Below are 57,671 nucleotides of genomic sequence, written 5' to 3' on the forward strand. Positions count from 1 at the left end.
TGTTAACTTCCAGTAATTTTTAACCCTCAATCTTAAACAGCTGCGTCAGTCTTCGTTCGGATTCGAATCTCCAACAAGGAACGCCATGATCTCTTCGTATGACTTTGCGCTCTCCTCGATCGCTTTAAGTAGCTCCTGTTTCTGAAGTTCGAGTTTTTTCTTCTGGAGTTTATTGAGTTCCTCCACAGCTGCATCGTATTTATCCTTCGCCTGGAACACCGCAGCCTTAGCTTTCTCAATCTTCTCGTCGAGCGGGATGGTCCTTCTTGTCCTTGCCATGGTGTGATCCTCCTTAAACGGATGCTGCGTCAGAAACGGCTTTCTATTCAGCTGCTTCCTGCTCGATACGGACCAGTTCGGCGCTGAGCTCTTTCGCTTTGAGTTTGATGTCCTGGGCAGTCATTCCGAATGCTTTTAATATTGCCTTTTGTGTCGCAGTGACTGCATGGTCAAGACGGTATTCGTTGTCAGGGCTCTTTATCATTTCGATCTTTTCCAGTTCCCTCAGCGCTGCCGGGACCGTCATGAAGTTAAGCTTTTTGTCGTTCCTGATCATCTCTTCCTTCAGACGGTTGTAAATCTGGTTCCTGATGATGAGAGCTACGAACTCGATGAAAACCTTTGTGTCAACTGATTCACTGCCATATACGCGTTCCGCCCTGTCCCCGAGATAGGATTTATCACCGCGGAAGAGTTTTTCCGAGCTGTCCCTGCCCTTGTAGAGCGTCAGCGCATCTTCTGCCGACATCTTGTCAGAGGTAATGATGACAAAATAACCGCAGAGCATGATCTCCTGGTCAATGACATCTATTCGTTCTCTTGCGCAGCTGAAGGCTTCATCGTCTTTGCCTTCATGAAAATAGATCAGGTCAAAGTATTTTGCGTATTTTCCGGTCGGCCGGACCTGAAGGCCCTGCCAGGACTTCAGCTGTTTCGCCATCTGGTCGATGTCCTGTTCCAGTTTTGCCCGCTCCGCCGCGTGTTTTCCTTCACTGTAAAAAATATGGAAGTACCGCTTCTTCTCATCTGAAGGATACAACTGACGCCTTACTGTTGTCCCGTTTACCCTGAATGCCCGGATGCTGGTCGCGCGGCTCTGCTCAAATGTCCCATGGACTTCCAGGATGAGTTCCCTGACGAGTTTCTTCATCCCTTTGACCATGATGACGAAATCATAGCCTTTGCTGTCCATGAAGTGGATATTCCCCTTGCTGAAATATCCACGATCCAGGATAAAACCGATATGTCTGTAGCCGTAGCCTTCCGCTTTCTCCAGCATAAACTGGAGTTGTGATATGTCCACGATGCTGCCCGGATAGGCTTCATAAAAGAGGGGTTCCCTGTTGTCCCGGTCATAAGCGACCGAGTAATTAAATACAGGCTTGTCAGACCCCTCTTTGGAATGACCGGTCTCGGCCAGGTCGATCTCGCCTGCCTGGCAGACCTTGTTCGTGGAATCATAGGAAATATAGATCTTCTCCCGGTGGTCTCTTTTTGCGTTCCATTCATTCAGGAATGCGATGCGCTGGTCATCTGTTTCCTTCCCCAGGAAATCAGATATCTTCGAATCGCTGTAGACCTTCATCTCCTCAGTCATGAGCGGATGGTTATACGCATAAGACGGGTAATACTGTGCAGCATTCCCCTCCGTCATGATGGAATACACTGCCAGGTCCATGAACAGCCCGGCGTCCTTTCCGATGATCTTTGCGATCATACGGTCAAGAAAGTATTCACTGATCACTTTCCGGATCACGAAGTAGGCTCCGACATGCAGGCAGCTGCTGCGCTCAGGGCCTTCCGCCTCGTCTGGAAGTAACACCTCCGGAAAAAAACGGAGAAAGTTTGTATTCGGCGCCATCATTCCCGGGCGGTCATCAATGGCCTTTCCGATACAAACCCGCTTTGGCTTGTTATATTTCTTTTTGGCATCGTATATCCGCCCGGTCTCATAGTAAATATACGGAGTGTTCCTGATCCTCTTGACGGACAGTTTTCCAGTTCCCACTGGCATCGGAACGGTGAGATTAAGGTACATATAGCCCCTCCTTATTGAGGGTTAATTATCCCTTAATCATTATCCCATATTCAGTCTGTTTTTGCAAGAAAAGTCGTTGAAATCCCGCATATTTACTGGCTTTTTTGTTGGAAATGGCACTGCCTCTCAGTTTGAGGGTTAATTATTCTGGAAGTTAACATTCAAAAATGCTTTCTTAAAAACGAGAGCCTCTTTTTCACGGAATTGATCACGATCCGGGTATCAAGGGCCATATCATAACCGTGAAAGGTACCTTTCGTGTCATTCCATTCCACCTTTGCGCCTGCCTTTTCCAGTCTTTGTCCGTACAAAATCCCTTCATCGTGAAGGCAGTCAAATTCCGCGGTTTCGATATAGGTATCGGGAATACTCGAAGGGAGGGCGTTGTGCATCGGGAGCGCCTCTTTTTTGAGATCATCTTTCAGGGCACAGCCCGTTTTGTCTTCAAAAGCTCCCTTATTCTGATCCCCGAAATAGATATCCCACATCAGGGACATATATGTGGAGTCCCAGAAGGGCGTGTCCGTATATTTTCTCATAGACTGCGTTCCCATGTCCGCATCCGTCAGGGGATAGACGAGCATTTGCAGGCAGGGCTTTATTAGCTTTTCTTTCTCGTAGCCGTTACAGACCAGGGCAGCGATAGTCCCGCCCGCACTGTCTCCTGCAAGTCCTATCCTGTCTGCGTCGATCCCGAGTTCCTCCGCGTGATCCGCCGCGTATTTGTACAGGGATCTGACATCCTCCACCGCAGCCGGATAAGGATAGTCCGGGGCCAGATGATAATCCGGGAAAAAAACCTTGCATTTTGCCTTTGCGGCATAAATGCAGGCCAGCCTTTTGTGATAAGTCAGGGGCCTTCCTTAATGACTTCTGTTGTCTCCGGGATCCTGCGGAGGATATAATCCCTTACCATTTCATAGTCCCCGTCCGGAATGAAAACGATTCCCTTCCCGAATTTCGCCTCCAGCCTGATCTTTTCAGGAGTCAGAACGACCCTCTTCAGTTTATCGTACTCCATGACCCTTGTACTTTTACCTGTCCCGATCCTTATGTATTCGTCGTTCATCCAGTAGAATTCGTCCCAGGCGCCCAGTTTTTTGAAAATCAGGACAACGCCTGCCGCGACAGCCATAACGCCAAGACACGACAGCAGGGTGATCTTCAGCGCCCACGGGTCCATGAACATCGCCATCAGGATAAGCAGGGCGCATATCCCTCCGCATACACCTAAAGTGAGCCTGTAGGAAAACTCGGCAGTAGAATCGTCAACAGGGCAGCGCCAGCACCAGGTCCCGTCCTCCAGCCGGGTCACTCTATCTTTAAAATCCTTATAATCCAGCATCCGATCACCTCCATCCGGGAAAAGCTTCCAGTGTGCCGTCTCACTAGGAAAAGTATCCCCGTTTTTGCTTAAGTTGGCAACTGTTTTTCAAGTACGAGCCGGCATTAAAAAGCCCTGTGCTATGGAAACGGGGTTCCATTGCACAGGGCTTCATGGTGGTCTGCTGTATTTGAGTCCTCAGAGGGGCCTGCGGTGAAGCTCAATACTATTGTCACTCAATCTCATTGTCACACAAACAAATCGTCCTTTTCAGGATCATTGAGCCAGCTTGCTCCTCAGGTCTTCGTTCGCTTTCTCTACGTTGAGCCTGGTCAGGATCAGCGTGATCAGAAGGTTGAAGCACATGGGCATCCACAGATACATTATATGCAGCATGCTCATCGTGGAGGCGGACTGGACAGCAGCGCCGCCCACATAGCCGCTGAAGGCTAAAAGCCAGCCTGCCAGCGCGGTTCCGATCCCGCCGCCCAGCTTCGTGCCCAGGGATGTGCAGGAATACATGGTTCCATCGACACGCTTTCCGTGCGTCAGGTAGGTGTATTCCGAACAGGTCGCGATCAAGGCGTTCATGTCGCCCTGAAGCGGGCTCATACCCAGCGCCGCGATGGCGGTACAGACCAGCATCAGCGGTACAGAGCCCATATATCCGGCGATGACCACGCCCAGACGGCCGAGCGTGCCGATGATATAGCCCGTCAGGTTCAGCCTGTACATCCCGCCGAACTTCATCACCAGGGTCGGTGTGAACAAAAGACCGATGATCATCGGTATATTGATGAACCATGAGAATACACCAAGCAGGTTGGCATTTTTGAGGACATAGGTCATATAGTAAATGCCCATGTTCAGTGTTGCGGAATAGATCTGCATCAGGATATAGGAAGCGCAGATCATCAGATAGTACTTGTTATTGATCAGAAGCTTAAAAGCATCCGCCAGGGAATATTTCTCTTCCTCTCCCTCTGCGAGTTTGACTTCCTCTCCCTCCGCCAGTTCTTCCGGAGAAAGCTCCCTGACAGACATAACGGACAGGGTGTTGGAGATCACACCTACGATCGCGTAGATGATCGCCACGGTCCGCCATGCCGCCGCGCCGCCTCCGAAATAAGCGACCAGGCCGACCGTAATAGTCTGGATCAGCATGCTGGTGCCGAAGGCGAACATGAAGCGGATGGAACCCATCTGCACACGTTCATTATTATTTTTTGTGATCAGGGCGGTCAGGGCAGAATAGGCGATGTTGTTGGCTGTATAAAAGCCCGCATTCAGCAGAGTATAGGCGATGAAGAACCATGCATACTGCGCCGTAGCGCTGATATCCGCAGGAATGCAGAAGATCGCCACGAGGCAGACCGCGCAGCCGAAATACCCGTAAAGCATCCAGGGCCGCGCCTTACCCATCTTTGTATTGGTCTTGTCGATCATGGATCCGAAGAAAATATCGCTGACGCCGTCAAAGAGCTTGGACACTGCGATCAGCGTACCGACGATACCCGCGTTCATGCCCACGGTATCTGTCAGGAAAATCATGACAAAAGCGGACAGCAGTGCATACACCACGTTGCCGGCGATGTCGCCGGATCCGTAGCCGATCTTGTTAGCCCATGTCAAATACGTTTTTTCTTTGTTGTCTTTCACGTGATACCTCCCCTTAATACAATCTATCTTTGGTACGACGCGTCAAATCTCCTCCGGCTTCAGCATAAAGGAGAAGCGGAATGTATCGGCGGAGACTCTGTATTTCGGCAAAAGCTCCGGACCGCAGCTGTACGATCCGATGCCTGCCATCCGGTGGTCGATGCACAGAACCGTGCTGCCGCAGGGCTCCAGTTCGTAATTGTGCCGTTTTTCTTCCAGTTCCTCCTGCGTGTAGACCGATGCGTTGAAGGAGAACGTGCTGTCCGGATCAGTGTCCGCAGAGGCTGCCGTCAGGCACAGGCCTTTTCCCTTTACCGTCACGAAGTCACAGTCATAGTGACTCCCGCTCTCCTGTGGCCGGATATAGTCCTCCTGCATCGAAGCCGCAGTCCCCTTAAAGATTCCGTGATGTCCGGCATGGTGTTTGTCGATGTAGGTCTCCATCGGGCCCATGCCGAAATAGCGGATCTTCTTCATGCTCCCGCTCAGGAAAAGACGCAGCCCGATCCTGGGCAGGTCTGCGTACTCCGGATCCTTGTCCGCCTGAACATCCAGGAGGATCCTTCCGTCAGCGAAAACAGTGACTTTATTGTTCATCCTCAGGACCGGCTGGTTTGACATGGAGGCCACAGACTGACGGATCGAGATTTCCACTGCTTCCGGCGCTTCGCTCCCGTCTGCTTCCCGCCCCGCCGCCGCGTCAGCCGGCTTCGCCGTTTTCCAGGTCACTTCATAAGCCCTCGTCCCTGTGTGATCCAGGCGCTCCAGCTTCCATAAATCCACGCCCGGGACATCGTTGTCGGTCGGCGCGCGCCAGAGATTGAAATCGATCGGGCGGTCAAGAAGCTCCCGGTCATGAACCCTGAGAGAAGTAAACAGACCGGAAAGGGTATCCAACTGATAGGTGAAGCCATCGCCCTCAATGGTCAAAAACCGGTCTGTTTCCGTAACCACGGGGACAGCCGCTCCTGCCTGCCGGCTTTGAGGTCCTGTCTGCGTGCTTTCAGCTCCTGCCTGCATTTTGCCGGCATCCTGCCGTATCCTGTCCGTACCCGCCAGAAGTCCTGCCGCCTTCAGCGCCCTCGGTTCCGCAGTGGGGATCCGGATCTCGTCAAAACCAAGCTCATGCCCTGCCGGAAGTCCGAAGGTCTCTTTTTTCAAAACATAGGTGACCGTCAAAAAACATCTGCCCTTGTCCGGTACTGTAAAAGCCAGCGGAATCTCCGCGCAGGCATGAGGCGCTATGGAAGGGATCGCCAGCGGTCCCTCCGCGATCTGTGATCCGTCCAGGGTCAGGGTCCACGCGGCGCTGATCTTTTCGGCGGGATCCGTAAAGTCCATGTGGTTTTCCACAGTGAGTATCTGTCTGCCGGCATCATAGGCGGCACGCAGGGGTCTGTGGACGTTCTTGTACTCCAGAAGACCTGTGTGCGGTGTCCTGTCCGGATAGACCAGGCCGTCCAGGCAGAAATTCCCGTCGTGCTGCAGCTCACCGTGATCCCCGCCGTACCAGTACATGGCCTTCCCGTTCTCCGTCGTACCCTTATAGACCGCGTGGTCACACCACTCCCAGACAAACCCACCGCAGAGCGCCGGATACTGCTCGGTCAGATCCAGATACTCCTTAAAGTCCCCGGGGCCGTTGCCCATCGAATGGCAGTATTCCACCAGAAGCAGAGGGATGTCCGGATCATTGTCCAGATAGTCCGTGACCTCGTTGAAGCCGGGATACATGCGCCCGTAGAGGTCAATATTCGAGACATCAAACTCCCGGACAGGACTCACATAAAAAGCACTCTCATAATGGGTCAGTCTTGTCGGGTCGTTTTCTTTGGTCCAGCGCAGAGCTTCCTCAAAGGTGCGGCCGTAACCGCACTCGTTGCCCATGGACCATACCAGAATGGAAGGACGGTTCCGGTTCCGGATGACCATGGACCGGATCCTGTCCAGCGTAGGCTCGACGAAATCCGGGTTGTCCGCGATCCGGAAATGGGCCTTGCGCATCCGCTCCGTGTAATCCTCTTCCCCGAAGGTGAGGGGTCCCGTCCCATGGCTCTCATTATCGGCCTCGTCGATGACATAGAGGCCCAGCTCATCACAGAGCTGATAAAACCAGGGTGAATTGGGATAGTGACTGGCCCTGACCGCATTGAAGTTGTTGGCCTTGATCATGCGCAGATCTTTCAGAGCCTGATCCAGGCTGCACACTGCGCCAGTCAGGGGATCCGACTCGTGGCGGTTGACGCCGCGGAAGGTAATGGGCGCCCCGTTCAGGGTCAGGACGAGGTCTTTGACCTCGACTTTTCGAAAGCCTACCTTCTCGGTAATGACTTCCTTTCTGGTATCAATGACCAGGGTATACAGAACCGGATCCTCAGCATTCCAGAGAAGCGGCCGGTCTACCTCAATGGTGACGCACTCTGTGGGGACACCGTTCGCCTCGTCCCGGTTCCCCTCCCTGCCCGGCCGTATGGTATCCTGATATAGTATTCCTGATCCGTCGGGACTGATCAGGGTCAGGCTGACCGGAACGGGTTTCCGGCTGAAGGTAAAGCGGATATTCAGATCAGCGCGCATATAATCATCAGACAGATCTGTTTCGATAACATAGTCCTCGATCCTGTCCGCCGGCCTGTGCAGGAGATAGACGTCCCGGAAAATGCCGGAGAAGCGGAACTTATCCTGATCCTCCAGATAGCTTCCGTCGCACCACTTCAGGACCAGGACCGCCAGCAGGTTGTCTCCCTCCTGAATGAGCTCTGTCACGTCGAACTCTGAAGTGTGATGGGCGATCTGGCTGTAGCCCACATAGGTCCCGTTCAGCCAGACATAGAAACAGGAATCCACTCCCTCGAAATTCAGGAAGGCGCAAGGGGCTTTGGGATCTCTGTGCCATTCAAAATGGTGAAGGTATGCCCCACATGGATTGTCCTGGGGGACATAGGGAGGATCAAAAGGAAAAGGATAGCGGATATTGGTGTACTGCGGGCTGTCATATCCCCGCATCTGCCAGCAGAACGGCACCATTTCCTTTTTCCACCAATTGCCGGGCTCATAGTCCAGCAGATAAAAATGATCCTGCAGATCATGAATGCTCGGATACCAGGCGAAGCGCCATTCGCACCCGCTCAGCATCTGCAGACGATCCGAACTCTCCCTGTGCCAGGCCAGCCTGTCTCCACGAGTGGACGAAGGAACATAATAAGCCCTGTCCGGCATGGTATTCTGGTGAAGTACAGAGAGGTCCTCATAGAGTCTCGGTACGATCAAGATTGGAACCTCCTTTCACGTTTTTTTGCCAGTTTCCTAATGAAAGCATATCGAAAAAGGAGTCCAAACCATATGAACGATTCGATACAAAACCTGCACTATAAGATAAAGAAAGAAGTAAGTGTGGAAATAGTAAGGGAAAATTTAATAGAATGTAGATATCCCGAAATAGGAGGTCATGACACTTATGTATGTGAATTCCGGCTATCTGTTTCATTCCAGAGTGCCGTTTAAAGAAAAGAAAAAGCCTCTGCGGATCCTGAGTGCAGGTACCTATCAGCTGTACACCAGACCGCTGCTCCCTACCTGGAGGCCAAAAGGCAGGGTCGACTGGCAGATCATTTATATTGCAGCCGGAGAGGGGCATTTCTTCTTCGATGGGAAGGAAGTCATCGTACCCGCCGGCAACATGGTGCTGTATCAGCCAAAGCAGCAGCAGAAATACCACTATCTGGGCAAAGACAGGACTCAGGTGTGGTTTGTCCACTTTACAGGGCGGGAAGTCCGCAGCATTCTGAGGCACTCTGAGATTCCCCTGGACGGCTACATCCTTCACACGGGCATCTCCCGCGAATATGAGGATCTGTTCAGAAGGATGCGGGACGAACTTGTAAAGTGCTCGTGGGGTTACGAGGAGATGCTGGTCTGCCTCTTCCGCGAACTGCTGCTGACCATACACCGGCGGATGACGGAGAGCATCCCGCGGATCTCCGGCTTCATCCAGGATGAGATGACCCGCGCCAGATATTACTTCGAGGAGCATTATAATGAAGATATCAGCATAGAGCAGTACGCTGCTTCACGCAGCATGTCCACGAGCTGGTTCAGCAGGAGCTTTCGAAGCGCCACGGGCACATCACCCATGCAGTATATCCTTCAGATCCGGATCCGGAACGCCCAGACGCTTCTGGAGACCACGGATGATTCGATCAGCAACATAGCGTCGATTGTCGGGTATGACAATCCCTTGTATTTCAGCCGCCTTTTCAGCCGGGCGAAGGGCGTCTCTCCCACCGGTTACAGAAAAATCTACCGGGAGAAATTCCTGACGGAGATCGATAACGGCTGACAGGCCCGGCCTGCAGACAGCAAACGAAGCTATACCCGCCCTGCAGAAATAACAGGGTAGGTATAGTATCCCGCGCAGCCGTGAGCAAAAAATTATGCTGCTTAAGGAAAAGCCAAAAAGCTCTTTCGATAAGCAGCATAACTATACCAATCACCGCAGAATGTATTATGAAGGTATTGTTTTCCGGAATATCTCCGGTCTTTAAGCCTGATGGGAAGCGAATGTGTTTTTAAGCCCGACGGGAAGCGAATGTTCTTCTCCCCTTTTTTGCCGATTCACTGACTATGATCCGAATACGGTTACGGAGTTCTCCCTCCTGTCTGGTATATGTCATGTCCTCGGCGTAGCTGTTGATGATCCTCGCAGAAACCGGAAGCCAGTCGTCCTGTTTCTCTGTGCCAACCGGACTCTTTGCTTTTTCCATAAGAAGGGATTTCAGATCCAGCTCTGTTCCTCCATATTCAACATTCAGAACTATGCTGTCCTTTTTGCACTCCATCCTGAGATGGATATGAAGCGGGTCTTCCAGAAGCACAAACAAAACATTATTAATGAGTTCATCCAGAAGCAGAACAGAATTGTGCCAGATATTTCCGATGGATTTCGCCTGGGTCATCTGTTTATATATCTTTTTCACAAGAACTTCGAAATCATAATCGCGGCTCAGGATCTCTTCCTCAAGTACAAAGAGCTTTTTAACAAACTGAAGCGTCTTGTCCTTCTTCGGATTTTCAAAGATCTCCTCAGGTGTGCCTTCTTCATATATAATTCCTTCATCCATATAGAAGATGCGGCTGCTGATATCTCTTGCGAAAGCCATGTCATGTGTCACTATGAGAATCGTGATCCCGGAAGAAGCCAGGTCCTTGATAACTACATTGACTTCATCCACCATCGTGGGATCAAGCGCACTTGTCGGCTCATCAAGGAGGAGGACCTCCGGATCCATGGCCATGGCCCGCGCGATGGCTACGCGCTGCTTTTGTCCGCCGGACAACTGACCGGGATACTGGAGATAAAAGTCAGTTAATCCCACCTGCTCAAGCAGACCCATTCCCCTCTTATAGGCTTCCTTTCTATCTTTTTTCAAAAGCCTCATCTGGGGCAGCATGATATTTTCAATCACTGTCATGTGATTAAAGAGATTAAAGGACTGGAAAACCATACCAACCCTTTTTCTGAGTTTTATCAGATCATAGCCTTTTTCGGTGATCTTCTCATCCTGAAAATAAATATCTCCTTCCGTAGGCGGATCCAGCATGTTAAGACACCGGAGAAATGTTGATTTTCCCGTTCCGGAGGGTCCGATCACAGCAATGACATCTCCCTTGTTGATGACTGCATTCAGGTTATGGATCGGTTCAAGATCATTTTCATATTTTTTAGAAATGTTTACTACCTTAATCATCACTTTCTACCCCCTTAAGGATTGTGTCTTTGCTGCGCGTTGCAGGATCGACTAACTTTTGGACATTGTTGATCAGCCAGCCCAAGATCCTGCCAATGACATAATAGATAATGGCGACAGAAATCAGGGAGAAGAAAGCATCAAATGTGCGGTTTCTGACCATATCGCCGGCTCTCGTCAGGTCCTGTACGGCAATATAGCCTACCACAGCTGTAGCCTTAAGCAGAGATACCAGTTCACCCTTAAAAATCGGCAGGATATGCATCAGGGCCTGCGGCAGAATTATCAGGAAAAATGCCTCATTGTCAGAGAATCCCAGGGCATATGAGCCTTCCGTCTGCCCCTGATCAACTGCACCCGTTCCTGTTTTCAGCATACTGTATACAGAAATTCCAAAAGTCAGCGTGAATGCAATGATCGACACAATGATGCCCGAAATATTACTCTTTCCAAAGATAATATAGAAGAGGACCATCAGGAGTACGACTGCCGGGATCCCCGTAATGATTCCGGTTATAGTATCTACAACTCCCTGTACCTTTTTCCCCGTCTTTCTGCAGAGGAAGTACAGGAGAAACCCAAGCACACAGCCAAAGAGCATGGATGAAAAGGTGATCAGCAGGGTGTTTAAAAGTCCTGTCAGAAATACACGCCATCTTTCTTCCTGGATAAAAGTTCTGTAGAAGCTATTATAGACAGAGGAAAGGAAGCCGCCATCCCCGTTCTCCTCATCCTGCACGGTTTCCTCTGTCCGCAGAAGAGACTCATCTACATTCTTTTTCAATACAACAAGCACGGATCCGCCGGAATAAAAAGGATCGCTAAAGTCAATCTTCTTCAGACGTTCCTCTGTGATCGACATGCTCCTGCCGGCCAGATCAGCCTTACCGCCCTGAAGAGCCGGAATCAGACCGTCAAAAGCACATTCTGTGATTTTGACCCTGTAATCCATTTCACGCGCCACGTGCAGCACATAATCGATTGCATAACCCACAGGCGTTCCCTCAGGGCCCAGATAGGACATAGGAGGTGTTCCCGTGTTTACCCAATATTCAAGCGTTCCGTTTTTTCCTTCCCAGTCCTGGGGAATCAGTTTTTTAACCGACTCATCTTTCCCCATCCATTTGGATTTCATTTCCTCATCAAGGCCTTCGCTCCTAAGCCTGCCCATTGCCTCATTAAATGGCTCCACCAGCGGGCTGCCTTTGCGAAATCCGAAACCGTAATTGTCCTCCCGGATAACCTCGGGAAAAATCATCAGCTCATCGTGCTCTGCGACAATTATCTCGGCAACTGGCATATCCCCAATCATGGCATCACTTTTCCCGGACAAAACAGACGCGATAGAATCAACATCCGTGTTCTGATGCAGGATTTTTACATCCCCTTTAATTATTTCATTGTCCTCAAGATGAACATCAAAAGTTGTCCCCGAGAGCATCGAGATTGTTTTCCCCTTAAAATCAGCGAGGGTTTTAATCTTTCCCGAGCTTTCCTCCGCATAGACCGGGGGAACAGCACACCGCATGATAATCAATATAATTGCTATAAGCAGCAATATCGGATTTTTGAAGTGCCTGACAGCCTGTTTTGTCTCCAATTCCTTTACCTCCTAATTGTAGTCTCTTATTTCCCTGTTATGGAAATGGCCCGTTTCAAAGCCTGGATTACCAGAAACCCGTTAGATTCTATCATAAAAAAGGATTCCATTCCATAAGATTAATATATCTGCCAAAACGAATATATCTCCCTTTTCCCGGTTTCTAACCTGTTACACCGGTTCCTTCCGCTTTATCTGAGCACACGGACCAAAAAGCGGCAAAAAAACTGAACTGAGAGTGAAACCGCCATAGAACAAAAAGTCCTCTGAACAACACCAATCGTTGCTCAGAGGGCTTTTCAAGTCACCGGAGGGATTACACACTTCTTGTTATTTCGAGTTTAAAATATTCAAGTCAATCTGCCCCTCATTTTTTGCGACAACGGTCGTCACGACCGCGTCCCCGAGACAGTTGCTCATACAGATAAACATACCTATGATCGGCCCGATTCCTATTACCAGTGTAACAGACTCCACAGGTACATTCAGCTGTGTCAGAAGGAAAGATGTCAGGATCACACCGGAGCCGGGTACTCCCGGTGCCCCCAATGAAAGGATGACGATGGTTGCTGCCAGCGAGACCAGCATCCCGGCAGATGCGCTTACACCGCAGATTTTCGCCAGCGCCAGTGTCTGTACCCCCAGCAGGATGCAGGTACCGTCCATGTTCAGCGTAGCCCCCAGGGGGATAGACATCCTGTAGATCTTCGGGGAAACACCAAGCCTGTCTCTGCAGGCATCCATATTGATGGGGATCGCAGCATTGCTGGAGGCAATGGAAAAGACCTCCAGCATTACAGGGAAATATTTCTTAAAAAAGGACAGGGGATTGAGTTTTACAAGGAAAAGGATCAGGAAATAGACCAGCATCATGCAGACCAGGCCGAAGAGGAAGGTTCCCATAATCCCCAGGAGCGACAGCAGGGAAGAAATCCCCGTTTTCAGAACCAGGGAAAGAATAGAGCAAAATACCGCCAGGGGGGTAACCTTCATGATGATGCCGGTGATCCGGAGGAACAGTTCATTACATGCTTCAAAAAGTTCTTTGAGAACGCGTGAACGTTCTCCGATCAGTCCGGCGGCAATTCCGCACAGGATCGCTTCGAACAAAAGCTGCAGCATGTTGCCCTCAATGAAAGGGCCTATAAAATTGGTCGGAACAATACCGACAATGATATCCTTGAGGGACAGATTCAGGGACTGAGTCGGGACAGATACTTCAGCTCCGATAAAGCTGGATGCCAATGCGGGATCTCCGGGGCGGAATATGCCGAAAACTATGATTCCTAAAACGGCCGCTATTATGGAGGTGATCAGATAAAGGGCAAGGATTTTTCCGCCGATCCGTCCGAATTCAGACGGGCTTCCCAGCTGTGAGATGCAGGAAATAATCGAGAAGAAAACAACTGGTGCGGCAATCATTTTAAGCGCATTCATGTACAGGGTCTTAACCGGTGTAAGCAGATTGAGATCCAGGGCAGTGTTCCATTTTCCGGGGAGAGCGGCAGACATAATGATACCAAGCAGAATAGCAGCAATCAGGGCTCCGAGAGTCAGATACAACGATTTGGTATGGTGTTCCACTGTCAAATGGACGATATTTCTTCCGTACCTGTGCTGGTATTTAAGATCCTTCCGGAAGGATTGCAGAATCAATTGCCGTATTGCGTCTCCGGAATCAAAATCTTCATCGTCCCAGAATTCAGTCAGATGAGCATCCTGTGCCGTCTCAAAATCATACTCCGGACCCTTTGCGGAAAAAAAGGCGTTAACCGGCCCGAAAAAGGAATAGACAGAAACCTCCAGTTTCCCTTTGCCGGATGAGTGTGCGACCAGATCCGTCAGGGACTCTTCCGCAATCAGAACGGCCTTTGACTGTTCCTTTTCCCCGATACCTTTCTTTGCCAGATATTCCCGGACTAGTTCTGTACCTGCAGTGATCCCCTCACTGTTTAATTCGAAAAATCTGATCATATTTTTCCCCTTGTGCGCAGCGTAACCGGCCCACGTCCTGTCTGACAGCTTCAATACTGCACAAAAGCTTTCCAGTTCATCCCGGTTTTCTCTTTTATTATCTCTTTTTATTTTAATCAAATCATCTGTTGTGCTTATACGTTCACACTGACATGCATTGCATGTTGAAAATATATTTCCGGAAATCAGAACAATGCTGATGAACATATCTCCTTTTCTCAAGGTTTCCAACTGCTGTTTTGATTATATCATATCAGATTGAGACTATTCATTTTTTCTCATACCTGTGGCCATGGGCGAGTGCCCGGAAACTGCGGATAACCCTTACACCACTGTCTGTGACAGGTAAAAACACTTTCACCCTGCCGGGATAACAGGGTGTGTATAGCAGCTCGCGGAAGATGAAGACTTTATTTTTTTAGTGCAGATATTCTCTAATAATTTCTTAATCTTTCTCTGGTATTCTGCTAAGGATTCAGAGGATCAAAGTTATTCAGTATACAGAGTAAAAAAACAAGAAGAATGAAGGAGGGATATTCTATGAGAAAATCTATGAGAAAAAAAATAACAGGATTCCTTGTTGGAACACTTATGCTAACCCTTGTTGCCGGAACGGCTGCTTTTGCTTCTGAGAACAATGGCGGGGTTTCTGCAAAAACAGCAGAGAAGGAAAAGCAGGCCATTGAGATGGAGGATGCAGCTAAAATCGCGCTTGAAGATGCAAAAGTCACAGAAGCCGACGCGGTCATTTACAAAAGGATATGGGAATACAGCGATAATGCTGAGATCTTTGAGATCGATTTCCTCATTCCCGGCCAGGTGAAATATGAATATGAAATTGCCGCAAATACCGGGGAAATACTGGAAAATGACAAAGAGAACTGGGAGACCGACGATGACCGGGAATATAAAGACCTGACATCGGACAAAACGTCAGATCCTGAGAAAGTGAGTAAGGCGCTGGAAGAAGCGGCGGACACTGCTATAAAAGATGCCGGAGTGAAGAAGGAAGATGTGACCATTTGCAAACTGGGGACCGATTATGAAAACGGCAGGGAAGTCTATGTTGTCGAATTCCTGGAAGAAGGCAAAACAAAGTACGAGTATGAAATTGCCACAGCAGACGGCAGTATTGTCTTCCACGAAAAGGAACTGTGGGAAAAAGAAGACGACTTTGAGTACCAGGGCCTGCTCCATCCCGAGACTGTCACGGAGAAGAAAGACGGGGAAAGCTCCGCTGCGATTTCAAAAACAAAAGCAAAGGAAATCGCCCTTGGGGATGCTAATCTGTCTGAAAATGATGTGACGATCACAAAATGCCGTATGGATTACGACGACGGCGCGGCAAAGTACGAAGTGGAATTTCGTACCCCGGACGGGTATGAGTATGAGTACGAAATCGATGTGGAAACCGGAAAGATCCTGGATAAGGATGTCGAGCTTGGTGACGATTAAGCAGAATGTATTCTGCAGTGTCCCCATGCCATCTTCGGCCTATTACACCGGTTCCTTCCGCTTTATCTGAGCACACGGACCAAAAGCGGCAAAAAAACTGAACTGAGAGTGAAACCGCCATAGAACAAAAAGTCCTCTGAACAACACCAATCGTTGCTCAGAGGGCTTTTTCATATCACTGGAGGGATTACAATTTTCACATTCTTCAAAAATGCGTCCCTGTTACTTCTTTTCAATAGTTATCATTTTGAGTCCGGAATCCAGGCCGACTGTGATCTCATCTGCTTTGCTGGTATATTCCTCAGGAAGGTTCAGAATTTCGACATTCAGGTTCTGGGCGTCCTCTGTGTAATAGCTGGCCATTCCGTCTTCACCGGTTGTAAGTACCTCGTCGACTGTATCGGAGAACAGATGAATCTGTATGTCAGGAAAAAGCTTATTGTCTTTGTCCCTGACAAGAAAAGTGTAGGAAGCAATCTGTTTTCCCTTGTAATCGCCGCCCATTAATGATGTGACGATCTTCTCGAATTCTTCCCCATTCTGGAATGCGCCCGACCTGCCATAAGCAATATTGCCGTTTCGGTCAATAATGTAGGTGGTGGGAAAACCGCCCACTGTCAAAGAGTCGATCGATTCGTTTTTCATTCCGACCGGGAAAGTAAGCCTGTGTTCCTCTTTGTATTTGATCATATCGTCCATGCTGTCCAGAGTAAGGTCTCCGGATACGGCAACTATTTCCATCTTATCTTTGTATTTCTCGTAGACAGCTTCCATCTCCGGGAATTCCTTTTCGCAGGGACCGCACCAGGAAGCGAAAATATTGAGGACGACGACTTCATGATCCTGAAGCAGTTCAGAGAGTTTTGCTTCCGAACCGTCTGTAAGCGGAAGCGCGAAATCCGGCGCCTTCTGTACGAATGATGAAGACAGGTCAGGGGCTCCCATACTTTCGATCTTGCTTTGGACGAAAGCTCTGAGAGCAAAATAGCCTGCAGCTCCCAGCACAACCAGCACGATCAGGATAATCAGGATCACTCTTCCGGCACCGCCTTTTTTCTTGTTCTGTTCCATTTTTAAAAAAACTCCTTTTCAATGAGGGATTGTATCCATCCCATTTCGAGATGTTATCTTCTGCCTTCCATTATATTTGGTGTCATACACGGTGTCTACCCTCATGGATATCAAGACCATGCTTGTAACGCAGCACCGAGAATAGGAGTAACCAGAAATATCTTGAACAGGAGAATTCAATGACTCTGTCTCGCCCGAAATCTGTCTTCTATGATATAATTGGCATCTAAGCTAATCAGTATCTAATAAGAAAGTACAGGCAGTGTTGTAATCGCATGTATTTGAGAGAGAGTCATTTATGAACAAAAAAGTCATTTCTTTAAGCTGAAAATATCCAAGGATTGGCTTAATACGGACGAAACGACAGTCTATCCGGATGCGGTCGAGGCGGAGGTCTACAGGGACGACGAACAGATCGCGGATGTAAACCTCACGAAGCAGGGCGATAGCTGGACTACGGCGGAAGTCACCGAAGATGCGCAGGGGAATCCGCTGAAGCGCGTCGACCCTGACACTCAGCACAAATACATCTACTCGGTGAAGGAAAAACCGATAGACGGCTTTACCTCGGAAGTAGAGAAGACAAGTGATGAAGGGGATGAGATCGATTTCACGATGAAGAACACCTGGGTCGGTCCGGATTACGTGAACGTGAAAGGACAGGTGTTCTGGACGGGTGATGAGGGTAAAGAGGACCTGCGCCCGGACAGCGTGAAGATCACGGTAGTGAACAGCGACAGAAACAGCAGTAGAGATTAAGGGCTTTCAAAACTGGCTGATAAATAACTGAAAATGCCATCCGTCTTTCCATTTGCCGCAAACGATTTATCAATTGACATCGGAAAGTACCAAAGTATATAATCAGCGGTGTAAAGGCAAGGGCGTCTTTGAGTGAAACAACTCAGAGACGCCTTTTATCTATTAACAAAAAAATCTGATCAAAGAGGAAAACATGTTTGACGCAACAATTACAAAAGAGGAATGTGTTTTGTGGATCCGGGAATTTTTCGAAAAGAACGGTCCGGACTGTAACGCAGTGATCGGAATCTCCGGAGGAAAGGATAGCTCTGTCGTAGCTGCTCTCTGTGCAGAAGCTTTGGGAACAGAGCGTGTGATCGGTGTCCTGATGCCAAACGGGATACAAAGCGATATCGACGCAGCACAGCTTCTGGTAAACCATCTCGGTATCAGACATTATACAATCAACATCCGGGACTCTGTAGAAGGACTGAAAAAAAACATTCCCTTCGAACTGTCCCGTCAAAGTGAAATCAACCTTCCTGCAAGAATCCGTATGGCAGCGCTTTATGCGGTCTCGCAAAGTAATAACGGCCGGGTCGCGAACACCTGCAATCTTTCCGAAGACTGGGTGGGCTACGCTACAAGATATGGGGACGGGGCAGGCGATTTCAGCCCCTGCTGTCTGCTGACAGTACAGGAAGTCAAAGCAGTCGGAAGAGTCCTGGGATTACCGGAGACGCTCATTGAGAAGACTCCGATCGACGGCCTCTCCGGAAAAACGGACGAAGACAACCTCGGTTTTACCTATGAAGTGCTTGACCGGTACATCCGGACCGGTATCATTGATGATCCGCAGATACAACATCGGATCAATCTGCTTCATGCCGCAAACCTCTTTAAGCTTCAGCCCATGCCGTCATTCGATCCGCATATCAAAATGAATCTGTCCGAATGAGGAGGAGCATCAGGAAAAAGGAGAACTCGTATGAGTATTCATGAAGAATGCGGTGTTTTCGGCGTCTTTGCTGAAAAGCTGATTAATGCGGCAAATATCTGTTACTATGGGTTATATGCCCTGCAGCACAGAGGACAGGAAAGCTGCGGAATCGTTGTAAATGACGACGGCCTGTTTGTATCCCATAAGGATATCGGCCTGGTGAGTGAAGTATTCAGCCGGGATACACTTTCTTCCCTTCCCGAAGGCACAATGGCCGTTGCACATACACGTTATGGAACGACCGGTGGAACAAACCGGAATAACTGCCAGCCGATCGAAGTGAACCATCAAAAAGGGAGAATGGCCATTGCACACAATGGAAATCTTTCCAACGCGGCAGAACTTCGTTCGGCGCTTGAACTGTCCGGAGCCATTTTCCATACTTCCAGTGATACTGAGACCATTGCCTATATCGTCACAAAAGAACGTTTAAACGCGCCTTCTATTGAAGAAGCGCTCAGCCGTGCAATGGGTATTCTGGACGGTGCCTATTCCCTGGTGCTGATGTCTCCGCAAAAGCTGATCTGTGCCAGAGACCCTTACGGATTCCGTCCGCTCTGTTATGGAAAGACAGAAGACGGCATATATGTAGTCGCCTCCGAAAGCTGTGCGCTCCATGCGGTCGGGGCTGAATTCATCCGGGATGTGGAGCCCGGAGAAATACTGATATTCAGTAAAGAAGGTGTTCTGTCGAGACGGGAACACTGCCGGTCGAAAAAGAAAAAGTTCTGTATCTTCGAATATATTTATTTCGCGCGTCCGGATTCTGTCATAGACGGACGGTCTGTACATGCTGCCCGCATCAATGCCGGAAAGGTTCTGGCGCGGGAACATCCTGCAGATGCGGATATCGTCATCGGCGTTCCGGACTCCGGTCTGGATGCTGCGCTCGGTTACAGCAGAGAATCGGGTATTCCCTATGGCATAGGGCTGATCAAAAACAAATATATCGGAAGAACCTTCATTGCACCCGTCGACCGCCTGGATCAAGTGAAGATTAAATTATCTGCTGTCAAAGAAGTAGTGGAAAACAAGAGCATTGTCCTGATAGACGACTCTATCGTCCGGGGTACGACCAGCGGCCGCATTATTTTACTGCTTCGTGAAGCAGGTGCAAAAAAGATCCATATGCGTGTTTCTGCTCCACCATTTCTATTCCCCTGCTTTTATGGAACAGATATTGATTCCAGTGAAAATCTGATTGCCTGTCATCATTCTGTTCCCGAAATTGCAGAAATCATAGGGGCGGATTCCCTCGGCTTTCTTTCGGTCAACAGCCTGGAAAGGCTTTCCGGAAACGTGGACTATTGCAGCGCATGTTTTGACGGCCATTATCCAACGAAAATACCGGCAGATACCAGAAAGAACCGGTTTGAACAGCGGTTGTCAGAGAAAACAAGTCTTTTATAAAAGAAACGCCGCACTTCCATAATCCTATGATCCAGCACGACATAATATATAACGTAGTTTTTACATATATCGGGTAGTACGGATTCTCCCTTGCCCTTGTTGATGGATAAAATAAGCCCTCCACAGAGGGCTTTACACACTTCATCTGGTGCGTCAGCACCATGAAAAAAGCCCACTGCGCTTGGCAATGGGCTCCGTCATCATAATTTCGTTATAGGATTATTCGCTGGTCCGATTTGCTAAAATGAGGATAGCGGAGGGTGGGAATTCACAGGCGTTTTCTTATTCGTACTCTAAAATCGGATTCCGTTTCTAACCCGTTTGGGTTTTATGAAATATACGATTTTGACTTTCAGTGATACCAGTTATCCTGATTCCACAGGGTATATGAACTGGTGTTATCAAATTGTTATCAGCAGAGTGTTATCAACTCTCAGAGATTTCTCCTTGCAGTTATTAAGAGTCCTGCTGCCATCAGTTATTGTTCACCCGCCTGGGATAGAACATATTCCTTCACGGTCGGACTGATAAACAGACCATCCGTTATAAGCCGGTCAACGAGCGGTTTCACCTTTTCAATGTGACCTTCCCTTTTCGCTCGAAGCAGAACTCCCATCGTTCCTGTGACGGTCAGACCAAGGTATTTTGCCGTCTTTTTGGCCATATTATCATCAAGTATCAGCAGATCAGCACTACATTCCTGTGCCAATGTAATTACCTCTATCTCACCGGCATGCAGGCGCGTACTGAAACTATTCTTTTGACTCTGTATAGGAGCCTTTCTTACCTTAATCCAGTCAGATTGCTTTACCAACGTGTGCGCTGGCTCACTTATTATCTCAGACAGCACCGCCTCCGGGATGAGAATCTCACCATAGAGTTCTTTCAGGAGATTCAAATATCCGATATCCGCTAATGCTATGATCGGCGTTGTATTTACGATCACCTTACGCATTGTTCATCTCCTCGATAAACTCCTGTTCGTCATCATATTGAAAGATGGAGATTCCGTTAGCTCCCAGGTATCTGATAAACTCTTCCTTGCTCATATCGGCGATTTGCGCACAATACCCCAGAGACACTTTGCTCTGGGTATAATAGCATAATGCTACAGCTCGTTTTGCAAAAGCCAAAGTATCCTGCTTACTCATTTTAGTGTCATAGAGGACTTCGTTTGGTATAGAAAAAGCAATTTCGCACATATCGCTCAACCCTCCTTGCATTGAACATCAAATATTCGATGTCTCGAAAACACTAGTGAAACACTTCCTGTTTGTGTTATTAAATATAAGTCAGACAGTGTCTGACTAATTGTATAAGTTAAATACAGTTTTCGCGCATAAAAATATTACTGTGACTGAATCCTTTGCTGTAACGTTCTGCCTGGTATCTCTCTGTTGCAGGAAATCATTCTTCCCTGCTCTCGTACTGAAAACCTTCCATCTCTACCTTATAGGTCATCAGACGAAGAAGGTACTCGGGCATACCACGTTTTCCCAGATGCCAGTCCTGAACTGTACGATACGGAATGTTGAAATACTGAGCAAAAGCTTTCCAATTCATCCCGGTTTTCTCTTTCAGTTTAATCAAATCATCTATTGTACTCATGAGTTTATGCTAACACGCATTGCGTGTCAAAACAATATATTTCCTGAATTCTGATAGGTCCTGATTCATCATCACTTCTTCTTGAACGAACTCAAGCCCATTCCAATACCTTGAACCAAGGTAAAACAAGGTTTCTCTCCCTTAACGTTTCTCCATATTCCTCCCATACCAGACGCAACAATTCCATAAAGGGATTTGAATCAGATTCCGCAAGCAACTTTAGATCATATTCATTCCAGTTAATATCTACCAATACTGTCTTGAAGTCCTGATATACTGAATCGTCTCTATCCTTACTTCTGTCTTTTGCCTTTAAACAACCATACAGCCGCTCACATTGAACCATTGGAATCACTTCATCCAGAAATCGTTCAGTAAAGTCAATATACTCTGTATGCCGATAATCACTATCTCCATTTCTGATACATATTCGAGAGCCACCCAAGGTCACTGTTAGTTCATACTCTGCATCAAAGCTGTATATCCTGTTACTGTAACTTATCCTGTCTGGGACGTTTGTAAATTCGGTTTTTGGAGGCATAATCTTTCCTACCGAAGGCATTTTATCAATATACTCTCTCATTTTTCGTCGGCCTTTTTTAGTTAAAGTCCACTCATTGATAAAGTACTCATCCTTGCCGTCCATTAATACGTCATAGAGTTCAGAAAGACATTTATAAATGTCTTTCGTTTCCTTCTTTAGGTCTTCTGGAAGGTCTGTTCTCTCCCGATAAGGCTTGTCCTTTATTGAAGCCAACCATTCCATTTCGGATTTGGGAATGTTCGTATTCGAACACATCTCGCCCAATTCCTGTTTTGTATAATATAAAAGGCTGTAATGCCTGCGAGCTGCCTCGATCCAAGCCGGTTGTTCCAATTGCTTAATTCTATAGTAGGCTCTCATTCGCACGAGGTATGCCTCATATTCCGTTCGTCTCCGCATCGCTATCCCTCATTGCAGGCCAGTCCCCAAATCCCCATCTTTAAATTTTAAGTTCTATTACACTTTGGGCATTCTGAATCAATATGCATAAACTTAAATCCATATACAATTCTGCGACGTTTTGATTGTTCAATACTGGCTTTCCGCAGAGTACTTGATTATTCGTGTTGGATGGTTAAGAATTTATTATATTTCGTATTCTTTACCAAAAAACCGATAACAATTAGGAATTGGTCCCCATGAGCTATCGATAAATAACTACATGCTTTACAAGGAATCGTAAAAAATTACAGCTTTTAGAATATGTTCAATCATAGATGCCTTCTGGCTTGATTATCATATAATCATTACATCTTGGACAACGAAGCCATGATTTTCTCTTCATCCCAGAATCATCGATTACGGGATTCATATCCTGTTCTGAAATCTGAATTGCATGTCTCTTTCCGCATACCGGACAAGGGATGCTTTTTCCTGTGAATGTTCCCCTTCTTCCGTGAATTATGACATAGTTTCCATTAAAGTAGTCATTACATGCACTGCAGTAGTACAAGGCGGATAAAACCTCTATTTTCGGATTATTATCAGGCTGATCTGTTTTCTTGTCTTCTGCATTTGTACACTGTTTTAGCGCATCATAAATTCTCTGAAGTTCAGGATCTGCCTTCCCTTCTTTAAACTGTTCTTCTGTCATCTTTATTACATCTCTGTCACTGAATCCGCCAAATCCAAACTGTGGATAAAAAGAATAGCCACAAGTTCCACACGTCATATAATAAATACTGCCCATACTTTCCTCCGTGTTGCAATAACATGCATCAGTCAAAAAAAGACACGCCAGTTAATTCAAGCCTGCCGCCACATTTTGGACAAGATATGTAACCACTCTCCTTATGTTCTTCATCCTTGTTTTTCATTAGAGCATCGAGATTTATTGGAGACGCTAAGTTTCCGCATGACGGGCATTTCACGTCGTTCTCTATAAAGACTCCTCTTTTACATTTAATGTTTACTCTTTTGTGGTTGATTAATTTTTTACAATGATTACATCTATATGGGAACGACATAAGATGAATTCTGGGAAAAGGATTTGCATTAATTCGTTTTTTCTTTTCATCCTGTCTTAAAAAGGCTGGGACAATGTCTTCTTTTCTTTCTTCATCATCGACACAAGCATTGATAGCATTATAAATAATCTGTATCTCTTTAGGTCCTCCCTGTCTTTCAAAACGCTTCTTCCATTCTATGTCCTCTAAAAAGCCTTGTCTGCCTTCGCCTAATAACCCATTGAAAGAATATTTGCATTGCTTACAGTTCAAATGAAGTATATTTCCCATTAGTGATAATTCCTCTCAAAATCAGCTCATTTGAATCTTTCAAGATATCAGATAGATGTATATACTCTATAACAAATCGCAAGGGTCATTCACACCGTCTTCAATTAACATATACCTAAGCCATGATCGATCCTCGTTCAAAACTCACAAAATAGCCAGGCTCGGATTCTCTCTATCAAAAATTTCTTTCTGTTCAGCGGTTAAATGGTCGGGATAATCCCCCCAATAATTAAATACTTCTTTAAGGTCAAATGAAAACAATAATGGGCCACGTCTGTCCATATCATCAAGCCACCAAATTGTGTCATCCTCATTCCTTTTTTGAGGATCACCGAACCTATCATTATTTAGGAAAAAGGTTACTTGCGGATTTTTCGAAAACAATATGTCATTCCTTTATATGATATCCCAACTTCTATTATCAAAGTTTTGTCTTCCTGCTTTGATTTTCTCTGCATCCTCTGGAATGACCCGGATTCTGCTTGTCATTTCAGTACTGTCAATTTATCATTCCCTACATAAAGTATGCACCTGAGGAATAAATCAATCCTATAGGCACTTCTATATCCGGTGCCCAACACTAAGGAATGTATCAAGAGTATCACAGAGGTGATAGCACATCAAGAACTGAGACAATAAGGATAGATAGATTCTTCTATTCATAATCATATTTTTTACTCCGTTACAACGACCACTCAGTCCTACCTCTCTGCCTCTTCCTCTGGTTTCTCTCCCACTCCTCGCGCTTATCCTGTTCGCCTGCAATCCGCTCCACCTGGTCTTCCCCTACAGCATGCTCCACCAGCTCCAATGTATGAGACCTCTCATTCAGCAGTTTGTTCTTTTCCTCCAGTTTATTGACACGGTTCAGGAGATGGTCAACTTTCTGCTCAGTCTTTTTTAGGCTCTTCTGCAGGCGTTCATTCGCCTCAAGGGCATGGATCAGCTGCAGAGTGAGGTTCTTAATTACGTTTTTGAGTGTATTGACAAGCGGTAGTGCTTTCTTTTCACGATATGTCCCGGCTCCCATCAGGAAATCGGGCTCCGGAAGCTGCCACTTCTTCGCATCATCATATTCGTGAACATTTCTCTCAAATGTCCGGATGTACGCTTTTAAGTCATCAGCCTTCTTCTGGTTTTCTTCCACGATTGCTTCTGCTTCTTCCGCCTCCTTCTTTGCCGTTGCTACGGCTTGAAGGGCTTCTTCTTTTTCCTCCCTGGCTTCAGCTGTTTCCCTGCGTAGTTCAGTCAGTTCGTGATTTGCCTGTGAAAGCTCCATATGCAGTTGCGCAGAGACTTTCAGCTGTGCTTCCGTAGTCCGTTCAATATTTTCTTTTTGTCTTTCAAGCTGTTCAACTTCTTTTGTCCGTTCCTTCTTCTTGTAGTCCAGTACAGACAGGTGTTCCTCATGGGTACCCTTCTTCTCCCATTCGACACCGTGCGCCAGCATAATCTCTGCCAACCGCTCCTTCTCTGCATTTGCCCACTGGTCCCACTCTGTGTCACTGCGGGTGCCTCCCTTAAAGCCAAGGGCTTCCAACGCCTTTTTCAGAGAGACTCTGGTATCAAGGCCTCTTTTGCTGCCTGTCGTATAAGGAACAAAGTCAATGTGCAGGTGCGGTGTTGCCTCGTCCATATGAAGATGGGCGGAAAAGACACGAAGTGTCGAATTCCTTTTCTGAAATCCCCTCATGTACTCATCCAACAGTCTGGCGGCAAATGCCCCGTCCTCAGTTGCAGCGGCGCAGGTATCTTTGTTGCCGATCTGAATGATGATCTCATGAAAAGGCTTCTCCTGTTTTCCAGAACAGATCTTCTCATAATAATTCTCAATCTTCCTGTCTGACCGCTTCTGCTTCGCATTGTACCTGGCAAGGGCATCATCGAATAATTCGTGATAGACATCTTTGATATTTTCATTACAATATTCTATGTTCAGGTGACTCCGGGATGGATCTACATTCTCTGCATAGAAGACCCGGCTGTTGTGATTCAGCGATCCCTTTCCCACCATCACGCTGATTGTGTTCTTGTGCATTCGGTCCTCTCCTTCTCCCGATACGGCTTCATAAACACTCGTCTTCAGGGGCATTTTTTTAAGAATTTGTTACCCGTGAGTAATCCATGCAAATATCTCATCAAGGATGAATCCATCTGCTCAGCTCCGCAGGGGGTTTTGTTACTTTTGTCAAAAGTAACGCAAAAGCACTTTCGACAGCAGAGCCATCAAAAGTGCTTTGCGCTCTCCGAGGGTATGGCCTCGCTTCGCTTCGGCAGTTGACCGCTTCCGCTTTCTTGAGGGGCAAAAGGGGCAATTTCGATGAGCATACCCGTCCTTTTTTGTTTTCTCAGCCGGTCGCATACGGATACAGTTTGGAACAGCGCTGCTCTCTCAGTCGGCTCTCCTCAGACAGTACTGGTAAAAAAAGCTTCCGTATGCCCTTCTTTTTTGCCCCTTTTGCCCCTTTCTCTTTCTTTCCAGTGAAGCTTATGCCTGTCCCATCATATCTGCGATAATTTTCTTAGACCGCCTCAAAAGGGATTACTGCTCCTTTCCGGACCGGTTGGAATCCGTCCAATTTCATCTGCTGGCTGATCTGCTTCGGTTCATCTGCCTCCACTTCACTCTTCAAAACAACATCCTTGTATTTAAACACCCCCTGATATTTACTTGTGAAATACCCTTTCCTCTCCATGTCAGCAAAGAAGTTGGTCTTCTTTACAGCAGTCCTGTCGTTATCTCTGCAGTAGTCCTCGTAGAGCTGATACATACGGCTCCTGTCGATACGGCTTCCTTCTTTCCTGCAGATCATTTCATCCAAGAAAGCAAACACACTGTCCGCAGCGATCCTGGCCTTTTTGACGCTCGCGATACTGTTTGCACTTTCTTCTATCCGGCCATTCTGACAAAGCTCTTCCAGACCCTGGATAGCCCTGTAAACGGCATATTCTCTCTCGCTTCGAATCTTATCCTTCAGATGTATATCCTTCTCAGCCGCCGGGATCACATGATCCATCTCCAGAATGAGGAGTCTGCGGTAAAAAGCATCTGACTTGTCTTCCACGTTCTTAGGTACGCTGTTGCATGAAAACAAGAGCTTTGCATGGCTTCGAAACGTGGAGGGGTCCTTTCCTTTCTTCTCATAAAGAAGGACATCCTCTCCGACCGCCTTCTTCACCACATCTGTCTTGTCGATGATACCGACCGGAATGTCTCCACATGCGTTTAAGAGCTTCCCGAACAGATTTGTGGCATAGAATCTTTTATTGAGATCCTGCAGTGAAACACTGCAACAGTTTCTGATTCCGACAAGTTCCTGAATCAGATCGATCAGTACCGATTTGCCTGTTCCTCCATTGCCTGTCAGGATCAGCATCTTCTGCTGGCTGGTATCTGTACACATGCAATACCCTGCGTACTGCCAGAACATCTTCTGGTCCTCATGGTCGGGAAGGGATTCCGCCAGATAGGACTGGATTACCTTCCCGGCACTATTATCCGCCACGACTCCTTCCTTTTTTGCCGGATCAAAATCAAAGGAGATCTGATTAAAACACAGATACTTCGGGTCATGTGGTATCATCATCTTTGCAGCCGGATCATAAAACCCGTTTCGGAAGTTGATCCAGTGGCCAGGCAGATTGTACACATCGCCAAAAACCCGCTGGACTTCCGGCATGCTGGTCAGGAGTTCATAGATCCGGTTAATCGTACCGCTGCGCACGAATTTCCTGTATAAGCAGTCTCTTATTTTCTCTTTCAGCAGATTTCCATTTTTATCCTGTAGATACACGCCGTTGACGTATACATAGGGAACGCCTTCGAGAACAATAAACGGAACCTCCTTCAGCAGATGCTCTACAATGGCAATATCCAGCGGGCTCGTAGCCTCTCCGTCTTTGTTCACCTGATGAAAGCAGTTTTTGTCTGCTTCTTCATTGGGAGGCTTTTCGTAGGAGTCAATAAACCGGCGGAGCTTATCCCTGATCTCTTTGGAATATCCGAGCTTCTCATATCGTTCACAATCCTTGATAAGCATCCAGCCCTCCCGGAAAGCAAGATGCTGTTCACGGAAGAACGCCGCCAGATACAAATTTGTTTTCTTCGTGAAACACATTGGGACATACATGTAGTCCAGCCTGCATGTTCCTTTAAATTCTAGTACTGTCAGGTACTCACAGAAGCTCTCCGGATCAAAGAGATTCTCCTTCCCCTCTTCCAGCGCCACTGCGCGGAATCCTGCGTCAAATATGCTGAGCGCGAGATTGCTGTTGTCGACAATGAAAATATATTTCTGATCAATCGTCTCCGGTTCTTCTTTCATGTACTGTTCAAATTGGTCTCTAAACATGTTCCGTCCCCTCCTCTCTTCATAGTGTTACATGTGAAGATGGCAGGAAACAGACGAAGAAATCCATTGAACCGGCATTCTATCTTTGATATGATTAAGCTGTGTTTGAACCACATTTGCTGACTGCCTGCCGAATGCGCCAACATCCGGATACCAGGCGGTCATTTTTTTCATTCTCAATGTTCTTCCTCCTTCATTCCTTCCATCACAGATAAGATCATTTTTAATTCTGCAAGCAATTCGGGATCCATGTCCGATACACTCTCCAGACGACACAGCTGTTCCGCAACTGCCCGCAGTTCTTCTCTCAGTCCCCAAAAGACCTTCGGGTTCCCCTGCACCACGACTTCCATGTCCTCCAGCCTCCGCGTGATATATTCCTGCTTGGTAAGTCCGCTGATCCGCACTGCTGCATTGATCCGTTCATTTTCCTCCGGAGATACACGGAACGCGACTGTGATGTTTCTCCATCTTCCGTTTCTATCCAGATTCTTTTCTGACATTGGTCCACCCTCCTCTTTTAATCGCATCTTTTATATCATTTTATATGCTGCCATTGAATCCATATTCATTATCCCGATATTGATTGTTCCGCCATGTGTATTAATCTTCGCTCTCATCTCCCGGTTTCTCGCCCCCGAATTCATTGTCAAGAAAATCAGCCATCGCGTCCTGCTTGTTGGGGAATAAATGGGCATACCGCAGTGTGATCTTCTCCGCACTGTGGCCCACCCGCTTGCCGATCTCAAAGGCAGTAAATCCATTGTTGATCAGGAGGGATACATGGGAATGCCGCAGATCATGTATACGGATCCTTTTTACGCCTGCCGCTTTACTACCTGATCTCATCGCCTTGGTAAGCCCGTACTTCGTCAGGGGGAACAGCCTGACATCCGGTTCGGCACAATAGATCATCTTTAGATAGTCCTGGATTTCATCACTGAGAAAAGCAGGGATCCGAATCGTCCTGTTGCCGTATCTGGTCTTTGTTGTCTGGATCAGTTCCTTTCCATCCAGTTTCTGATAATTCTTATTGATACGAAGAGTCTTCCGTTCAAAATCAAAGTCAGAAGGTGTCAGAGCCAGAAGCTCACCTTCGCGGATCCCACACCAGTACAGAACCTCAAATGCATAGTAATATTCAGGCCGTTTCATCATTTCATCCGCAAATTTCTGATACTCATCCCTCGTCCAGAAGAGCATCTCCTTACTCTCCTCTTCCCCGATGCTGCCTGCACGTCTGGCCGGATTGAGCGGAAGCTCATAATATCGGATCGCATGGTTGAACATTGCACTCAGCTGCGCATGAATTGCTTTCTGATACGTCGGGGAAATCGGATTTCCTTTCGTGTCTTTCATCCTGATAATCTCGTTCTGCCAATTCACAACATCTCTGGTATTGATCTCCGACAGCTTCTTTTTTCCAAGAAACGGCAGGATCTTTGTACGGATGATATTCTCCTTTGTTTTCCAGGTCGTAAGCTTGACTCTGGGCTTAAGATCTTCCTCGTAAAGGGCATAGAAGCTTTCCAGAGTCATATTTACATCCGCCCTCTTCTGCAGCAGGAACTGTTTTTCCCATTCCTGCGCGTCCCGACGTGTCGCAAAGCCTCTTTTGCATTTCTGCTTATAGTTTCCCTGCCAGTCGGTATAGCGTACCATGACATACCATGTTCCATTTTTCTCATTTTTATGCACTGACATGATCGTTCTCTCCTTTCTCTTCTTTTGCTCCATAGATATGATCATGAAAGTATTTACGATCCACTCTCCCCCGGATTGTAATGCACCCTAGTTCCTTCAATTCCTGATTCAACTTCTGGATCAGTTTGTAGGCATAGGATTTCGATACTCCCAGCTCAGCCGCCACCTGCTCTGCATTCAAAAAGATTTCTTTCATAGCTTTCCTCCTTTTATTTTTCTATTCTAATCGGATTAGATATTTTAATTATATGTGGTCTTTTTCCGAATGTCAACATTTCTATTCTGTATGAGTTTATTATTACGTTTCTTCCTTATTTGGTTTAGTTTACTTGATTTTCATTCCTTTCTCTGCTATGATGAACTAACAAAACGAACGTAAAAAAGGATCAGGGAAATGGAGGATCAATACATGGCACTTGGTGAACGCCTTAATTTTTTTCGTCGCAAATGTAATCTCACAATGAATGCTCTTGGCCGTATGCTGGGTTTTGACCCAAAATCCGCAGATGTGCGGATCTCCCAGTATGAGAAGGATGCCAAAATGCCAAAAGAGGAGCTGATCCACTCTATGGCCGATGTACTGGGCATTTCTCCCATGGCCTTAAAACTTCCCAACATCGATTCTTACGACGCTTTGATGCACACTCTTTTTGCCCTTGAGGACATCTACGGACTCACAGTCAGCGAAGAAGACGGTAAAGTATCCCTTTATCTGAATCCGGAAGTCTCGAAACCCGGTGGAACTCTTTCCGCATACTTTCTCTCCTGGGCTAAACAGAAAGACAAACTGATGAACGGAGAGATCTCGCTGGATCAGTACGATGACTGGCGCTACAACTTCCCCAAAGACGATGATTCCGTGATCCGGGCAAAAGCCATTTCTCCCCAACTCTCCGATGATCTGCTCCAGGGACTTGCAAGCGGCGAACTGACGATCCAGGAAGCTCCCAAAAAGCGAAAAACCAGAAAAAATTTTGAGAGAAAAGGAATGCCAGGGCAGAGCGAAGAATAGTACTTGATCCGCTTCTCCTTACAGCCGAATAGCATCACGCAAAAAAAGCAGGCTCCCGCCGGACTGTTTCCAGTTCGGTGAGATCCTGCTTTTTACTTCTCCGGGAATATGCCTGCAAGCTGCAAGCCGCGTATTCGCTCAGAATAATATCAGAATTTCAACTGTTATCATTTTGTTATCAAATCGTATCTTCCAAAGCCTGGGAGCCGCATAAACACTGGCTCTCTGGAGAGCACTTTATTATTCGTACTCGACTATGTTGTTTAATTGCTTTAGCATATATAGTAATGTTTATTATATACTTTAACTTATTTTAATCTTTTTCTCTTTCCTTCTTCTCGCTCTTCGGATTTTTAGTATCAAAATAGTATCAAAGGCTAGCCTAAGTCTCACCTCTGTTTCAATTTGTGAATTAATACTTCTAATTCTCTATACATTGCTCTACTATTAATAACTATTCCAAGATTCAGATAATCATTTTTTTCCCTAACCATAGTTGCTGAAATAATTCCAACAAATAACAATCTATTGCCAATTGTAATTCCGTCTGTAGTCGGATATGATCCTTGATTGAAAATAAAAACTGGACTCCCACTTGAACCAGGGAATACCCCCGCATCTATTAAAAAAGTCTCTTCTCCTCGAAAAGAATTCCATATAGGTGTTGCTGTGATACCTTTCCGAACAATCGACAACTTATTCTTCTCGTCATATATACTACTAGGATACCCTATGAAGGTTATATTTTCTATAGCAGCTAAATTTTGTTCTTGTTCAATAGACGGAATCATGTTTTGATCTACACTTCTAAAAAAAATATCCACTCCCGCGCTCTGAAAATTCATAAGTGTTGATGCCAACGGAATAGCAATGACATCTAACTCTCCCAGTTTATTTTCACTAATAATGGACCTATCAAACTGAACGCGAACAGTCTTATTTGTTGGTTTCCCATGCTCTCCTATATGCAATTCGACAAATCCGGCAAGTGCATCTTCTAGTACGTGATAACTAGTAATAAGAAGAGGAATGGATTTGTTTTCACCCTCGTCTACAGAAAAAATGAAACCTGTCCCCGCAGATACCGTGTTATCTTTTCTTTGGGCAAAAATAGGCACAGTTGTGTACAACAATTGTGTGCTAATGTCTTTAATATTCATTCTATCTTCTCACTCCCCTCAACATATTTTTCTAAATAATTCTCGATTTTTTCAGCAAGTTGCCTTGCATCATCAATCTCTTGCCTTCTACAAAAGAAGTATATAACTCCACACGCAAGTCCTAAACATGGACAAATGTTGTATAATATAACGCTCAGGGGACTTAACTCGTATTTCACTTTCGAGATTAGAGCACTTATACACGCTCCGATTAATAGCGAAGAAATACTAAGAAACAATTCCGCAAATGAAAACTTGTTTTGTTTAGCTTTATTGCATAAGTCTGATATTCTCTGCATATCCGAAGCACTGATTACAGATAATTCCTCAGCTTCAGGAACATGTACATTGAAAGTTCGACTGTATTGTAACTCCGTACTTTTATTGCTGATAACATTTACACTAGGCATTTCTTTCGTTTCGGACGTTGCAACATCCAAAATTTTATCTAAATCATTCTCCACGAATCTTTGTCCTCTTATCTTGGTCCCAAAAACTTGTCCCCATTCAAATGAATCATGTGATCCGGCATCTCAGCAAGCCACACCTCAGTTTCCCATGCAAGCTTCTCTGCAAATTTCTTGTAAGTCTGAAAATCAAGAAAAGCGGTCACAAATATCTTTCCGGCGTGGACATTCTGAGTCATCTCGGTGATTTCAATTATTCGCTTTGGATCCATCGGTCCTACTGAAGTCACGGATTCAACAAAGTAAATCCAATCCTTATCCTCCCGATATAGAACTACATCGGGCATCTTATCGTGTAACGTAATCTCAAATCCGAGCTGAGCCAGCTTATCGATATTCTTAACAAGATCCTTTTCGATGGTATCTCCCACATAAAGGCACTCAGATCCAGGTGCAAACCGAGGTGCAAATTCTTCTATAATTGCCTTTTGTAGAGCATTATGCTTTCCAGGAGAAAACTGGAAATCCTCCCCGTTAATCTTTACAGGCATCATTGTCATTTTCTTCTTAGACGCATATTTATCTACCAAGCGAGTATGGTACGACAAAAAGCGCTGGAGCCGCTCTGTTTCTCTATCAGTCCCTAAAGAGCGCAACATCCCAAGAGTTTCTTCCGTGATTCGATAACGGTAATTAGGGCTATTTGTTGCTTTTCCATTATCCTCAATCAATGCAGCATTACGAAAATGATGCATTGCCTGCTTACGAAATGTTTCTCTGGTATTTTCAGCATAAGCCATTCCGTAATACTCGTTAGAAAACACAATGATATCATGAATGCGAATCCACTCATTAGTTGCTTTTTTCCAGTCTGATTTAGCCGTTATACCAGCCATCGCTAGTAGACTCAGGCAACAAATATCGGATTGCTGCGCCTTTGGCATTCCTACGTCTGCAAGAAACTGACGAGCCTCATCCATCTTACCCATACGCCACCTCCTTTAATATCCTATCGCAATTATCGGTGGAAAGATCATTAGAATCTATTACTTTTTCTCCGATTCTGGCAATAGTGGCTGCCGGAGGCACCGGTATGCTGTTTATTTCGGTGCTGTTTACCTGCGTGCTTCCGTTCAGTATTCTGTAATACATGTCAAATAATGTTGAATTCAGGAGGGCGTATACCCCATAAGTGGTAGATAAGTCCATCTCGCTCCCATCTGTTTTATCAACAAAATTGATTTTGTTCTGAGTGCCAATATATTCATATTCTTTAAAGTCTTCTGGAAGGTAAACGCCACACTGTAACCGACGTCGTTCTTCTTTAGCAGTAAATCGTTTGCAGAAAACATAATTCTTATTGCGCTGGATCAGACCTGGCTTTTCATCTATAATCCAGTCAAATTCCTTTCCTGAAGGCTGGTGATTAACTCTTCCATTACGAATATGTTGACTATAAAAGAGAGGAAGAATATGATCTCCGGGTTCTTTTCGGAGGTCATCCCATTGACGGAAATCAACAACAATCCCTGTCTTCATACGCATTCCTTCATCAGGAAGTGTTTTCTGATAGGTATTAATTCTTTGAATTATATCAATGTCCTCTTTACTGGTCGGGAGATAAACATACAAATCTCTTCCCGAAACAACAGAGGAATAGGGGACCTTCAACTCGGAGATCTCGTTGAAATCACTATTGCTTTGGCTGGATGTAATCCTTACTTCATCAGGAACAATCTGCGTCTTCTTCACTTTGACGATCATTGTTTCCTGAAGCACTTCCTCTGAACTAAAGACTTTATCTCTGCTCACAAACAGATGTATCTGCAATAGTTTACCTTCTCCCAAGAAGTATTGCCTGAATGCCTTAAAGTAAGCCCCTGATGTCCAGCTTCTGGGAATGATATACACCATCTCAGCATTGTCTTTTAAATTAAATAAAGACATCGATGCGAACAGAAAGTACAGGTTTGGTGCCCCATGCACAACCTTCGGCATTGCAAGCGCTGCTGGGTTATCACGCATGACTCTCAGATAAGGAGGATTGCCTATGATAAGGTCATACTTTGTCTGCTGTTCACTAGCGAAAAACGTTTCGTTAAAATCATCCTGTTGAGATAAAATATAGTCCTGTTCCCTTATCTCATAACTGAACCGATCTCCAGCTTTTGATAAAAGGTATACCATATTATTCTTGAGAACCGGCAAAACATCCCCATCCGTTTCATAGCAGGTCAGATGAATGGAACGTTTTTCATCCGCCTCAAGCAAATGCTCCACTACAGCGGCTGAAAGAATACCTGTTCCTGTTCCTGGATCCAGTATATTGATTTCTAAAGGTAGCCCCTCCAGTTGGAACATAGTAGCCATAAACTCAGCTGTCTCTTTAGAAGTGAAAAACTGACCTTTTTTCTTTCGCTTACTCTTCGGCATTTGTTCTAAGAACTTATTGGTTTCATTGATTATATATTCCAGCATTTGACTTTATTCCTATGTAATCCATATTCTGTATCAAAATATCTGTATTCGCAAAAGATAGTATAGCATGTCACGAAACCCACATCAAACAAAACCAATTGGTCTGATCCTTAATGGTTTCCTTCTTCTACCGCTTTCCTCCCCATTATGAGATTACTTTCTTTACAGCGACCACTCTGCCCTGCCTCTCTGCCTCTTCCTCTGATTTCTCTCCCACTCTTCTCGCCTGCTCTGTTCATCGGCGATCCTGTTCACCTGTTCCTCCCCAACGGCATGCTCCACCAACTCCAGTCTATGGGATCGCTCATCCAGAATATTGTTTCTTTCCTCCAGCTTACTGACTCGGTTCCGGAGATGATCTATTTTCTGATCACTCTTTTTCAGACTCTGTTTTAGGCGGTCGTTTGCCTCCAGGGCATGGATCAGCTGCAAAGTGAGATTCTTGATTACGTTCTTGAGTTTATTGACGAGCGGTAGTGCTTTTTTTTCACGGTATGTCCCTGCTCCCATCAGGAAATCCGGCTCCGGAAGCTGCCACTTCTTCGCTTCATCGTATTCATAAACATTTCTTTCAAATGACTGGATGTACGCCTTTAAGCTATTGGCCTTCTTCTGGCTTTCTTCTTTTACTGCCTCTGCTTCTTCAGCCGCCTTCTTTGCCGTAGCCGCGACCTGAAGGGCATTTTCTTTCTCTACCTTCGCCTGAGCGGTTTCCCTGTGCACCTCGGTTAGTTCCTGATTCACCTGTGAAAGCTCCATATGCAGTTGTGCAGAGACCTTCAGCTGCGCTTCCGTAGTCCGTTCAATATTTTCTTTTTGTCTTTCAAGCAGTTCAACTTCTTTTATCCGTTCTTTCTTCTTGTAGTCCAGTACAGACAGGTGTTCCTCGTGGGTGCCCTTTTTCTCCCATTCAATGCCGTGTGCCAGCATGATCTCTGCCAGACGCTCCTTCTCTGCATTTGCCCACTGATCCCACTCCGTATCGTTGCGGGTGCCGCCCTTAAAGCCAAGGGCTTCCAGTGCCTTTTTCAGAGAAACTCTGGTATCAAGGCCCCTTTTGCTGCCTGTTGTGAAAGGAACAAAATCAATGTGCAAATGCGGTGTTGCTTCATCCATATGCAGGTGAGCGGAGAAAACACGGAGTGTCGGATTCCTTGTCTGAAAGCCCTGCATGTACTCATCCAACAGCCTGGCGGCATAGGCCCCGTCATCAGTTGCGGCGGCGCAGGTATCTCTGTTTCCAATCTGGATGACGAGTTCATGAAAAGGCTTCTCCTGCTTTCCGGAGCAGATCTTCTCATAATAATTCTCAATCTTCCTGTCTGACCGCTTCTGCTTCGCATTGTATCTGGCAAGGGCATCATCGAATAATTCGTGATAGACATCTTTGATATTCTCATTACAGTATTCTATGTTCAGGTGACTCCGGGATGGATCTACATTCTCTGCATAGAAGACCCGGCTGTTGTGCTTCAGCGATCCCTTTCCCACCATCACACTGATTGTGTTTTTGTGCATTCGGTCCTCTCTTTCGTCCCGATGATTCCGATATGGCTATATGAATAATCGTTCTCATCGGCTTTCTCCCTTCAAAGGCATTGCTCACACCTGTATCTGCATGGAGTCAAATATCCCGTCTTTGATGGATCAGTCTGTTCAGCCCCGCAGGGGGTTTTGTTACTTTTGTCAAAAGTAACGCAAAAGCACTTTCGACAGCAGAGCCATCAAAAGTGCTTTGCGCTCTCCGAGGGTATGCCTCGCTTCGCTTCGGCAGTTGACCGCTTCCGCTTTTCTCAAGGGGCAAAAGGGGCAATTTCGATGAGCATACCCGCCTTTTTTTGATTTCTCAGCCGGGCAGATGCTGATACAGTTTGGAACAGCGCTGCTCTATCCGTCGGCTCTCCTCATACAGTACCGATGCAAAAAAAACTTCCGTATGCCCTTCATTTTTGCCCCTTTTGCCCCTTCCTTTTCTTTTCCGTGAAGCGCAGCCTGCTCACATCATATTCGCTATGATTTCTTAGACCGCTTCAAATGGGATTACTGCCCCTTTCCGGACCGGTTCGAATCCGTCCAATTTCATCTGCCGGCTGATCTGCTTCGGTTCATCTGCCTCCACTTCACTCTTCAAAACAACATCCTTGTATTTAAACACCCCCTGATATTTACTTGTGAAATACCCTTTCCTCTCCATGTCAGCAAAGAAGTTGGTCTTCTTTACAGCAGTCCTGTCGTTATCTCTGCAGTAGTCCTCATAGAGCTGATACATGCGGCTCCTGTCGATGCGGCTCCCTTCTTTTCTGCAGATCATTTCATTCAGGAAAGCAAACACACTGTCCGCAGCGATCCTGGCCTTCCGGACACTCGCGATACTGTTTGCGCTTTCTTCTATCTGGCCATTTTGACAAAGCTCTTCCAGCCCCTGGACGGCCCTGTAAACGGCATATTCTCTCTCGCTTCGAATCTTATCCTTCAGATGTATATCCTTCTCAGCCGCCGGAATCACATGATCCATCTCCAGAATGAGCAGCCTGCGGTAAAAAGCATCTGACTTGTCTTCAACATTCTTAGGCACGCTGTTGCATGAAAACAGCAGCTTTGCATGGCTTCGAAACGTGGAGGGGTCCTTTCCTTTCTTCTCAAAAAGGAGGACATCCTCTCCGACAGCCTTCTTCACCACATCTGTCTTGTCTATGATACCGACCGGAATATCTCCACATGCATTTAAGAGTTTCCCGAACAGATTTGTGGCATAGAATCGTTTATTGAGATCCTGCAATGAAACACTGCAACAGTTTCTGATGCCGACAAGTTCCTGAATCAGATCGATCAGTACCGATTTGCCTGTTCCTCCATTGCCTGTCAGGATCAGCATCTTCTGCTGGCTGGTATCTGTACACATGCAATACCCTGCGTACTGCCAGAACATCTTCTGATCCTCCCTGTCGGGAAGGGATTCCGCCAGATAGGACCGAGTCACCTTCCCGGCACTATTATCTGCCACGACTCCTTCCTTTTTTGCCGGATCAAAATCAAAGGAAATCTGATTAAAACACAGATACTTCGGGTCATGTGGTATCATCATCTTTGCAGCCGGATCATAAAACCCGTTTCGGAAGTTGACCCAGTGGCCAGGCAGATTGTACACATCGCCAAAAACCCGCTGGACTTCCGGCATGCTGATCAGAAGCTCATAGATCCGGTTGATCGTACCGCTGCGCATGAATTTCCTGTATAAGCAGTCTCTTATTTTCTCTTTCAGCAGATTTCCATTTTTGTCCTGTAGATATACGCCGTTGACGTATACATAGGGATTGCCTTCGAGAACAATAAACGGGACTCCCTTCAGCAGGTGCTCCACAATGGCAATATCCAGTGGGCTCGTAGCCTCTCCGTCTTTGTTGACCTGATGAAAGCAGTTTTTGTCTGCCTCTTCATTGGGAGGCTTCTCATAGGAATCAATGAAGCTGCGGAGCTTACCCTGAATCTCCTTGCGGTATCCGAGCTTCTTATAGCACTCCTGATCTTTGAAGAGCATCCAGCCTTCGCGGAAAAGCAGGTGCAGTTCTCTGAAGCATTCAATCAGCCTCTCATTCGATTTCTTTGTCTGACAGGCAGGGACATACATATAATCTGTCATGCATGTCCCTTTTAATTCCAGTCCTGCCAGATACGAACAGAAGCTGTCCAGGGTAAACAGATTGGTTTTTTCTTCTTCCAGAGCCACAGTCTGAAATCCTGCATCTGCAATACTGAGTGCAAGGTCACTGTTATCTACAATGAAAATATATTTCTGATCGACTGTTTCCGGTTCAGTCCTCATGTACTGTTCGAACAGCCTTCTGAACATGTCATAATTCCTCCTCCCTTCGTAACATCATTACGGCGAAGAAATCGGGAACCGGAAAAAATCCATTGAAGCCAAAAAGTCATTCTGATATGATAATTGTGTGTATTAATATCACAACGATTGACTGCCTGCCGGATGCGCCAACACCCGGAGTCCAGGCGGTCATTTTCTTTTTCATCAAAAGATTTCCTCTTCATCCTTCCCTTTCACCTCATTCAATGTATCCGCCACAAGCCAGATCGTTTCCACCAGATCCGGATCGATTGTCTCTCCTGCAGTAATCCTGCAGAGCTGTTCCAGGATCTCCTTCATCTGATTTCTGAGTGCCTTATATATCCTCGGATTCGCCTGTACCTCGATTCTCCACCCAAGCAGCTGACGGATGATATAGTCCTGCTTAGTAAGCCCCGTCAGGCTGACTTTTGTGTCCAGGATACGGTTTTCTTCTTCAGACATCCGGAAAGCTACTGTTTTGTTTCTCCATCTGCCCCGTTCATCCCTCGCCTTCTGTGACATCGCCATCTTCCTCCTTTCTCAGTTCTTCCAGCAGTTTTACCATCTCCGTCTGTTTGGACGGAAACAGATGCGAATACCGGTATGTGATATCAATGCTCTCATGACCGACCCTGTCCGCAATAGCCTGTGCAGAGACCCCCATATTGATCAGCAGGCTGACATGGCTGTGCCGCAGGTCATGGATCCGGATCCTTTTAACGCCTGCCGCTTTCGACCCCCGGTCCATTTCATGATGAAGATAGTATTTTGTAACTTCGAAAATCCTGCCGTCCGGCTTGATGCCATAGAGACTGTCAATATAGTCACGCATCTCATCCACCAGAAATGACGGCATGCCGACTACGCGTACACTCTTTGGTGTCTTGGGATCCGTGATCACATCCGTTCCGTTCAGACGCTGATAGGACTTGGTGATGGAAACCGCGCCCTTCTCAAAATCGAAGTCATCAGGCGTCAATGCAAGCAACTCTCCTTCACGGATTCCGCACCAATAGAGCATTTCAAAAGCATAGTAGGAAACGGGCTTGTCCATCATTTCATCCGCAAACTTCTGATACTCTTCTTTGGTCCAGAAGTCCATTTCTTTCTGCTGGTCAGGTCCAAATCCTCCCGCCTTCTTGGCCGGGTTCTCCCTGAGATTGTAATAGCGGACCGCATGATTAAAGATTGCACTGAGCTGGCTGTGCACCTTATTCAGATAAGTACGGGAATAGGGCATGCCTTTTTCATCCCTGTAATTCAGAAGTTCGTTCTGCCATGCGATAACATCCCTGGCCTCAATATCTGCAATCGGTCTCTCACCGAACCAGGGAAGGATCTTTGTGCGGATCACATTTTCCTTCGTGATCCACGTGTTCTTTTTGAGCCTGTCCTTCCTGTCGACACAGTACTGCTCAATAAACACAGAGAACTTCATATTCAGATCTGCTGCCTTCTGCATGAGGAACTGACGCTCCCAGGCAAGTGCCTCCTTCTTCGTTGCAAAGTTCCGCTTCATCTTTTTCCTGCGGACACCATTACAGTCTTCATAATAGAACGAACAATACCATGTTCCTTTTTTCATATCCTTATACGCGGGCATCTTAATCCTCCTTTCTATCTGCAAGTCCGTAGACCTGCTCCTGGTAATACTTCCTGCTGACACGGCCTGCCACTGTCGTAAATCCCTTCTTTTTCAGCTCATCATTCCATTTGTGGATCATCTTGTAGGCAAGCTGCTTCGAAATGCCGAGCTCCTGTGCCAGCTCTTCTGCTCTGATAAATACACTTCCTGCCATTCCTGTTCCTCCTTTCCTGTATTGCAGTGATCAGTGCTGTCATCATCAGAATGATTGACTTCTGAATCTGATGTCTTACAGTATACTTTACTATATATGCTAATGTCAACATTTAATTTTACTTTACTCGTTAATTTGAAATATATTTCTTTACGTATTTTGATGAAGTTTATATTGCTTACAATAGCTTTCTATGATATATTGAAACTGCTCCATACTTCACTACATTGCTTAAAAACAATCCAAATTTGTCCTCCTGTTTGCAAAATGGGCACTGATGGACAATTTCGTATTATCACAAGAGAGGAAATAATCATGGCTGCTGGAAAACGTATCCGCTTTTTCAGAAATCTTCGTGGACTTAAGCAGAAGGAACTGGGAACTGCACTCGGATTCAGTCCCTCTACCGCCGAAGCACGCATTGCACAGTATGAAACCGAGCTCCGTCTTCCCAGAAAAGATTTGTTGACCAAGATCGCCTCCATACTCGGTGTGAGGACAGAAGCGATCAATGTACCGGACATCGACACCATGATCGGCTTCATGCATACATTGTTCGCGCTCGAGGACATGTACGGCATCAAAATAGGTGAGATCGACGGAGAAGTCTGCCTGCGTCTGGACCGGACAGACGGCCCCACCTTTGCCAGAAATCTCGATCTGTTTCTCCCCTGGCTAAGGCAGATGAAAAAGCTTGAAAAGGGAGAGATTACAAAGGAAGATTATGACTGGTGGCGTTACAACTACCCGGAAGGGGAGATCGTCAAACCAACACTGAAGCCCCTGAAATCGTCCGGTAATGCAGACAACTCTTCCTCAAATGAAGAGTGACGACCATGCCCTCTCTGATCAGAGGAACAGCTGTCTTCCCGTACTGTGCCGTACTGACCCAGTACCACAGCCCTTGTTCAGGCAGTGTCTGGGTCTCTGGACTTTTCCACAACGCAAAAAGCCCTCCGAACAACATTGTCGTTGCTCAGAGGGCATTTTTATGTCTTCTGTTATTAATGAATAATCAGCTATGGGGACCGATTGTGTTGAAAAGATATCTCTTCTTTACAGTCATCTGTCTGGTTCGATACGATTCGGTATCATTCTTCAAACCTGTAAGGAATAGTATCAAAACAGTATCAGAGCGTCTCCCCCGTGTCCTGGAGCCCAGTGTTTATGCGGGTCTCCGAGATTTTGCAAATTATTCGTACTCCACCGTTGCCGGGGGCTTGGGGGTGAAGTCATAGAGGACGCGGTTGATGCCGGGAACCTCTGCGATGATGCGCTGCACCAGGTGGTCGATCAGGTCTGCGGGCAGGTGCTCGACAGTGACTTCCATGACGTCGGTGGTGTTGATGGCGCGGATGATGCAGGGCCAGTCAAAGGTGCGCTTACCGTCTTTGATGCCGGTGGATTTGAAGTCCGGAACGACGGTGAAATACTGCCATACTTTGCCTTCGAGGCCGTTCTTTGCGAACTCCTCGCGGAGAATGGCGTCGGATTCGCGGACAGCTTCGAGGCGGTCGCGGGTGATGGCGCCGGGGCAGCGGACGCCCAGGCCGGGGCCGGGGAAGGGCTGGCGGTTGACCATGCTCTCGGGCAGGCCAAGGGCTTTGCCGACTTCGCGGACTTCGTCCTTGAAGAGGGTGAGGACGGGCTCTACCAGTTCAAAGCGGGAGGCAATGTCCTCGGGAAGGCCGCCGACGTTGTGGTGAGCCTTGATGCCGGCTTCGCTCTCAAGGATGTCGGGCCAGATAGTACCCTGTGCCAGGAAGGAGATGTCATCAAGTTTTCTTGCTTCTTCCGCGAAGACGTCGATGAACTCCTCGCCGATGATGTGGCGTTTCTGCTCCGGATCAGCGACGCCGGCCAGCTTGTCGAGGAAGCGGTCTGTGGCATCGATATAGATGAGGTTTGCTTTCATCTGATTCTGGAAAACCTCGATGACCTGCTCGGGTTCACCTTTGCGGAGCAGTCCGTGGTTTACGTGGACGCAGGTAAGCTTATCGCCGATTGCCTTGATCAGGAGGGCAGCGACGACGGAGGAATCAACACCGCCGGAAAGAGCCAGAAGAACCTTCTTATCTCCCACCTGCTCTGTGATCTCTTTGATCTGTTCGTCGATAAATGCCTGCGCCAGGGCAGGTGTCGTGATCCGTTCCATATTCTCCGGGCGTCTTCTTGTCTGCATAGCTTTTGGTCTCCTTTCCGGGCCTGAGCGGGTATCCGATTAATTGGGATCAACTATAAATTCCTTTTCGATTCACCGTGCATTCTCACTGCGCATTTCGTTCCATACACTGTGAAAATGGATAAATGAATATTGATAAATCCGGATTGCCTTCTCACCCCACCGACACTGATAGTCCCGTCGTTACAAACAGTTTTTTTATAAAAAATAAATATAACACATAAACTGAAAACTGCAAGAAAAAAGATTGCTGACAGCAGTATTTTTTCCTGCCATTTTTTCTGCGCTTCTTCCAGCAGTTTTTTCCTTGCAGTAACTTGTTCTGAAAATCTTAAAAGGATTGACCCTGCAGTTCTTTGGATTGTGCAGGATTTTCAGTCAGACCATTTTAACAGGATGAAGTATCCCGTCAACTGTTTCCGGTTAGATGGTTTCAGACGGAAAAAACGGCCGTCGACTGTTTCCGGCAGGATTGTTTCAGACGGAAGAAAACCGTCCCGTCGGCTGTTTCCGGTCATATTGTTTTAGCGGAAGGAACGGCCTCGTCGACTGTTTTCAGCGATTCACCCCGGGTTCCGCCAGATCATGTTTACAAAGGCATCCCTGTATCCGCTTTTTTTCAACAGGTCTTCTATCTGGTCCCATTTTTCAAAGAGGAGGTTTTTCTCCTTCTCTGACACTTCCAGGAAGGCATCCTCCCCTTTGTGGCGGACGCGGAGATCCTGAAAGCCCAGCTCATGCAGGGAGGTCTCAGCGGCTTCAGTCCGCTGAAGGATCCGGTCCGTGATCTTCTCTCCGGAGGGTGTGCGAGTCGCGAGGCAGGCATAGGCCGGCTTGTCCCAGGTGAAGAGTCCTGCCTCCCGGGATCGTCTGCGGATCTCCGCCTTTGTCAGACCGCAGAGCCTGAGCGGGGACAGCACAGAAAGCTCTTTCAGCGCCCGCATACCGGGACGGTCTGCTGCATCATCACTGGCATTGGTCCCATCTATGAGGACCTTATATCCGTCTGCCAGAGCCTGCCTGCTCACCGCGCCAAAGATACGTTTCTTGCAATGATAGCATCTGTCTGGTGGATTGGCCGTGACTTCATCACAGGACAGAATGTCAAGCTCCAGAATAACCGGTTCTACTCCGAGCGAACGGGCCAGACGAAGTGCGTCCTCCCTTTCAAAGGCCGGCTGAAAGGCGGAGCTCACATAATAAGCTCTGACCTCTGCGCCGCATCGGAGGGCTGCCCACAGCAGGAAGGAAGAATCCACACCGCCGGAGAATCCCAGCGCGACTCTTTTATTTTCCAGGAAAAAATCTTCTAATTTCATAAGTTTCATATTTCAAAAGTTTCATAAGCTTTCATAAGTCCCTTAGGCTGCTGTGTTCCGTGGCTCCCTGACTGTCGCATCCAGCAGGACGTATCAGTTCTTCCGCAGCCGATAGTGTTTCATCATGGAAAAGAAAAACTACCGCAAAAACAATCTGCGAGAAACGGAAGAAGCACAAAAGGAGGAAGGTCCGCGAAGCTGCTGCGGGAGAGGAAATGTAAAGCGTAAGAAATCAAAAAAGAGGTTCAGCCAACGGTATCAGATGATTCCTTTTTTCTTAAGCCAGCCGGAGGCATAGGGGCAGGTCGCGCGGATCTCGCCGCCCTGTTCTCTGATCTGGTCCACTGCCATCTGTACCAGCTTGCCTGCAACACCCTGTCCGGCAAGGGTCTCGCTCACATAGGTGTGGTCGATGGTAAAGATGCCGGGCTCATTTTCAGGAAAAGTGATCTCTGCAAGGATTTTTCCGTTCTCATCTTTGCTTTTGATACTGTGAGGCAATTTGATATACTCCATTTTTTCCTCCTTTTGTGCTGAAATGCGAATGGGTGGAGCGATGCAAAAGGGCGGAACCTGGTTCATAAATGTCCGCAGGTGCCCGCCAATGGCTGCAATCATAGCATTAAGGATAGCAGCTTACAGCAGATCCTCATTATAGACTGCTCTGCTGCCGCCGACGAATTTCGGGCGGCGGCGGGCGCAAATGATGGATGCCTCGCCAATCTTTTTCATCGAGATGCGAAGGGGGACGACAACGGGGCGGATGTGCATTCCGATGAGGGTCCCGCCGATATCGATCCCGGCATTAGCTTTCTGGCAGATCGTTTCCACGGCGACCGGATCATCAAAACTCTTATATGCGGTCGTGGCAAAGGAACCTCCCGCCTTCGGCTGGGGAATTACATTGACCTCTTCAAGTCCGTACAGTGTACAGGCTTCCCGCTCAAGGATCAGAGCGCGGCCAAGATGCTCACAGCACTGAGCGGCAAGATAGATTTTTCTCTCCTGCAGAGCCTGGTTGATCCCCGCAAAAAGCGCACCCGCTGCGTCCATGCTGGAATGACTACCGATCTTTTCTCCAAGGACTTCACTCGTGGAGCATCCAACCACGAACAGATCTCCTTTTTTGAGTTTTGCGCCGTCACAGACTTCTGCGGCTGCCTGATAAGCCTGCCGGCGGATCATGTCCAGTTCTTCACTCTCTACGCTGACCAGTTCCATTTCTTAGTGCCTCCTGCCAATTTCTGCTGTTCTCAAAATCTTTCCGGTATATTTCGGGATCTCCTGTTTCCTCAGGACCTTCCTGTTTTCTCAGGATCTCCTGTTTTTCTCAGAATCTCCTGTTTTTTCAGGATCTCACTGTTTTTCTCAGGATCTCACTGTTTTTCTCAGAATTTTTCCTGCATATTTCAGCATCTTTCCGCTTCTTATCGTGTCCCTGTTGATTTACTCATCCCTGCTGTAATTACCGCAGTCAATTGCTGTAGTCAAATATAGTGCTTATTCTGTCCTGTCACCTGCAGAAGATCCTGTTAAAGGAATCCAGCAATCCTCCCCGGAAGCAAAGCAGCAAAGAACCGGCCACGCCAAGCAGCGCCTGCATTATCTCCATGGGCAGCTTCATCATTGCGTACTCAAACGTGCTGTACACATAGATCTTGCCAAGTGTATAGAGGGTCACCATGATCACTGCGCCGACAAGGACCGAGATCAGCGCAGACATTCTGCGGTTCCCCAGAAGGATATGGCGGAACAGGAAGGCGATCGCCGCTGCCTGCAGACCGTGCGCTGCGAGAGAGACAAACATGGGAAGGGGATAAAAAATAAAATCACCCAGAAAAGCGCCGATTCCGCCGACGATAAAGGCGGCAAAAGGATCCAGCAACAGGGAGGCTGTGCAGATCACGACATCGTTCAGGTAAAGATGTCCGCCGGGGACAGGGATGCCAAAAGCACAAAGCGCGATGTTCATCCCCATGAAGATCGCTGTGACAGTGATCCATTTTACTTTATCTGTTTCCCGCAGAGATCTGATTTGAGTTTTATGGGCTGTTGTTCCTGTCATTTTCCTGCCTCCTGACAGATAGGATTCTCCCTTATTTCTAAAAACCATCTATACAACAATAATAAAAGACCAGAAATAAGAGCTGTTACAAACTGTTGTATAAGCGGTTTGTAAAATCAGTTTGTAAAAGATGTTATGAAAGCTGTTTGTAAATCTGTCTGTAAAAGAATCTGTTTGTAAAAGATGTTTATAAATATTGTTTGAACCCTTACCTTACCAAACAAAAATACTACTAAAATATAATGCTAAAATCCGGAGCTCAGCCGGAACCGTAAAACAAGTCTTGTCCAGTCTGTCCTTCAGTCCCGGAAAGATACTCATCCACGGCAACAAGTATAGGTGCAAACTGGCCTTATAAAAAGTGCCAGTTTAGATGTTTTTAACCAGTCCACTTTGAATTGTCAAAGAAAAGCACCCGCAGGGTATACTGACGAGGTGCTTCTCGTGATTATTCTATTTCCGAAAATTATCCGAAAAGTTCAGTCGTGCTTTTCCATAAAGATCTTGCGGGTCACAAAATTATAGACCATGACAATGCCTGTCGCTCCGATCTTTGCCAGGATCTCAGCACCTCTGGCGGGCAGCAGTGCCTGGAGCTGTGTCCAGTTTCCGTAGATCAGTTCCACACAGATAAAGAGGATCAGCTCATTGAGTCCCAGACCGATTATGCTGAGGATCAGATAAATGGTAAATTCCCTTTTTCTGGACAGGTCGTCTCTGCGGACAAAGACGTATTTCATGCTGAGCAGATAATTGACAATGACCGAGACGGAAAAACCGATCACACCTGAGATCAGATAAGGGATCCCTATGAAGTTGCATATCGTATACAGCCCTGTATCGATCACAAAGCACAGGGCGCCGACGACGCCGAATTTTAAAAACTGTTGAATGATTGCGCCCAAATCCTCTTGTCCTCTCCTGTTTTCTGTCTCCCGGTTCCGTAACCGTTCAGGATTATTCCTGCTACCGTTTCCGCGGCCGCTCAGGATCATTCTGTCTCCCGGTTCCGTAACCGTTCAGGATCATTCTGTCTCCCGGTTCCGCGGCCGATCCGGTTTTTCTGTCTTTAATCAGTATTTATTGATATGTACCTTGCTGAAAGGAAGTTCCTCCATACTCCGGGCAGGAATCTGTTCATCCGGCATACCCAGGGAGAGGATCGCTTCGAGGCGGCACTCTGAGGGGAACTGCAGGAAGTTGCGAATAAAGTCCTCTGTGCTCTCTCCGTCGATCGCGTCTCTGCCCCTGCCCTGGATCCAGCAGCTTCCCACGCCGAGGGCAGAAGCCATCAGGTGCATGTTGGCCATGACAACGCTGCAGTCCTCGATCCAGGTATCCGACAGTTCTTCATTCCCCACCACAATGATGGCGGCATCCGCGCCTGCCAGCATACGGGAGGATCCCTTCAGGCGGCAGCCGGACAAATTGATCAGCATATTTTTGTCACGGACAACGATCAGATCCCAGGGCCTTATGGATCTGCTGGAAGCAGAGGAAAGGCCTGCCATGATGATCTGGTTGAGTTTCTCCATCGGCACCGGTTCGCCGGTGTAGCTGCGGATGCTGCGTCTGTTTAAAAATACATCCATCATTTCCTGATTGTTTTCATTCATACCTTCAGGTCAACCTCCTGTCTTTTCAGCTTTAATCTGTTCCGGTTTAATCTGTTCCGGCTGCAGTCCACTTCTTTTTATGCGCCTTATTCTTGTCTGTGTGGATTTTTTACAGCATTACTTTTAGCGATACCTTTTAAAACTTATACCACTCTTTTTGCGTTTACATCATTTATAACATTTCTTTCTGCACAGCGCAAATCTGGCACAGGTTTTCGCGCAGGAAATGGCACTTCGGGTGATCCGAAATGTCATGCTGTCATGCATAGCGGAACCTGCGGATCGGTTCCATAATGGCCGCCAGCATCAGGGTCTGGACAGGGATCATCACCAGCTCCTTCACAAGCCTTGCGGAAAGGACCGCGATAAAGCCGTTTCCATATAACATGGACAGCCAGATACTGTTGAGCAGGATGCCGCAGATCACCGTATAGACGATCTGGGCGGCAAGGATCCGCTGCAGTGTCGGTTTTCTCCCGTGAAGCATTAATCCGAAGATAATGCCGGACACCATGGAAGTGATCGTGAAGCCGGGGAAAAACGGGCCGGTCGGTTTGAGAAAGTATCCTCCCAGATCAGAGAGGGCGCCCACTGCTCCCCCGATAACAGGTCCGAACAGATATCCAGCGATCGCGACAGGAAGCGAAGCAAACCGGATCTCGATGATGTCGGTCAGCGGAATCTTGAAAAAGCCAAGGACAATGGCCGCTGCTGTCAGGAGTCCCGCATTTGTCAAAACATGAATATCACGAAACGGGGCTGTCAGATCACCCTGGCCGCGGTTTCCCTTTTTTCTCTCTTCGGTATTCTTTGTATTCTTTTTTTCTTCTTCTGCCGTATTCCTGTTGGAACTGTCTTTGTACATAAAAAAGCACCTCCTCTGCAGTATTCTCTCCATTACTACATCGGAGGCGCTCTGACGCTTTAGACGTAGCAGCGGGAATCGGCCGCGGAACCGCAAGGATCAGTGTCATTACAATGGCACTCCTTTTCGTCCTGGTGACAACTCCCTGTTCACCGGGCACTTAACGCTCCGCAGTCTACTCTGCACGAAATCATTTTTTGTTTATAACAAAACTTATTCCGGATTCCGGAATGTCTTACTTCTCAATGTCTTACTTCTCAGTGCGGCTGCTCTCTCTCTGGATGACGTCATGTGCGCCGCCTTCAACAATGCTGGTGGCAGAAACAAGTGTAAGTTTTGCCTTCTGCTGGAATTCGGGGATCGTCAGCGCTCCACAGTTGCACATGGTGGATTTGACCTTGAGGATGGTCTTCGCGACGTTTTCCTTGAGGGGGCCTGCATAGGGAACATAGGAGTCCACGCCTTCCTCAAAGGTCAGCTTCTTGTCGCCGCCGAGGTCATATCTCTGCCAGTTGCGGGCGCGGTTGGAGCCTTCACCCCAGTACTCCTTGACAAAGGTGCCGCCCACGAGGAGCTTTTCTGTCGGGCTCTCATCGAAACGGGCAAAGTAGCGTCCGAGCATTACGAAGTCCGCGCCCATGGCAAGAGCCAGAGCGATATGGTGGTCATAAACGATACCGCCGTCGGAACATACGGGGATGTAAATGCCTGTCTCTTTGTAGTATTCATCGCGGGCCTTGCAGACCTCGATCAGGGCAGTCGCCTGGCCGCGTCCGATACCCTTGGTCTCGCGTGTGATGCAGATGGAACCGCCGCCGATACCGACCTTGATGAAGTCCGCGCCGCATTCCGCGAGGAAGAGGAATCCCTCCTTGTCCACGACGTTGCCCGCGCCGACCTTTACCGTATTGCCGTATCTCTCGCGGATCCAGGCAAGCGTCACCTTCTGCCACTCGGAAAAGCCCTCGGAGGAATCGATGCAGAGGACATCGGCGCCCGCTTCGACAAGGGCAGGTACACGCTCTTCATAGTCCCTGGTGTTGATTCCCGCACCGACGACATAACGCTTATGGGCATCCAGCATTTCACCGGGGTTCTCCTTGTGCGCATCGTAGTCCTTGCGGAAGACAAAAGAGACGAGCCGGCCGTCACTGCTGATGACAGGAAGCGAGTTGATCTTGTTGTCCCAGAGGATATCATTTGCCTCGCTGAGGGTCACGCCCTCGGGAGCGGAGACGATCTTGTCGATGGGGGTCATAAAGGTAGATACCTTTGTGGAGGGAGCCATACGGCTGACGCGGTAATCGCGGCTGGTGACAATACCCACGAGCCGGCCGCTGGCCGTTCCATCGTCTGTGACCGCAACAGTGGAGTGTCCGGTCCTTTCCTTGAGCGCCAGAATGTCCATCAGCGTGGCGTCAGGGCAGATATTGGAATCGCTGGGAACAAATCCAGCCTTGTAGCCCTTCGCGCGGGCGACCATGGCCGCCTCGTCCTCTACAGACTGGGAACCGTAAATAAAGGAAACACCGCCGCTCTGAGCGAGGGCGACCGCCAGACGGTCGCCGGAAACAGACTGCATGATTGCGGAAACCATGGGAATCGTGAGCTCAATGGCAGGCTTTTCACCCTTGCTGTATTTTACGAGCGGAGTTTTCAGAGAAACGTTTGCCGGCATGCATTCACAGGATGAATATCCGGGAATAAGGAGGTATTCATTAAAGGTGTGTGAAGGTTCATTGATGTAGATTGCCATGTGGTCTGTCCTTTTCCTTTCCTTTCCGGGCTTATGCAGCCCAGGCACATGTCTCCCGGTTTTGGGACGGACACAGCCTCTGCTTTTCAGCCCATTCATTTCTTCTTATCTTTCTGTTAATTTTTCTTCATTTTTTGGAGATTTCAGCAAGTATACTATCAGGCAAAGAGAAATGCAATACCTGATTTCAAAAATTATTTCCCTGTTTCCGCCTGCTCCTTTCCCTGTTTCCGCCTCTGATCCCGGTAATGATCCCGGTTATAATCCTGCCCTTTGATCCTCCGGCTCTGATTTTCCGGCAAATCTGATAAAATGCGAAAAGCCCGGTCCTGAAAATAATACATTTATACCAGACACATGTTATAATTAATGCTGAGATAAAAAACTCAGAAGCTGGAAATATATGAACTGTGCAGATTATAATCTGCGGTCCCTGCCTGAAGAAAAAAACAGGGCTTCTAAAGAAGGAAATCCCGGATCCGTCCATCCGGCTGTTGTACTTTGTACCAAAAAGGGGGTGCATTCATGTTAAAAGATTTTGTCAAAGCCGCAAAACCTGAAGAAGAACAGATTACAAAGGAAGTAAAACAGGCACGGGAAAAGCTGGCCGTCTATCAGATGAAGATCAAAGAGGCCAAACTCCCCGTCATGGTGATCTTTGAGGGGTGGGGGTCAGCAGGTAAGGGAAGTGTGATCGGCCGCGTGATCCGCAGTATCGATCCCCGTTTTTTCACTGTCAAAACAATGGGAGATCCATCACCTCAGGATATGCGCTATCCATTCCTGTACCGCTATATGAAAGAGATCCCTGAGGCAGGAAAATTTGTTTTCTTTGATACTTTCTGGATGGAGGAGGTCACCGGGCAGAAAATGTCCGGCGAGATCGATGAAAAGACTTATGCCAGACGCGTGCGCAGCATCAATACGACCGAGAGATCCCTTACTGACAACGGCTATCTGGTGATGAAATTCTTTTTCCATATCAGTAAGAAGACCCAGAAGAAACGTCTCCAGGCTCTTCTGGACGACAAGAGTACTGCCTGGCGAGTGGATGAGAATGACATTCTCGAAAACAAAGAGTACAAAAAATATCTGGAGACCTACGACAGGTATCTGGAGGACACAAACCGGTCCGCAGCCCCCTGGTATATCATCGACGCCTCCGACAAAAAGTGGGCGGAGCTGCAGGTTCTGCGTTTCCTGAATCAGGGGATAGACACCGCGCTCAAGAATCACTCTCTGGCAGTCCCTATCCTGCAGAATACCTTCCGCCTGAACAAGATACCTCTTCTGTCCGAGATCTCCCTGGCCGACAAGACCATCTCCGACGAAGAGTACCGCAAGGAACTCGACAGACTTCAGAAAAAACTCAGGGATCTGCACAACGAGCTGTACCTCAAAAAGATCCCGGTCATCATCGCCTACGAGGGGTGGGACGCAGCCGGCAAGGGGGGCAATATCAAGCGCATCACCGCGGCTCTTGATCCCCGCGGATACGAGGTGCAGCCGATCGCAAGCCCCGAGCCTCATGAAAAAGCCCGGCATTTCCTCTGGCGTTTCTGGACCCGCCTTCCCAAGGACGGACATATTGCCATTTTTGACCGCACCTGGTACGGACGCGTCATGGTTGAGCGACTGGAAGGCTTCTGCTCGGAGAATGACTGGCAGCGCGCCTACAATGAGATCAACCAGTTTGAAAAGGAACTCGCAGAATGGGGGGCGGTCATTATCAAATTCTGGGTGCAGATCGACAACGAGACCCAGCTGGCCCGTTTCACCGACCGGCAGAACACACCTGAAAAGCAGTGGAAGATCACGGATGAGGACTGGCGCAACCGGGAAAAATGGCCCCAGTACGAGCAGGCTGTCGACGAAATGCTCCAAAAGACCAACACATCCTTCGCTCCCTGGTATATACTGGAATCCAATGATAAAAAATACGCCCGTATCAAGGCTCTGCGCATAGTAGTAGAAGCCCTGAAAAAGGCAGTCGAGAAAAAATGATCGGAAATGATCGGGAAAGGCCCGAACCTGCCGGCATGGCGGGCTGTGTCCCGGAAATAGTTTAACAGCCCGGCAGTCCGACTTCTTTCAAAACCTGCAGCAGTTTCAGCAGTTTGTGCAATAATCCCAAAACAGGAGGTAAACCCATGATCCGTAGAGGAAACGAATGTCAGATCGAATACCGCGAACACATGAGAGATGGTGACGGCACTGTCCAGCTGACCAATTTTATCACCGGCCCTGCAGAGCTCTGCGGGAAGGGACGTCTTTTTTCCAGGCTTACCCTGAACCCCGGCTGCGGGATCGGCTATCATGTACATGAAGGCGATTCAGAACTTTTCTTTATTCTCAAGGGAACCGCAGAATACAGCGACAACGGAACCATCTGCCAGGTCTCGGCAGGCGATGTGACGATCTGCCCTCCCGGACAGGGACATTCGATCACCAACAAGACAGAGGAAGTTGTGGAGGTCATTGCTCTGGTCGTATATGAATGATCCTGTAGATCTCCGGGAAAGGAACTGCGTAAGCTACAGCGTATACCTGTATTCCCGCGTACCGTTCAAAATATGAATGACCTTTCGAATTCTTATGAAAGGACTTCTTAAGAGAGGAACCCTATGATCACACTCGTTGTTACAATCATTCTTTTTATTCTTTTTTTGAGAGTGCTGGCCTTTGTTTTTGCAGCAGGTCTGAAAATACTCGGCTGGATCCTGGGGGCTGCCGGCTTCCTGATCAGCATTGCTGTCGCCATCTATTTCATCGGATTTTTCTTTGATGCCCTTCCAATCCTGTGCCTGATCGGTGTTTTCCTGATTGCCAACAGGGGACGGTAAGTCCGACGCGCAGCACTTGCAGGCAGGATCCTGACAATCAAATATCCAACCTGTCCGGCCGGAGAGCGATCCGGCGCAATCGTTCAAAAAAATATTCGGGAGGGAAGAGCTGAGCTCTTCCCTCCCGAATCTGTTTATCCGGAACAAACTTATCCGGAACAAACTTATCCGGATCAACCTTATCCCGATCAGCCTTATCCAAATCAGCTTATCCGGAACAATCTTATCCCGATCAGCCTTATCCAAATCAGCTTATCCGGAACAATCTTATCCCGATCAGCCTTATCCAAATAAGTCTTTTCCCGAGCGATCTTATTCAGCTTTATTCATGCTCTCACCCGATGTCCAGGGGTCAGGTATAAATTATGGCATGGATTTATGATTTATCATTTACAGTTCGCAGTTGCCCACCGTGCGGGGGAAGGGCAGGACGTCGCGGATATTGCCCATGCCGGTGAGGTACATGACGCAGCGCTCAAATCCCAGTCCGAAGCCCGCGTGGCGTACACTTCCGTAACGGCGCAGGTCAAGGTAGAACTGGTAGCTCTCCTTGTCAAGTCCCAGCTCATCCATGCGCTTCTCAAGTTTCTCGAGGTCCTCTTCACGCTGGCTGCCGCCGATGATCTCGCCGATTCCGGGCACCAGGCAGTCCATAGCCGCAACGGTCTTTCCGTCGTCGTTGAGCTTCATATAAAAGGCCTTGATCTCCTTGGGATAGTCTGTGACAAAGACAGGGCGCTTGAACTCCTTCTCGGTGAGATAGCGCTCATGCTCGGTCTGCAGGTCGCAGCCCCAGGATACCTTGTAGTCAAACTCATCGTTGTGCTTTTCGAGGATCCGGACAGCTTCCGTGTAAGTCACATGACCGAAGTCGGAGTTGAGCACATGGTTGAGGCGGTCCAGCAGACCCTTGTCAATGAACTGGTTAAAGAAGTTCATTTCCTCAGGCGCATTCTCCAGAACATAACGGATGATGTACTTGAGCATGTCCTCAGCGAGCTGCATGTTGTCCGTGAGATCCGCAAAGCAGAACTCGGGCTCGATCATCCAGAACTCCGCCGCGTGACGTGTCGTATTGGACAGTTCCGCGCGGAAGGTCGGGCCGAATGTATAGACATTGCGGAAGGCAAAGGCATAGGTCTCGACGTCGAGCTGACCGCTGACGGTCAGGTTGACGGGCTTGCCGAAAAAGTCCTGGGAATAATCGACCTTTCCATCCTCTGTCATCGGGAGTTCCCCGAGGGGAAGAGTCGTGACCTGGAACATTTCGCCAGCGCCCTCTGCATCGCTCCCGGTGATGATGGGAGAATGCACATAGACAAAGCCTCTCTCCTGGAAAAATCTGTGGATCGCATAGGCGATCAGCGAACGGACACGGAATACCGCTGTAAATGTGTTCGCACGGACTCTGAGATGGGGGATCGTGCGGAGATATTCAAACGTGTGGCGTTTTTTCTGCAGCGGATAATCGGGAGATGACGCACCCTCTACCTCAATCTTTTCTACCTGCATCTCAAAGGGCTGTTTTGCCCTGGGTGTCAGTACGATCGTGCCTGTCGCGATAACCGCAGAACCGATATTCAGTTTTGCAGCCTGCGCAAAATTCTCCAGTTCATTCGAATAGACCAGCTGCAGAGTCTGAAAACAGCTTCCGTCGTTCAAAGTGATAAAACCGATCTTTTTGGAGTCGCGGTTCGAGCGGATCCATCCGCCCACAGTCACTTTCTTATCTGCGTATTTTTCTTTATCGGCAAAAAGATCTTTAATCTCAGTAAGACTGTATTCCTGTCTCATGTCAGTAGTAATGTCCTCCCCTTTATTCTGTTTATTCGTTTCCGGCCGCACCCTGACCGGGGCAGGTTCATGAAACGTTTCGTTTATTCTGCCGGCGGCTCAGTTGTCATGAAGCGCCGCCATGTCTGCGGTTACTCCCGTGGAAGCAGATTCAGCAGCCCCCTCCGCTGCAGTCTCTTCTGTGGACGCAGATTCAACGGCATCTTTATCAGAGGCATCTTCATCAGCAGCTTCCGAAGTCGATGCTGCTTCCGCAGTTTCGCCGGAGGCGGCTTCCTCAGCTGTCTGAGCGGTAGAAGAGGTCAGTGCGGTATCCGCTTCAGGGCTTTCGTCTTCTGAAGGCTCCTCCACCTCACAGCGGTCATAGAGCCAGTCGAGCACGTTCTTGGTCATCAGGTCATCCCTGAGGGATTCTCTGATCAGGCGGCGTACATCCTCTTCTTTTTCCACAGAAGAATCGGAGGCGACGTACTCCGAGATCACTTTCTTTACCTCCTCCTCGGAAGGATTGAGCTCTCTCTCGTCAGCGATCGCCTGCAGGATCAGTTCCTGCCTGGCGTAATATCTGGCCATCTCGCGGATCATTTCCTCATAATTGTCCTCCGAAGCGCCATAAACAGCAGCCATGTAGGAAGGAAGATCCATATATCTCATCAGAGCCTGGTACTGGAGTCTCCGGGACTCGAGATTATAATATTTCTCCACGAGATTCTCGGGGAATTCCTGCTTAAAGGTGCTGCCTTCGATCAGCTTTGTGATGATCGCGGACAGAACAGAGTTCTCGTAGGAAGACTCTCTCTCTTCAATGATATTGCTGCGGATGTAGTCCTCATAATCCTTCACGGTGCTGACTGCCAGGCCGAAGGAATTCGTGAGATTCTGGCCCTTGACGAAATCGTCGTTCAGTTCGGGAATGACGTTCTTGACGATCTTGTTGACCGTTACTGTAAAGACGGCATCCTTTCCTGCCAGACTCTGCTCTCCATAATTCTCAGGGAATTTCAGTTCCAGATCCCTTGTCTCACCCTTCTTGGCGCCGATCAGGCCGTCTTCAAAGCCCTCGATAAAAGTATCCGATCCGATCTCCAGATCGTAGGTACCGCTGCCGCCCTCGATCTCCTCGCCGTCGACCTTGCCGACAAAATCGATCGTCACGATATCGCCTTCCTTGACTTTGCGGTCCACTTCTTCGGTGTAAGCGCGGTTTTTAAGCTCGAGGCTGATCCTCTCCTGTACTTCGTCATCCGTGGGATCGACAGGTTTTCTGACCTCAACTGTCGTATGTTTATATTTCTCCGGAAGCTCCACGTAATCCTTTGCCGTGAGCCCGGACAGATAAGCGTCATCCAGTTCTTCCCATGAAAGGACTTCTTCCTCTTCCGCCGCAAATTCTGTCGCTGCTGTCATTGCTGTCTCTGCAGCGGCTTCTGCTGTCGCCGCAGTCGCTGCGGTATTACCTGCAGCGGCCGGAGCTGTACTCTGAGAACCGCAGCCTGCTGCAGACAGGCACAGGATCACTGCGCCTGCAATTAATGCAAACATCTTATTTTTCATTCCATTCCTCCATGCGGATTTAAGGGGCTGTAAACGAATTTATTGTTGACAGGCCATAAAGATAATAACTGCTATAGTTTATCACAGGTAAAAAGAACTGAAAAGGGCAGAAATCTGAAAAAAAGGTGAAACTGCCCGGGGCTGCCCGGGAAGAACCGGTCCTGCCTGGGAAAAGCCAGCCCTGCCCGGGAAGATGCGTCATCCTTTACTTCCTCCTTGTTTTGGCAGAAAAAGAATGTTAGAATATCTTTGTTTATAGCTGTTTTTCCCACAGCCAGACTAAAAATATAAATGATTATAAATGGAGGGGTTTATTTTGAGCCGTGTAACAATTATTATGCTTATCATTCTGGTCATCCTGATCGCAGTTCTTATTTTCCTGTATTTTTATGGAAAGAAGCTGCAGGCGAGACAGACCGAGTCGGAAGCACAGATCCAGGCCATGAAACAGCCCATGACGCTGCTGGTCATCGATAAAAAAAAGCTGAAGCTGAAGGAATCCGGTCTTCCCGACCAGGTCATCCAGCAGACGCCATGGTATGCGAAGCGCTCCAAGGTCTGTGTCGTAAAGGCCAAGGTCGGACCACAATTTGTCAATTTTATGTGCGATGATAAAATCTTTGACCTTATACCTGTCAAGAAGCAGGTCAAGGCTATGGTAAGCGGTATCTACATCGTCGAGGTAAAGGGCCTGCGCGGCCGCCTGCAGACAGACGGAACCCCTAAAAAGAAGTCTCTCCTCGAAAAGCTTCAGGAAAAGGCAGGCGCAAAGCCCGTCGAATAAAACACCGTCGAGCAGAATACCGTCGAATAGAATGCTATCGAATCAAATTCTGTCGAGCAGAATGATCGAATAGAATGATCAAGACATGTTTATTCAAGACTCGCTCCCGTAAAAAGTGCAGCCGGCCGTCAGGCAGGCTGCACTTTTATTGTCACAGAACAGATATGTATATAGTCAGGCTCCATGGTGAGTGTATATTTTACTCTGACATGGATCCTGTCTTTACGGGCTCC

The 57,671-nt window shown here is 47.6% G+C and carries 54 protein-coding genes, 1 pseudogene and 1 riboswitch (1 of these 56 running past the window's edge); of the genes and pseudogenes, 11 read left to right on the forward strand and 44 right to left on the reverse strand.

Annotated elements, in window-relative coordinates:
* Nucleotides 1-45 precede the first annotated feature (45 nt).
* From BLT02_RS01805 to BLT02_RS01830, 6 genes are all read right to left on the reverse strand, one after another.
* A complete protein-coding gene (locus tag BLT02_RS01805) occupies nt 46-279 on the reverse strand; it encodes a hypothetical protein (RefSeq protein ID WP_092991158.1) in 234 nt (77 codons plus the stop codon).
* A 43-nt stretch (nt 280-322) separates the two neighbouring features.
* Complete coding sequence (locus BLT02_RS01810; RefSeq protein WP_092991159.1) at nt 323-2,038, reverse strand: IS1634 family transposase; 1,716 nt, start codon at nt 2,036-2,038, stop codon at nt 323-325.
* Between the two features lie 161 nt (nt 2,039-2,199).
* Nucleotides 2,200-2,892 carry an alpha/beta hydrolase fold domain-containing protein gene (locus BLT02_RS01815; protein WP_092991160.1) on the reverse strand — a complete coding sequence of 231 codons (693 nt, stop codon included), beginning with the start codon at nt 2,890-2,892 and terminating at the stop codon, nt 2,200-2,202.
* Nucleotides 2,889-3,383: a hypothetical protein gene (locus tag BLT02_RS01820; RefSeq protein WP_092991161.1), complete on the reverse strand. Its 495-nt coding sequence runs from the start codon at nt 3,381-3,383 to the stop codon at nt 2,889-2,891. The genes BLT02_RS01815 and BLT02_RS01820 overlap by 4 nt, the downstream gene beginning before the upstream one ends.
* Before the next feature lie 255 nt (nt 3,384-3,638).
* Entirely contained in the window at nt 3,639-5,021 is a 1,383-nt protein-coding gene (locus BLT02_RS01825; protein WP_242869672.1) for an MFS transporter, read from the reverse strand.
* 42 nt (nt 5,022-5,063) lie between these two features.
* Entirely contained in the window at nt 5,064-8,291 is a 3,228-nt protein-coding gene (locus BLT02_RS01830; RefSeq protein WP_092991163.1) for a glycoside hydrolase family 2 TIM barrel-domain containing protein, read from the reverse strand.
* Nucleotides 8,292-8,478: 187 nt separating this feature from the next.
* Between BLT02_RS01830 and BLT02_RS01835 the strand changes: the two genes are divergently transcribed.
* Complete coding sequence (locus tag BLT02_RS01835) at nt 8,479-9,360, forward strand: AraC family transcriptional regulator (protein ID WP_092991164.1); 882 nt, start codon at nt 8,479-8,481, stop codon at nt 9,358-9,360.
* A 688-nt stretch (nt 9,361-10,048) separates the two neighbouring features.
* Here the strand turns inward: BLT02_RS01835 and BLT02_RS18170 are convergent.
* The 3 genes and pseudogenes from BLT02_RS18170 to BLT02_RS01850 form a co-directional block, all read right to left on the reverse strand.
* Nucleotides 10,049-10,768 (reverse strand): annotated as a pseudogene (locus BLT02_RS18170) (amino acid ABC transporter ATP-binding protein); the annotation flags it as partial.
* Nucleotides 10,761-12,368, reverse strand: coding sequence for an ABC transporter substrate-binding protein/permease (locus BLT02_RS01845; protein WP_092991166.1), 1,608 nt, complete (start codon nt 12,366-12,368; stop codon nt 10,761-10,763). The gene BLT02_RS01845 and the pseudogene BLT02_RS18170, both read right to left, overlap by 8 nt.
* Before the next feature lie 330 nt (nt 12,369-12,698).
* Entirely contained in the window at nt 12,699-14,342 is a 1,644-nt protein-coding gene (locus BLT02_RS01850; protein WP_175453643.1) for a dicarboxylate/amino acid:cation symporter, read from the reverse strand.
* A gap of 540 nt (nt 14,343-14,882) precedes the next feature.
* Between BLT02_RS01850 and BLT02_RS01855 the strand changes: the two genes are divergently transcribed.
* Nucleotides 14,883-15,797, forward strand: a complete 915-nt coding sequence (locus BLT02_RS01855; RefSeq protein WP_175453644.1) for a PepSY domain-containing protein — start codon at nt 14,883-14,885, stop codon at nt 15,795-15,797.
* Between the two features lie 222 nt (nt 15,798-16,019).
* On the opposite strand, the gene BLT02_RS01860 is transcribed toward BLT02_RS01855, so the two are convergent.
* Nucleotides 16,020-16,868: a peroxiredoxin family protein gene (locus tag BLT02_RS01860; protein WP_092991169.1), complete on the reverse strand. Its 849-nt coding sequence runs from the start codon at nt 16,866-16,868 to the stop codon at nt 16,020-16,022.
* A 330-nt stretch (nt 16,869-17,198) separates the two neighbouring features.
* On the opposite strand from BLT02_RS01860, the gene BLT02_RS01865 reads away from it, so the two are divergent.
* From BLT02_RS01865 to purF, 3 genes are all read left to right on the forward strand, one after another.
* Nucleotides 17,199-17,627 carry a Cna B-type domain-containing protein gene (locus BLT02_RS01865; RefSeq protein WP_242869683.1) on the forward strand — a complete coding sequence of 143 codons (429 nt, stop codon included), beginning with the start codon at nt 17,199-17,201 and terminating at the stop codon, nt 17,625-17,627.
* A 193-nt stretch (nt 17,628-17,820) separates the two neighbouring features.
* Nucleotides 17,821-18,564: an NAD(+) synthase gene (nadE, locus tag BLT02_RS01870; RefSeq protein ID WP_092991171.1), complete on the forward strand. Its 744-nt coding sequence runs from the start codon at nt 17,821-17,823 to the stop codon at nt 18,562-18,564.
* Nucleotides 18,565-18,594: 30 nt separating this feature from the next.
* Complete coding sequence (purF, locus tag BLT02_RS01875) at nt 18,595-20,016, forward strand: amidophosphoribosyltransferase (RefSeq protein WP_092991172.1); 1,422 nt, start codon at nt 18,595-18,597, stop codon at nt 20,014-20,016.
* A gap of 478 nt (nt 20,017-20,494) precedes the next feature.
* On the opposite strand, the gene BLT02_RS01880 is transcribed toward purF, so the two are convergent.
* The 13 genes from BLT02_RS01880 to BLT02_RS01935 form a co-directional block, all read right to left on the reverse strand.
* Nucleotides 20,495-20,971, reverse strand: coding sequence for a PIN domain-containing protein (locus BLT02_RS01880; RefSeq protein ID WP_092991173.1), 477 nt, complete (start codon nt 20,969-20,971; stop codon nt 20,495-20,497).
* A complete protein-coding gene (locus tag BLT02_RS01885; RefSeq protein ID WP_347474858.1) occupies nt 20,964-21,149 on the reverse strand; it encodes a UPF0175 family protein in 186 nt (61 codons plus the stop codon). The genes BLT02_RS01880 and BLT02_RS01885 overlap by 8 nt, the downstream gene beginning before the upstream one ends.
* Nucleotides 21,150-21,423: 274 nt before the next feature.
* A complete protein-coding gene (locus BLT02_RS01890; protein WP_347474859.1) occupies nt 21,424-21,579 on the reverse strand; it encodes a helix-turn-helix domain-containing protein in 156 nt (51 codons plus the stop codon).
* A gap of 136 nt (nt 21,580-21,715) precedes the next feature.
* Complete coding sequence (locus BLT02_RS01895; RefSeq protein ID WP_139187359.1) at nt 21,716-22,528, reverse strand: hypothetical protein; 813 nt, start codon at nt 22,526-22,528, stop codon at nt 21,716-21,718.
* 346 nt (nt 22,529-22,874) lie between these two features.
* Nucleotides 22,875-23,357, reverse strand: a complete 483-nt coding sequence (locus BLT02_RS01900) for a hypothetical protein (RefSeq protein ID WP_092991177.1) — start codon at nt 23,355-23,357, stop codon at nt 22,875-22,877.
* A 28-nt stretch (nt 23,358-23,385) separates the two neighbouring features.
* Complete coding sequence (locus tag BLT02_RS01905) at nt 23,386-23,904, reverse strand: hypothetical protein (RefSeq protein ID WP_092991178.1); 519 nt, start codon at nt 23,902-23,904, stop codon at nt 23,386-23,388.
* A gap of 144 nt (nt 23,905-24,048) precedes the next feature.
* On the reverse strand, nt 24,049-24,288 hold the full coding sequence (locus tag BLT02_RS01910) for a DUF7675 family protein (RefSeq protein ID WP_092991179.1): 240 nt from the start codon (nt 24,286-24,288) through the stop codon (nt 24,049-24,051).
* Nucleotides 24,289-24,586: 298 nt separating this feature from the next.
* Complete coding sequence (locus BLT02_RS01915; protein ID WP_092991310.1) at nt 24,587-25,918, reverse strand: plasmid recombination protein; 1,332 nt, start codon at nt 25,916-25,918, stop codon at nt 24,587-24,589.
* Between the two features lie 508 nt (nt 25,919-26,426).
* On the reverse strand, nt 26,427-28,256 hold the full coding sequence (locus tag BLT02_RS01920; protein ID WP_092991180.1) for a DNA primase family protein: 1,830 nt from the start codon (nt 28,254-28,256) through the stop codon (nt 26,427-26,429).
* A gap of 27 nt (nt 28,257-28,283) precedes the next feature.
* On the reverse strand, nt 28,284-28,430 hold the full coding sequence (locus tag BLT02_RS17050) for a hypothetical protein (protein WP_175453645.1): 147 nt from the start codon (nt 28,428-28,430) through the stop codon (nt 28,284-28,286).
* A 2-nt stretch (nt 28,431-28,432) separates the two neighbouring features.
* Complete coding sequence (locus BLT02_RS01925) at nt 28,433-28,759, reverse strand: plasmid mobilization protein (protein ID WP_092991181.1); 327 nt, start codon at nt 28,757-28,759, stop codon at nt 28,433-28,435.
* 100 nt (nt 28,760-28,859) lie between these two features.
* A complete protein-coding gene (locus BLT02_RS01930) occupies nt 28,860-29,960 on the reverse strand; it encodes a site-specific integrase (protein ID WP_092991182.1) in 1,101 nt (366 codons plus the stop codon).
* The gene (locus tag BLT02_RS01935; RefSeq protein ID WP_092991183.1) at nt 29,947-30,156 is read right to left on the reverse strand and encodes a helix-turn-helix transcriptional regulator; all 210 of its coding nucleotides are present in this window, start codon (nt 30,154-30,156) and stop codon (nt 29,947-29,949) included. The genes BLT02_RS01930 and BLT02_RS01935 overlap by 14 nt, the downstream gene beginning before the upstream one ends.
* A gap of 213 nt (nt 30,157-30,369) precedes the next feature.
* Here BLT02_RS01935 and BLT02_RS01940 point away from each other — a divergent pair, with 213 nt between their 5' ends.
* On the forward strand, nt 30,370-30,972 hold the full coding sequence (locus tag BLT02_RS01940) for a helix-turn-helix domain-containing protein (protein WP_092991184.1): 603 nt from the start codon (nt 30,370-30,372) through the stop codon (nt 30,970-30,972).
* A gap of 389 nt (nt 30,973-31,361) precedes the next feature.
* On the opposite strand, the gene BLT02_RS01945 is transcribed toward BLT02_RS01940, so the two are convergent.
* The 9 genes from BLT02_RS01945 to BLT02_RS01985 all read right to left on the reverse strand — a co-directional run bounded on the left by BLT02_RS01945 (nt 31,362) and on the right by BLT02_RS01985 (nt 40,660).
* The gene (locus BLT02_RS01945) at nt 31,362-32,132 is read right to left on the reverse strand and encodes a S1 family peptidase (protein ID WP_092991185.1); all 771 of its coding nucleotides are present in this window, start codon (nt 32,130-32,132) and stop codon (nt 31,362-31,364) included.
* Complete coding sequence (locus BLT02_RS01950; protein WP_092991186.1) at nt 32,129-32,596, reverse strand: hypothetical protein; 468 nt, start codon at nt 32,594-32,596, stop codon at nt 32,129-32,131. Before BLT02_RS01950 ends, BLT02_RS01945 begins: the two co-directional genes overlap by 4 nt.
* A gap of 14 nt (nt 32,597-32,610) precedes the next feature.
* Nucleotides 32,611-33,528 (reverse strand): BsuBI/PstI family type II restriction endonuclease, encoded by a 918-nt coding sequence (locus BLT02_RS01955; RefSeq protein ID WP_092991187.1) that lies wholly within the window; start codon nt 33,526-33,528, stop codon nt 32,611-32,613.
* Nucleotides 33,521-35,017, reverse strand: a complete 1,497-nt coding sequence (locus tag BLT02_RS01960; protein WP_092991188.1) for an Eco57I restriction-modification methylase domain-containing protein — start codon at nt 35,015-35,017, stop codon at nt 33,521-33,523. Before BLT02_RS01960 ends, BLT02_RS01955 begins: the two co-directional genes overlap by 8 nt.
* A 162-nt stretch (nt 35,018-35,179) precedes the next feature.
* Nucleotides 35,180-36,535 (reverse strand): plasmid recombination protein, encoded by a 1,356-nt coding sequence (locus tag BLT02_RS01965; RefSeq protein WP_092991189.1) that lies wholly within the window; start codon nt 36,533-36,535, stop codon nt 35,180-35,182.
* A gap of 502 nt (nt 36,536-37,037) precedes the next feature.
* Nucleotides 37,038-38,867: a DNA primase family protein gene (locus tag BLT02_RS01970; RefSeq protein ID WP_092991190.1), complete on the reverse strand. Its 1,830-nt coding sequence runs from the start codon at nt 38,865-38,867 to the stop codon at nt 37,038-37,040.
* 177 nt (nt 38,868-39,044) lie between these two features.
* Nucleotides 39,045-39,383, reverse strand: a complete 339-nt coding sequence (locus BLT02_RS01975) for a plasmid mobilization protein (RefSeq protein WP_092991191.1) — start codon at nt 39,381-39,383, stop codon at nt 39,045-39,047.
* Nucleotides 39,361-40,464 carry a site-specific integrase gene (locus BLT02_RS01980; RefSeq protein ID WP_092991192.1) on the reverse strand — a complete coding sequence of 368 codons (1,104 nt, stop codon included), beginning with the start codon at nt 40,462-40,464 and terminating at the stop codon, nt 39,361-39,363. The genes BLT02_RS01975 and BLT02_RS01980 overlap by 23 nt, the downstream gene beginning before the upstream one ends.
* Before the next feature lies 1 nt (nt 40,465).
* Nucleotides 40,466-40,660, reverse strand: a complete 195-nt coding sequence (locus BLT02_RS01985; RefSeq protein WP_092991193.1) for a MarR family transcriptional regulator — start codon at nt 40,658-40,660, stop codon at nt 40,466-40,468.
* Between the two features lie 315 nt (nt 40,661-40,975).
* On the opposite strand from BLT02_RS01985, the gene BLT02_RS01990 reads away from it, so the two are divergent.
* Nucleotides 40,976-41,491 (forward strand): helix-turn-helix domain-containing protein, encoded by a 516-nt coding sequence (locus BLT02_RS01990; RefSeq protein WP_092991194.1) that lies wholly within the window; start codon nt 40,976-40,978, stop codon nt 41,489-41,491.
* Between the two features lie 361 nt (nt 41,492-41,852).
* On the opposite strand, the gene guaA is transcribed toward BLT02_RS01990, so the two are convergent.
* From guaA to BLT02_RS02035, 9 genes are all read right to left on the reverse strand, one after another.
* On the reverse strand, nt 41,853-42,815 hold the full coding sequence (guaA, locus tag BLT02_RS01995; protein ID WP_347474870.1) for a glutamine-hydrolyzing GMP synthase: 963 nt from the start codon (nt 42,813-42,815) through the stop codon (nt 41,853-41,855).
* A 590-nt stretch (nt 42,816-43,405) separates the two neighbouring features.
* Nucleotides 43,406-44,161 (reverse strand): ATP-dependent sacrificial sulfur transferase LarE, encoded by a 756-nt coding sequence (gene larE, locus BLT02_RS02000; RefSeq protein ID WP_092991311.1) that lies wholly within the window; start codon nt 44,159-44,161, stop codon nt 43,406-43,408.
* A 258-nt stretch (nt 44,162-44,419) separates the two neighbouring features.
* Nucleotides 44,420-44,677, reverse strand: coding sequence for a GNAT family N-acetyltransferase (locus tag BLT02_RS02005; RefSeq protein ID WP_092991196.1), 258 nt, complete (start codon nt 44,675-44,677; stop codon nt 44,420-44,422).
* 120 nt (nt 44,678-44,797) lie between these two features.
* Nucleotides 44,798-45,382 carry a TIGR01440 family protein gene (locus BLT02_RS02010; RefSeq protein ID WP_092991197.1) on the reverse strand — a complete coding sequence of 195 codons (585 nt, stop codon included), beginning with the start codon at nt 45,380-45,382 and terminating at the stop codon, nt 44,798-44,800.
* A gap of 292 nt (nt 45,383-45,674) precedes the next feature.
* Entirely contained in the window at nt 45,675-46,226 is a 552-nt protein-coding gene (locus BLT02_RS02015) for an ECF transporter S component (protein WP_092991198.1), read from the reverse strand.
* A 479-nt stretch (nt 46,227-46,705) separates the two neighbouring features.
* Nucleotides 46,706-47,131, reverse strand: a complete 426-nt coding sequence (locus tag BLT02_RS02020) for a GtrA family protein (RefSeq protein WP_242869674.1) — start codon at nt 47,129-47,131, stop codon at nt 46,706-46,708.
* Between the two features lie 168 nt (nt 47,132-47,299).
* Entirely contained in the window at nt 47,300-47,842 is a 543-nt protein-coding gene (locus BLT02_RS02025) for a nitroreductase family protein (RefSeq protein ID WP_092991200.1), read from the reverse strand.
* Between the two features lie 259 nt (nt 47,843-48,101).
* Nucleotides 48,102-48,707, reverse strand: coding sequence for a folate family ECF transporter S component (locus BLT02_RS02030; RefSeq protein WP_092991201.1), 606 nt, complete (start codon nt 48,705-48,707; stop codon nt 48,102-48,104).
* 67 nt (nt 48,708-48,774) lie between these two features.
* Nucleotides 48,775-48,892: riboswitch (THF riboswitch) on the reverse strand.
* Nucleotides 48,893-48,957: 65 nt separating this feature from the next.
* Entirely contained in the window at nt 48,958-50,463 is a 1,506-nt protein-coding gene (locus BLT02_RS02035; protein ID WP_092991312.1) for an IMP dehydrogenase, read from the reverse strand.
* A 525-nt stretch (nt 50,464-50,988) separates the two neighbouring features.
* Here BLT02_RS02035 and pap point away from each other — a divergent pair.
* The 3 genes from pap to BLT02_RS02055 all read left to right on the forward strand — a co-directional run bounded on the left by pap (nt 50,989) and on the right by BLT02_RS02055 (nt 53,306).
* Complete coding sequence (gene pap / locus BLT02_RS02045; protein ID WP_092991203.1) at nt 50,989-52,467, forward strand: polyphosphate:AMP phosphotransferase; 1,479 nt, start codon at nt 50,989-50,991, stop codon at nt 52,465-52,467.
* 146 nt (nt 52,468-52,613) lie between these two features.
* Nucleotides 52,614-52,964 (forward strand): cupin domain-containing protein, encoded by a 351-nt coding sequence (locus tag BLT02_RS02050; RefSeq protein ID WP_092991204.1) that lies wholly within the window; start codon nt 52,614-52,616, stop codon nt 52,962-52,964.
* Between the two features lie 123 nt (nt 52,965-53,087).
* Entirely contained in the window at nt 53,088-53,306 is a 219-nt protein-coding gene (locus tag BLT02_RS02055) for a hypothetical protein (RefSeq protein WP_092991205.1), read from the forward strand.
* Nucleotides 53,307-53,696: 390 nt separating this feature from the next.
* Here the strand turns inward: BLT02_RS02055 and asnS are convergent, their stop codons facing one another.
* Both asnS and tig read right to left on the reverse strand, forming a co-directional pair.
* Nucleotides 53,697-55,100 carry an asparagine--tRNA ligase gene (gene asnS, locus BLT02_RS02060; protein WP_092991206.1) on the reverse strand — a complete coding sequence of 468 codons (1,404 nt, stop codon included), beginning with the start codon at nt 55,098-55,100 and terminating at the stop codon, nt 53,697-53,699.
* A gap of 99 nt (nt 55,101-55,199) precedes the next feature.
* Nucleotides 55,200-56,654, reverse strand: coding sequence for a trigger factor (gene tig, locus BLT02_RS02065; RefSeq protein ID WP_092991207.1), 1,455 nt, complete (start codon nt 56,652-56,654; stop codon nt 55,200-55,202).
* Between the two features lie 316 nt (nt 56,655-56,970).
* Here tig and BLT02_RS02075 point away from each other — a divergent pair, with 316 nt between their 5' ends.
* On the forward strand, nt 56,971-57,438 hold the full coding sequence (locus BLT02_RS02075; protein ID WP_092991209.1) for a hypothetical protein: 468 nt from the start codon (nt 56,971-56,973) through the stop codon (nt 57,436-57,438).
* Between the two features lie 128 nt (nt 57,439-57,566).
* Here BLT02_RS02075 and BLT02_RS02080 read toward each other — a convergent pair whose 3' ends face one another.
* Nucleotides 57,567-57,671, reverse strand: the 3' end of a protein-coding gene (locus tag BLT02_RS02080) for a DUF1934 family protein (RefSeq protein WP_175453646.1). It continues 351 nt past the right edge of the window; only the last 105 of its 456 coding nucleotides appear in the window; its start codon lies off the right edge, out of view; its stop codon occupies nt 57,567-57,569.

It is taken from the genome of Sarcina sp. DSM 11001, assembly GCF_900101015.1.
Classification (GTDB): domain Bacteria; phylum Bacillota; class Clostridia; order Lachnospirales; family Lachnospiraceae; genus CAG-791.

Coding starts and splice junctions, on each gene's coding strand:
- BLT02_RS01935 (WP_092991183.1), bottom strand. CDS start 30,156: ATGAAAGAAATCTTTTTGAATGCAGAGCAGGTGGCGGCTGAGCTGGGA.
- BLT02_RS02030 (WP_092991201.1), bottom strand. CDS start 48,707: ATGTACAAAGACAGTTCCAACAGGAATACGGCAGAAGAAGAAAAAAAG.
- larE (WP_092991311.1), bottom strand. CDS start 44,161: ATGAAATTAGAAGATTTTTTCCTGGAAAATAAAAGAGTCGCGCTGGGA.
- BLT02_RS01820 (WP_092991161.1), bottom strand. CDS start 3,383: ATGCTGGATTATAAGGATTTTAAAGATAGAGTGACCCGGCTGGAGGAC.
- BLT02_RS02015 (WP_092991198.1), bottom strand. CDS start 46,226: ATGACAGGAACAACAGCCCATAAAACTCAAATCAGATCTCTGCGGGAA.
- BLT02_RS02035 (WP_092991312.1), bottom strand. CDS start 50,463: ATGGCAATCTACATCAATGAACCTTCACACACCTTTAATGAATACCTC.
- BLT02_RS01920 (WP_092991180.1), bottom strand. CDS start 28,256: ATGTTTAGAGACCAATTTGAACAGTACATGAAAGAAGAACCGGAGACG.
- BLT02_RS01945 (WP_092991185.1), bottom strand. CDS start 32,132: ATGAATATTAAAGACATTAGCACACAATTGTTGTACACAACTGTGCCT.
- BLT02_RS17050 (WP_175453645.1), bottom strand. CDS start 28,430: ATGAAAAAAATGACCGCCTGGTATCCGGATGTTGGCGCATTCGGCAGG.
- BLT02_RS02050 (WP_092991204.1), top strand. CDS start 52,614: ATGATCCGTAGAGGAAACGAATGTCAGATCGAATACCGCGAACACATG.
- BLT02_RS01965 (WP_092991189.1), bottom strand. CDS start 36,535: ATGCACAAAAACACAATCAGTGTGATGGTGGGAAAGGGATCGCTGAAG.
- BLT02_RS02005 (WP_092991196.1), bottom strand. CDS start 44,677: ATGGAGTATATCAAATTGCCTCACAGTATCAAAAGCAAAGATGAGAAC.
- BLT02_RS01810 (WP_092991159.1), bottom strand. CDS start 2,038: ATGTACCTTAATCTCACCGTTCCGATGCCAGTGGGAACTGGAAAACTG.
- pap (WP_092991203.1), top strand. CDS start 50,989: ATGTTAAAAGATTTTGTCAAAGCCGCAAAACCTGAAGAAGAACAGATT.
- BLT02_RS02010 (WP_092991197.1), bottom strand. CDS start 45,382: ATGGAACTGGTCAGCGTAGAGAGTGAAGAACTGGACATGATCCGCCGG.
- BLT02_RS01985 (WP_092991193.1), bottom strand. CDS start 40,660: ATGGCAGGAAGTGTATTTATCAGAGCAGAAGAGCTGGCACAGGAGCTC.
- BLT02_RS02025 (WP_092991200.1), bottom strand. CDS start 47,842: ATGAATGAAAACAATCAGGAAATGATGGATGTATTTTTAAACAGACGC.
- tig (WP_092991207.1), bottom strand. CDS start 56,654: ATGAAAAATAAGATGTTTGCATTAATTGCAGGCGCAGTGATCCTGTGC.
- BLT02_RS01930 (WP_092991182.1), bottom strand. CDS start 29,960: ATGTCAGTGCATAAAAATGAGAAAAATGGAACATGGTATGTCATGGTA.
- BLT02_RS01970 (WP_092991190.1), bottom strand. CDS start 38,867: ATGTTCAGAAGGCTGTTCGAACAGTACATGAGGACTGAACCGGAAACA.
- BLT02_RS01975 (WP_092991191.1), bottom strand. CDS start 39,383: ATGTCACAGAAGGCGAGGGATGAACGGGGCAGATGGAGAAACAAAACA.
- BLT02_RS01905 (WP_092991178.1), bottom strand. CDS start 23,904: ATGGGAAATATACTTCATTTGAACTGTAAGCAATGCAAATATTCTTTC.
- BLT02_RS01860 (WP_092991169.1), bottom strand. CDS start 16,868: ATGGAACAGAACAAGAAAAAAGGCGGTGCCGGAAGAGTGATCCTGATT.
- asnS (WP_092991206.1), bottom strand. CDS start 55,100: ATGAGACAGGAATACAGTCTTACTGAGATTAAAGATCTTTTTGCCGAT.
- BLT02_RS01960 (WP_092991188.1), bottom strand. CDS start 35,017: ATGCTGGAATATATAATCAATGAAACCAATAAGTTCTTAGAACAAATG.
- guaA (WP_347474870.1), bottom strand. CDS start 42,815: ATGGAACGGATCACGACACCTGCCCTGGCGCAGGCATTTATCGACGAA.
- BLT02_RS01855 (WP_175453644.1), top strand. CDS start 14,883: ATGAGAAAATCTATGAGAAAAAAAATAACAGGATTCCTTGTTGGAACA.
- BLT02_RS01980 (WP_092991192.1), bottom strand. CDS start 40,464: ATGCCCGCGTATAAGGATATGAAAAAAGGAACATGGTATTGTTCGTTC.
- BLT02_RS01900 (WP_092991177.1), bottom strand. CDS start 23,357: ATGGGCAGTATTTATTATATGACGTGTGGAACTTGTGGCTATTCTTTT.
- nadE (WP_092991171.1), top strand. CDS start 17,821: ATGTTTGACGCAACAATTACAAAAGAGGAATGTGTTTTGTGGATCCGG.
- BLT02_RS01915 (WP_092991310.1), bottom strand. CDS start 25,918: ATGGTGGGAAAGGGATCGCTGAATCACAACAGCCGGGTCTTCTATGCA.
- BLT02_RS01895 (WP_139187359.1), bottom strand. CDS start 22,528: ATGAGAGCCTACTATAGAATTAAGCAATTGGAACAACCGGCTTGGATC.
- BLT02_RS01880 (WP_092991173.1), bottom strand. CDS start 20,971: ATGCGTAAGGTGATCGTAAATACAACGCCGATCATAGCATTAGCGGAT.
- purF (WP_092991172.1), top strand. CDS start 18,595: ATGAGTATTCATGAAGAATGCGGTGTTTTCGGCGTCTTTGCTGAAAAG.
- BLT02_RS01805 (WP_092991158.1), bottom strand. CDS start 279: ATGGCAAGGACAAGAAGGACCATCCCGCTCGACGAGAAGATTGAGAAA.
- BLT02_RS01955 (WP_092991187.1), bottom strand. CDS start 33,528: ATGGGTAAGATGGATGAGGCTCGTCAGTTTCTTGCAGACGTAGGAATG.
- BLT02_RS01890 (WP_347474859.1), bottom strand. CDS start 21,579: ATGAATTGGAAAGCTTTTGCTCAGTATTTCAACATTCCGTATCGTACA.
- BLT02_RS01850 (WP_175453643.1), bottom strand. CDS start 14,342: ATGATCAGATTTTTCGAATTAAACAGTGAGGGGATCACTGCAGGTACA.
- BLT02_RS01925 (WP_092991181.1), bottom strand. CDS start 28,759: ATGTCAGAAAAGAATCTGGATAGAAACGGAAGATGGAGAAACATCACA.
- BLT02_RS01940 (WP_092991184.1), top strand. CDS start 30,370: ATGGCACTTGGTGAACGCCTTAATTTTTTTCGTCGCAAATGTAATCTC.
- BLT02_RS01990 (WP_092991194.1), top strand. CDS start 40,976: ATGGCTGCTGGAAAACGTATCCGCTTTTTCAGAAATCTTCGTGGACTT.
- BLT02_RS02055 (WP_092991205.1), top strand. CDS start 53,088: ATGATCACACTCGTTGTTACAATCATTCTTTTTATTCTTTTTTTGAGA.
- BLT02_RS01835 (WP_092991164.1), top strand. CDS start 8,479: ATGTATGTGAATTCCGGCTATCTGTTTCATTCCAGAGTGCCGTTTAAA.